This window comes from Sphingomonas tagetis (assembly GCF_024211275.1).
GTDB classification, from domain to species: Bacteria; Pseudomonadota; Alphaproteobacteria; order Sphingomonadales; family Sphingomonadaceae; genus Sphingomonas; species Sphingomonas tagetis.
Map to the genome: position 1 here is coordinate 171502 of NZ_JAMLDX010000006.1, position 57671 is coordinate 229172.

At 65.3% G+C, this 57671-nt stretch carries 52 protein-coding genes (2 of these 52 only partly in view); 34 read left to right on the top strand and 18 right to left on the bottom strand.

Annotated features, from left to right (window positions below; genetic code table 11):
• Positions 1–593 carry the 3' portion of an ion transporter gene (locus M9978_RS10085; protein WP_254292907.1) on the top strand. The gene continues 172 nt to the left of window position 1, outside the view, so the window shows 593 of its 765 coding nt (coding positions 173–765); its start codon lies beyond the left edge, outside the window; its stop codon occupies positions 591–593.
• Here the strand turns inward: M9978_RS10085 and M9978_RS10090 are convergent.
• Positions 590–1345 (bottom strand): competence/damage-inducible protein A, encoded by a 756-nt coding sequence (locus M9978_RS10090; RefSeq protein WP_254292908.1) that lies wholly within the window; start codon positions 1343–1345, stop codon positions 590–592. The genes M9978_RS10085 and M9978_RS10090 overlap by 4 nt on opposite strands.
• Positions 1346–1404: 59 nt before the next feature.
• Here M9978_RS10090 and map point away from each other — a divergent pair, with 59 nt between their 5' ends.
• The 10 genes from map (at position 1405) to M9978_RS10140 (ending at position 15009) form a co-directional block, all read left to right on the top strand.
• Positions 1405–2232 carry a type I methionyl aminopeptidase gene (gene map, locus M9978_RS10095; protein ID WP_254292909.1) on the top strand — a complete coding sequence of 276 codons (828 nt, stop codon included), beginning with the start codon at positions 1405–1407 and terminating at the stop codon, positions 2230–2232.
• A 13-nt stretch (positions 2233–2245) separates the two neighbouring features.
• A complete protein-coding gene (locus tag M9978_RS10100) occupies positions 2246–2428 on the top strand; it encodes a hypothetical protein (protein WP_254292910.1) in 183 nt (60 codons plus the stop codon).
• A gap of 116 nt (positions 2429–2544) precedes the next feature.
• Positions 2545–3726, top strand: a complete 1182-nt coding sequence (locus tag M9978_RS10105; protein ID WP_302053925.1) for a BaiN/RdsA family NAD(P)/FAD-dependent oxidoreductase — start codon at positions 2545–2547, stop codon at positions 3724–3726.
• An 83-nt stretch (positions 3727–3809) separates the two neighbouring features.
• Entirely contained in the window at positions 3810–5786 is a 1977-nt protein-coding gene (locus M9978_RS10110) for a hypothetical protein (protein WP_254292912.1), read from the top strand.
• Between the two features lie 225 nt (positions 5787–6011).
• Positions 6012–6350 (top strand): P-II family nitrogen regulator, encoded by a 339-nt coding sequence (locus tag M9978_RS10115; protein WP_254292913.1) that lies wholly within the window; start codon positions 6012–6014, stop codon positions 6348–6350.
• Between the two features lie 150 nt (positions 6351–6500).
• Entirely contained in the window at positions 6501–7913 is a 1413-nt protein-coding gene (glnA, locus tag M9978_RS10120) for a type I glutamate--ammonia ligase (protein ID WP_254292914.1), read from the top strand.
• Between the two features lie 195 nt (positions 7914–8108).
• Complete coding sequence (locus M9978_RS10125) at positions 8109–10889, top strand: TonB-dependent receptor (protein WP_254292915.1); 2781 nt, start codon at positions 8109–8111, stop codon at positions 10887–10889.
• Complete coding sequence (locus M9978_RS10130; RefSeq protein WP_254292916.1) at positions 10889–11938, top strand: phytase; 1050 nt, start codon at positions 10889–10891, stop codon at positions 11936–11938. The genes M9978_RS10125 and M9978_RS10130 overlap by 1 nt, the downstream gene beginning before the upstream one ends.
• A gap of 112 nt (positions 11939–12050) precedes the next feature.
• Positions 12051–13529, top strand: coding sequence for a PQQ-dependent sugar dehydrogenase (locus tag M9978_RS10135; protein ID WP_254292917.1), 1479 nt, complete (start codon positions 12051–12053; stop codon positions 13527–13529).
• Positions 13530–13710: 181 nt separating this feature from the next.
• Positions 13711–15009, top strand: coding sequence for a M20/M25/M40 family metallo-hydrolase (locus tag M9978_RS10140; RefSeq protein WP_254292918.1), 1299 nt, complete (start codon positions 13711–13713; stop codon positions 15007–15009).
• A gap of 61 nt (positions 15010–15070) precedes the next feature.
• Here M9978_RS10140 and M9978_RS10145 read toward each other — a convergent pair whose 3' ends face one another.
• Positions 15071–16042 carry a quinone oxidoreductase family protein gene (locus M9978_RS10145; protein ID WP_254292919.1) on the bottom strand — a complete coding sequence of 324 codons (972 nt, stop codon included), beginning with the start codon at positions 16040–16042 and terminating at the stop codon, positions 15071–15073.
• Positions 16043–16118: 76 nt separating this feature from the next.
• Between M9978_RS10145 and M9978_RS10150 the strand changes: the two genes are divergently transcribed.
• Positions 16119–17543, top strand: a complete 1425-nt coding sequence (locus M9978_RS10150; protein WP_254292920.1) for an aldehyde dehydrogenase family protein — start codon at positions 16119–16121, stop codon at positions 17541–17543.
• On the opposite strand, the gene M9978_RS10155 is transcribed toward M9978_RS10150, so the two are convergent.
• From M9978_RS10155 to M9978_RS10165, 3 genes are all read right to left on the bottom strand, one after another.
• On the bottom strand, positions 17515–18018 hold the full coding sequence (locus M9978_RS10155) for a 2OG-Fe(II) oxygenase (RefSeq protein WP_254292921.1): 504 nt from the start codon (positions 18016–18018) through the stop codon (positions 17515–17517). The genes M9978_RS10150 and M9978_RS10155 overlap by 29 nt on opposite strands.
• 64 nt (positions 18019–18082) lie before the next feature.
• Positions 18083–18445, bottom strand: a complete 363-nt coding sequence (locus M9978_RS10160; protein WP_254292922.1) for a TFIIB-type zinc ribbon-containing protein — start codon at positions 18443–18445, stop codon at positions 18083–18085.
• A gap of 70 nt (positions 18446–18515) precedes the next feature.
• A complete protein-coding gene (locus tag M9978_RS10165) occupies positions 18516–18728 on the bottom strand; it encodes a hypothetical protein (protein ID WP_254292923.1) in 213 nt (70 codons plus the stop codon).
• A gap of 192 nt (positions 18729–18920) precedes the next feature.
• Between M9978_RS10165 and M9978_RS10170 the strand changes: the two genes are divergently transcribed.
• A complete protein-coding gene (locus tag M9978_RS10170; protein WP_254292924.1) occupies positions 18921–19103 on the top strand; it encodes a hypothetical protein in 183 nt (60 codons plus the stop codon).
• Positions 19104–19116: 13 nt separating this feature from the next.
• Complete coding sequence (locus tag M9978_RS10175) at positions 19117–20625, top strand: helicase HerA domain-containing protein (protein WP_254292925.1); 1509 nt, start codon at positions 19117–19119, stop codon at positions 20623–20625.
• Here the strand turns inward: M9978_RS10175 and M9978_RS10180 are convergent.
• The 4 genes from M9978_RS10180 to M9978_RS10195 all read right to left on the bottom strand — a co-directional run bounded on the left by M9978_RS10180 (position 20622) and on the right by M9978_RS10195 (position 24006).
• Positions 20622–20771, bottom strand: a complete 150-nt coding sequence (locus M9978_RS10180) for a hypothetical protein (protein ID WP_254292926.1) — start codon at positions 20769–20771, stop codon at positions 20622–20624. The two genes, M9978_RS10175 and M9978_RS10180, sit on opposite strands and share 4 nt — an antisense overlap.
• A 68-nt stretch (positions 20772–20839) precedes the next feature.
• On the bottom strand, positions 20840–21739 hold the full coding sequence (locus tag M9978_RS10185) for an aldose 1-epimerase family protein (RefSeq protein ID WP_254292927.1): 900 nt from the start codon (positions 21737–21739) through the stop codon (positions 20840–20842).
• Positions 21736–22488 carry a TlyA family RNA methyltransferase gene (locus M9978_RS10190; protein WP_254292928.1) on the bottom strand — a complete coding sequence of 251 codons (753 nt, stop codon included), beginning with the start codon at positions 22486–22488 and terminating at the stop codon, positions 21736–21738. Before M9978_RS10190 ends, M9978_RS10185 begins: the two co-directional genes overlap by 4 nt.
• Positions 22489–22854: 366 nt before the next feature.
• Positions 22855–24006 (bottom strand): Yip1 family protein, encoded by a 1152-nt coding sequence (locus M9978_RS10195; RefSeq protein ID WP_254292929.1) that lies wholly within the window; start codon positions 24004–24006, stop codon positions 22855–22857.
• Between the two features lie 84 nt (positions 24007–24090).
• Between M9978_RS10195 and hslV the strand changes: the two genes are divergently transcribed.
• Genes hslV through hslU form a run of 3 tightly spaced genes read left to right on the top strand, consistent with a single transcriptional unit; the run spans position 24091 to position 26988 of the window.
• Positions 24091–24642, top strand: a complete 552-nt coding sequence (gene hslV, locus M9978_RS10200; protein ID WP_254292930.1) for an ATP-dependent protease subunit HslV — start codon at positions 24091–24093, stop codon at positions 24640–24642.
• Positions 24642–25676, top strand: coding sequence for an aldo/keto reductase (locus M9978_RS10205; RefSeq protein WP_254292931.1), 1035 nt, complete (start codon positions 24642–24644; stop codon positions 25674–25676). The genes hslV and M9978_RS10205 overlap by 1 nt, the downstream gene beginning before the upstream one ends.
• Before the next feature lie 19 nt (positions 25677–25695).
• Complete coding sequence (hslU, locus tag M9978_RS10210; protein ID WP_254292932.1) at positions 25696–26988, top strand: ATP-dependent protease ATPase subunit HslU; 1293 nt, start codon at positions 25696–25698, stop codon at positions 26986–26988.
• A 72-nt stretch (positions 26989–27060) separates the two neighbouring features.
• On the opposite strand, the gene M9978_RS10215 is transcribed toward hslU, so the two are convergent.
• Both M9978_RS10215 and M9978_RS10220 read right to left on the bottom strand, forming a co-directional pair.
• Entirely contained in the window at positions 27061–29109 is a 2049-nt protein-coding gene (locus M9978_RS10215) for a TonB-dependent receptor family protein (RefSeq protein ID WP_254292933.1), read from the bottom strand.
• Between the two features lie 66 nt (positions 29110–29175).
• Positions 29176–29547, bottom strand: coding sequence for a hypothetical protein (locus M9978_RS10220; RefSeq protein ID WP_254292934.1), 372 nt, complete (start codon positions 29545–29547; stop codon positions 29176–29178).
• Positions 29548–29642: 95 nt separating this feature from the next.
• Here M9978_RS10220 and M9978_RS10225 point away from each other — a divergent pair, with 95 nt between their 5' ends.
• Entirely contained in the window at positions 29643–31163 is a 1521-nt protein-coding gene (locus M9978_RS10225) for a fumarate hydratase (RefSeq protein ID WP_254292935.1), read from the top strand.
• Complete coding sequence (locus M9978_RS10230) at positions 31160–32080, top strand: EamA family transporter (RefSeq protein ID WP_254292936.1); 921 nt, start codon at positions 31160–31162, stop codon at positions 32078–32080. The genes M9978_RS10225 and M9978_RS10230 overlap by 4 nt, the downstream gene beginning before the upstream one ends.
• Positions 32081–32098: 18 nt before the next feature.
• On the opposite strand, the gene M9978_RS10235 is transcribed toward M9978_RS10230, so the two are convergent.
• Complete coding sequence (locus M9978_RS10235) at positions 32099–32791, bottom strand: anti-sigma factor family protein (protein WP_254292937.1); 693 nt, start codon at positions 32789–32791, stop codon at positions 32099–32101.
• Positions 32788–33270 (bottom strand): RNA polymerase sigma factor, encoded by a 483-nt coding sequence (locus tag M9978_RS10240; protein WP_254292938.1) that lies wholly within the window; start codon positions 33268–33270, stop codon positions 32788–32790. The genes M9978_RS10235 and M9978_RS10240 overlap by 4 nt, the downstream gene beginning before the upstream one ends.
• A gap of 94 nt (positions 33271–33364) precedes the next feature.
• On the opposite strand from M9978_RS10240, the gene M9978_RS10245 reads away from it, so the two are divergent.
• The 4 genes from M9978_RS10245 to M9978_RS10260 all read left to right on the top strand — a co-directional run bounded on the left by M9978_RS10245 (position 33365) and on the right by M9978_RS10260 (position 38137).
• Complete coding sequence (locus tag M9978_RS10245; RefSeq protein ID WP_254292939.1) at positions 33365–34621, top strand: S8 family serine peptidase; 1257 nt, start codon at positions 33365–33367, stop codon at positions 34619–34621.
• Between the two features lie 84 nt (positions 34622–34705).
• Positions 34706–35599, top strand: coding sequence for a hypothetical protein (locus M9978_RS10250; protein WP_254292940.1), 894 nt, complete (start codon positions 34706–34708; stop codon positions 35597–35599).
• A gap of 170 nt (positions 35600–35769) precedes the next feature.
• Positions 35770–36987 (top strand): methionine adenosyltransferase, encoded by a 1218-nt coding sequence (metK, locus tag M9978_RS10255; protein WP_254292941.1) that lies wholly within the window; start codon positions 35770–35772, stop codon positions 36985–36987.
• 676 nt (positions 36988–37663) lie between these two features.
• Positions 37664–38137 (top strand): hypothetical protein, encoded by a 474-nt coding sequence (locus M9978_RS10260; protein ID WP_254292942.1) that lies wholly within the window; start codon positions 37664–37666, stop codon positions 38135–38137.
• 35 nt (positions 38138–38172) lie between these two features.
• Here the strand turns inward: M9978_RS10260 and M9978_RS10265 are convergent, their stop codons facing one another.
• Positions 38173–39045, bottom strand: coding sequence for an FkbM family methyltransferase (locus M9978_RS10265; protein ID WP_254292943.1), 873 nt, complete (start codon positions 39043–39045; stop codon positions 38173–38175).
• 628 nt (positions 39046–39673) lie between these two features.
• On the opposite strand from M9978_RS10265, the gene M9978_RS23525 reads away from it, so the two are divergent.
• The 8 genes from M9978_RS23525 (at position 39674) to M9978_RS10305 (ending at position 48701) form a co-directional block, all read left to right on the top strand.
• Positions 39674–40486: a cell wall hydrolase gene (locus tag M9978_RS23525; RefSeq protein ID WP_436977181.1), complete on the top strand. Its 813-nt coding sequence runs from the start codon at positions 39674–39676 to the stop codon at positions 40484–40486.
• A gap of 208 nt (positions 40487–40694) precedes the next feature.
• Positions 40695–42209, top strand: a complete 1515-nt coding sequence (locus M9978_RS10275; protein WP_254292944.1) for an O-antigen ligase family protein — start codon at positions 40695–40697, stop codon at positions 42207–42209.
• Between the two features lie 213 nt (positions 42210–42422).
• Positions 42423–43049: a polysaccharide biosynthesis/export family protein gene (locus M9978_RS10280; protein ID WP_254292945.1), complete on the top strand. Its 627-nt coding sequence runs from the start codon at positions 42423–42425 to the stop codon at positions 43047–43049.
• A 140-nt stretch (positions 43050–43189) separates the two neighbouring features.
• Positions 43190–44278 carry a hypothetical protein gene (locus M9978_RS10285; RefSeq protein ID WP_254292946.1) on the top strand — a complete coding sequence of 363 codons (1089 nt, stop codon included), beginning with the start codon at positions 43190–43192 and terminating at the stop codon, positions 44276–44278.
• Positions 44275–45735, top strand: coding sequence for a GumC family protein (locus M9978_RS10290; protein ID WP_254292947.1), 1461 nt, complete (start codon positions 44275–44277; stop codon positions 45733–45735). The genes M9978_RS10285 and M9978_RS10290 overlap by 4 nt, the downstream gene beginning before the upstream one ends.
• On the top strand, positions 45735–46502 hold the full coding sequence (locus tag M9978_RS10295; RefSeq protein ID WP_254292948.1) for a CpsD/CapB family tyrosine-protein kinase: 768 nt from the start codon (positions 45735–45737) through the stop codon (positions 46500–46502). Before M9978_RS10290 ends, M9978_RS10295 begins: the two co-directional genes overlap by 1 nt.
• The gene (locus M9978_RS10300) at positions 46495–47472 is read left to right on the top strand and encodes a hypothetical protein (protein ID WP_254292949.1); all 978 of its coding nucleotides are present in this window, start codon (positions 46495–46497) and stop codon (positions 47470–47472) included. The genes M9978_RS10295 and M9978_RS10300 overlap by 8 nt, the downstream gene beginning before the upstream one ends.
• Positions 47463–48701: a glycosyltransferase family 4 protein gene (locus M9978_RS10305; protein ID WP_254292950.1), complete on the top strand. Its 1239-nt coding sequence runs from the start codon at positions 47463–47465 to the stop codon at positions 48699–48701. Before M9978_RS10300 ends, M9978_RS10305 begins: the two co-directional genes overlap by 10 nt.
• On the opposite strand, the gene M9978_RS10310 is transcribed toward M9978_RS10305, so the two are convergent.
• A complete protein-coding gene (locus tag M9978_RS10310) occupies positions 48690–49970 on the bottom strand; it encodes an oligosaccharide flippase family protein (protein ID WP_254292951.1) in 1281 nt (426 codons plus the stop codon). The two genes, M9978_RS10305 and M9978_RS10310, sit on opposite strands and share 12 nt — an antisense overlap.
• Positions 49971–50264: 294 nt before the next feature.
• Here M9978_RS10310 and M9978_RS10315 point away from each other — a divergent pair, with 294 nt between their 5' ends.
• Positions 50265–50696 (top strand): serine O-acetyltransferase, encoded by a 432-nt coding sequence (locus M9978_RS10315; RefSeq protein ID WP_254292952.1) that lies wholly within the window; start codon positions 50265–50267, stop codon positions 50694–50696.
• Here the strand turns inward: M9978_RS10315 and M9978_RS10320 are convergent.
• From M9978_RS10320 to M9978_RS10330, 3 genes are all read right to left on the bottom strand, one after another.
• Complete coding sequence (locus tag M9978_RS10320) at positions 50627–51898, bottom strand: glycosyltransferase family 4 protein (protein WP_254292953.1); 1272 nt, start codon at positions 51896–51898, stop codon at positions 50627–50629. The genes M9978_RS10315 and M9978_RS10320 overlap by 70 nt on opposite strands.
• A complete protein-coding gene (locus tag M9978_RS10325; RefSeq protein WP_254292954.1) occupies positions 51895–54084 on the bottom strand; it encodes an NAD-dependent epimerase/dehydratase family protein in 2190 nt (729 codons plus the stop codon). Before M9978_RS10325 ends, M9978_RS10320 begins: the two co-directional genes overlap by 4 nt.
• A 66-nt stretch (positions 54085–54150) precedes the next feature.
• The gene (locus M9978_RS10330; protein ID WP_254292955.1) at positions 54151–55182 is read right to left on the bottom strand and encodes a glycosyltransferase family 2 protein; all 1032 of its coding nucleotides are present in this window, start codon (positions 55180–55182) and stop codon (positions 54151–54153) included.
• 287 nt (positions 55183–55469) lie between these two features.
• On the opposite strand from M9978_RS10330, the gene M9978_RS10335 reads away from it, so the two are divergent.
• Positions 55470–56672, top strand: a complete 1203-nt coding sequence (locus M9978_RS10335; protein ID WP_254292956.1) for a glycosyltransferase family 4 protein — start codon at positions 55470–55472, stop codon at positions 56670–56672.
• On the top strand, positions 56669–57671 hold the 5' portion of the coding sequence (locus M9978_RS10340) for a glycosyltransferase family 2 protein (protein ID WP_254292957.1). The gene runs 167 nt beyond the window's last position; only the first 1003 of its 1170 coding nucleotides appear in the window; its start codon is at positions 56669–56671; the stop codon falls past the right edge of the window. The genes M9978_RS10335 and M9978_RS10340 overlap by 4 nt, the downstream gene beginning before the upstream one ends.

Below are 57671 nucleotides of genomic sequence, written 5' to 3' on the forward strand. Positions count from 1 at the left end.
GCATCGAGATCGCGTTCGGCACGCTGTTCCTGCTCGAATTTCTTGCGCGGCTGTGGGTCGTGCCGGAGGGGTCGGACGGCCCGGCGTGGCGCTGCCGGTTGCGCTTCGTGCTTTCGCCCTGGTCGCTCATCGACATTCTGGTCATCGTGACCAGCTTCGCCCCGTTCATCGCCGCCAACGGCCAGATGCTCCGCCTGCTGCGCCTCGCGCGCATCCTGCGCCTCGCCAAGCTCGGGCGCATGTCGTCGGCGATCCAGCATTTGACTCACGCCATCGCCTCGCGCCGGCTCGAGCTCGGCCTCACCGCCGGCATCGCGCTCGGCCTGCTCGTGTTCGGCGCGACCGCGCTCTATCTCGCCGAGGGCGACATCCAGCCCGACAAGTTCGGCAGCATCCCGCGGTCCTTGTGGTGGGCAATCATCACGCTGACCACGATCGGCTATGGCGACGTCTATCCGGTGACCGTGGTCGGCAAGATCATCGCCGGCTTCGTCGCGATCTGCGGGATCGGCCTGATCGCGATGCCCACCGGAATCCTCGCTGCGGCGTTCAGCGACGCGATGGAGCGCAGCCGCAAGGCCGATTGCGACTAGATCCCGCCCGCCGTCACCTCGCGCCCGCCCGCCTCAAGCTGCCCTGTCAGGTCGGCGATGCACGCGTCCACCACATGTATGTCGGTCGCGCGCACCACGAAATTCGCGCCGACGCGCCCTTCGCGGAAGAACGGATAGCTGCCGATCGCCACGCCCTCATGCGCGCGCTCGACCGCGCCAAGCAGCTCGGCGATTTCGCTTTCTGCCACCCAGCAGCCAATCGTCCCGCTCACCACCGGCTTGCCGCCCTCGAGCGTGCCGGTGAGCGCGTCGAGCATGCCCGCGGTGATGTTGGGCACGCCCGCGAGGATGTAGATATTTCCCACCTGAATGCCCGGCGCACCCGACATGCGGTTGGGGATCAGTGCCGCCCCCTGCGGCACCCGCGCCATGCGCAGCCGCGCGTCGGTCAGCCCGCCGCGGGTCTCGTAATAGCCGGCCAGCATCGCCCGCGCGCCTTCGTGGATCACCACCGGCACGCCCAGCGCCGCGGCGATCGCGTCGACGGTGATGTCGTCATGCGTCGGCCCGATCCCGCCCGTCGTAAAGCAATAGTCATGGCCGGTCCGCATCGCGTTCACCGCCTCGATGATGCGGCTCTCCACGTCCGGCACCACGCGCACTTCGCTCAGCCTGATGCCCTGTACGTTCAGCCACACCGCGATCTGCGCGACATTCTTGTCCTGCGTGCGGCCCGAGAGAATCTCGTCGCCGATCACCACAAGGCCTGCCGTCCAGATGCGTTCGCTCATGTGCCCGGCCATATGCGCTCACCTAGGAAAATGCCACCGCTTGGCCTATATCGCGCGCCATGACCGAATATGTGACCGTCACCGCCGACACCAACTTCGCCCGCGACGGGTCGATCAAGCTCTATGGCCCGGACGGCTTCGCCGGCATGCGTGCCGCTGGCCGGCTCGCGGCGGAGATCCTCGACGCGATCGCGCCGCATGTCTTGCCCGGCGTCACCACGGCGGAACTCGACGATTTCGTGCGTGAACGGACCATCGCCGGCGGCGCGGTGCCCGCGACGATGGGCTATCGCGGCTATACGCACAGCTGCTGCATCAGCATCAACCATGTCGTCTGCCACGGCATCCCCGGCGCCAAGACGCTCAAGGACGGCGACATCGTCAATATCGACGTGACGCCCTTGCTCGACGGCTGGCACGGCGACACCAGCCGCATGTACCTCGTCGGCGACGTGCCCCTCAAGGCGAAGCGCCTGGTCGACGTCACCTATGAATGCCTCATGCTCGGCATCGAGCAGGCCAAGCCCGGCAACACGATGGGCGATGTCGGCCACGCCATCCAGCGCCATGCCGAAAAGCACCGCTACGGCGTCGTCCGTGATTTCTGCGGCCACGGCCTCGGCCGCGTGTTTCATGACGCACCCGAAGTTGTCCATGTTGGCCGCCCCGGCACCGGCCCCGAGCTCAAGCCCGGCATGTTCTTCACGATCGAGCCGATGATCAATATCGGCCGCCCCGACGTGAAACTGCTCGACGATGGCTGGACGGCAGTGACGCGCGACCGCTCGCTCTCGGCGCAGTTCGAGCATTCGATCGGCATCACCGAGACCGGCTGCGAGATCTTCACCGCCTCGCCCGCCGGCCTCCACCAGCCGCCCTATTTCTGATGCCAAAAAAACCATGAGCGACAGCAAGTTCGAGCGTCACCGCCAGCCCTGGCGCCAGGACGAGATCCAGAAGCTGCACACGCTGGCCAAGAAGGGCATGGCGCTCAAGGCGATCGCCAAGGCGCTGACCCGCAGCGAGGAATCGGTCAAGGACCGCGCCAAGGCCGACGGCCTGCCGATCGCGAAGTTGCGGTGAGCGCATCCGCTTTGGACAATCAACCGCCACCCCGGCCTTGAGCCGGGGTCCCGCTTCTTCCGACCGCCCGCAACAGCGGGACCCCGGCTCAAGGCCGGGGTGACGAAGGTACCAAGCTGAACACCCCCACCCACTACGACGCCATCATCCTCGGCGCCGGCGCCGCGGGCCTGATGTGCGCGCTCACCGCCGGCCAGCGCGGCCGCCGCGTGCTGCTGGTCGATCACGCCGAGCAGGTCGGGAAGAAGATTCTCATCTCCGGCGGCGGGCGGTGCAACTTCACCAACCTCCACACCGCGCCCGACCGCTATCTCTCGGCCAACCCGCATTTCGCCAAGTCGGCGCTGCGTCGCTACACCCAGCACGATTTTCTCGAACTGGTCGAACGCCACCGCATCGCCTGGCATGAAAAGACGCTTGGCCAGCTCTTTTGCGACGGCGGCGCGCGGCAGATCGTCGATATGCTGCTCGCCGAATGCACGGCCGGAGGCGTCGAGATCGCGCTCGGCCACCTGGCCCGCGACATCACCCATGCCGATGCCAGCTACCGCGTCACCATCGGCGACCGCATCGCGACCGCCCCCGCGCTCGTCATCGCCACCGGCGGGCCGTCCATCCCCAAGATGGGCGCGACCGGCTTCGCCTACGACCTGGCGCGCCAGTTCGGCCTGAAAATTATCGAGCCGCGTCCCGCGCTCGTCCCGCTCACGCTCGGTGGCGACGAAGTCCTGTTCCGCGAGCTCTCCGGCGTCGCCGCCCCGGTCGAGGCGCGCGCCGGCAAGGCGAAATTCCGCGAAGCCGCCCTGTTCACCCATCGCGGCCTGTCCGGCCCGGCGATCCTGCAGGTCAGCTCCTATTGGCGCCACGGCGAGCCGGTCGAGATCGACTTCCTGCCCACCCATCCCGCCGACTGGCTCGTCGCCGCCAAGCGCGCCCACCCCCGCACCACCCTGCGCAAATTGCTGACCGACGCGCTTCCCACCCGCCTCGCCGACACCCTCGCCGATCAGCTCGGCCTCACCACGGAACTCGCCAACACCCCCGACAAGGCGCTTGCCGAAGCCCAGCGCCGCCTGTCCGCATGGCGCTTCCATCCCAACGGCACCGAGGGCTTCGCCAAGGCCGAAGTCACGGTCGGCGGCATCGCCACCGCCGGCCTCTCCTCGCAGACGATGGAAGCCCGCGACGTCCGGGGCCTCTACGCGATCGGCGAGGCGGTCGATGTCACCGGCTGGCTCGGCGGCTACAATTTCCAGTGGGCCTGGGCCAGCGGCTGGGCGGCGGGTCAGGCGATCTGACCTCATGGTTGAACTGGCCGCCGGAACATCCTGACCGTTGCGCCGCGGCCATCCGCTTGCCACACCCGCGCCGGGAGACCCGCATGCGTAAACTGGCCGTTGCCCTGTTCCTGCTGACCGCCGCGCTCCCGGCCATCGCGCAGACGCCGCCCGCCCAACTCCCCACGCTGACCACCGCCGATCGATCCCGCGCCGACGCCGCGCTCATCCAGGCGCTCGAAATCCTGCTCGCGGACAAGCGCAGCCCGGCCTCGCCGCCGATCCTGTCCGCGCTCGACCTGACCGGCCCGCCGGCCGACATCGCCGCGCTCAAGGCGGGCGATATGTCGGGCGTCTATGCCCGCTGGCTCGACGCCCGCTCCGCCGCGTTCAAGGCGCGCGACTGGGCGCTGATGGCGCGCTGGATTCAGCTCACCGCTTTGTATCGCCTCGGCAATGTCGCACTCGACGAAGCCGCCGACGCCACGCCGGTCACCGGCCAGACGTTCGACGACATCTATTTCATGGCCTATGCGCTCGCCATGGCGGGCGAAGCGGAACGCGCGGCCGCGTTCATCAAACCCTTCCTCGCCGCGGCCGACCCGCAATTCGAGATCGCCTTCGCCGCCGACCTCGTCGCGCGCGTGCAGAGCGTCGACAATTGGGGCGGCGGTGACCGGCCCAGGGCGGCGGCGCTGGTCACGCTCGCGCTGTCGCTGTTCGACCGCCCCGGCGCACGTGCACCGCAACAGGTCCGCAACCTCCACCACGCGCTCGGCAATATCCGCCGCACTGCCGGCGACATCGCCGGCGCCCGCGCCGCCTATACCAGAGCGCGCGCACCCGGCGCGGCGCCCGCCGATGTCGAGATCGCGCTGATGTTCGAGGCGGGCGAAACCGACGCGGGCCTTCGCGCGATCCAGCAATCGCTCGGCGAGACCCCCGGCGCCGCTTTGTCGCGCAAGGCCACCGACAAGCTCGTCGAAATCGGCGGCCAGACCGGCAGCGGCAATGCCGGCACGATCGCGATCTACCGCATCGCGCTGCAAAATTACCGCCGCCTGCTCAAGCCCACCGACAAGCCGCTCGAGGATGCCGCCGCCGTGCTTGCCGACGCCTATATGGCGGCGGGCGATCCGGCGCTGGCCGAGCCGCTGCGCGCCGAACTCTTTGCCTCCTATGAGAAGCGCTACGGCTTCGATTCCGGCGGCGCGAACCGCTATGCCAAGCAGCTCGCCGACGCCATCGCCGCCCAGTCGCGCTATGACGAGGCCGATCTGCTCTATCGCCGGCTATGGGCGCTGGTCGAGAAATACGGCGCCTATGAAGACCTCGACGCCCAGCGTTATGCCGAGGCAATCGCCGGCATCCTGCTTGCCCGCGGCCAGATCGCCGCCGCCGAAGCATTCAATGCCGACGCGCTGCGCCGTGCGCGCGCCAAGGATTTGGACGCCACCACGCTCACCGCCTATCTCATCGTCCAGGCGCGCATTCTCGCGCGCGCCGGCAAGGCCGCGCAAGCCGAGGCTGCCGCGCGCGAAGCCGTCGCCGCCGGTCCCGCCGACGACAAGCTGACCGTCTCCGCCGCGTTCGACAGCCCCGAGGCGCGCGCCCGCGCCCAGCTCGCCGCGCTGCTCGAAGCCAATGGCAAGGCCGCCGAGGCCGAGCCGATCCGCCGCCTGCTGCTCGCCCGGATCGAAGCCAACGACATGATCCCGTGGGAAGGCAATCTGCGCCGCGACGCGGTGCTCGCGCTCGCCGCCAACCTCACGCTGCAGAACAAGCCCGAGGGGCGCCGCATGTTCGGCGAGCGCCTCGCCACCAACGCCCGCATCTTCGGCGGCGACAGCCCGCAATTGCTCGACGTCGCCGAGCCCTTCGCCCGCGCGCTGCTGCGCTCGGGCCGCGCCGGCGACGCGCTCACGCCTGCCCGCGCCGCGCTCGCCGCACGCACGTCGAGCCGTTTCACCGGCGACGCCGCCGCGGTCACCATATCCGACCGCGCGCTCGCCAACCGCCGCCGCGAAGCCGCGCGGCTGATGGTCGAGGCGGCGTGGCGCGCGCGTCCGCCGGGCGGCTGATCGCTGCCCCGCAATCGCGCAAGACTCTGCGGCATCTGCCCATTTGTTAGGCAGTCGTTAACCCGGCACCGCCGCCAGCCGCGGATTCCCGTCGCCCAAATTCTGGCACGCCCGTTGCAACCCGCGCGTCAGGGGGAAGCGGTCCACTTGATCCTCGCGCGGCGCGGCAACGGCCTGCTGCCGGACGAACGCCGCAAACCCGCGTAAATGAAGGAACGAGAGGCTGTGAAAAAGATCGAGGCCATCATCAAGCCGTTCAAGCTCGATGAGGTGAAAGAGGCGCTTCACGAAGTCGGCGTGTCGGGCATCACCGTGACCGAAGCCAAGGGGTTCGGCCGCCAGAAGGGGCATACCGAGCTGTATCGCGGCGCCGAATATGTCGTCGACTTCCTGCCGAAGGTGAAGCTGGAAGTGGTGGTCGAGGACAGCCTTGCCGAGCGCGTGGTCGAGGCGATCGCCGCCTCGGCGCAAACCGGGCGCATCGGGGACGGCAAGATCTTCGTCACCGCGATCGAGACCGCGCTGCGCATCCGCACCGGGGAGCGCAACGAAGACGCGATTTGATGTTTCAATATGCGCAAATAGGTCGCGATCTGATGTTTCAGTAAGCGCAAAATATGCGCGATTTGACGCACTGCAAAAATTTCACGAAACTGCGTTGCGGCGCAACATGATTCTCCCGGTGACGGGTCCAAGAGAGCGAAAGGGCAAGTAATGGCTAACACCGCCAGCGATATTCTGAAGATGGTCAAGGATCAGGAGATCGAGTGGATCGACCTGCGGTTCACCGACCCCAAGGGCAAGTGGCAGCACCTCACCATGGTCGCTTCGGTGATCGGCGAGGACGAGCTGACCGACGGCCTGATGTTCGACGGTTCGTCGATCGAGGGCTGGAAGGCGATCAACGAGTCGGACATGATCCTCAAGCCCGATCTCGATGCGGTGTGGACCGATCCGTTCAGCGCGACCCCGATGCTGATCCTGGTGTGCGACATCGTCGAGCCGTCGACCGGCGAACTCTATGCCCGCGACCCGCGCTCGACCGCCAAGCGCGCCGAGACCTATGTCAAGTCGATCGGCATCGGAGACACCGTCTATGTCGGGCCGGAAGCCGAATTCTTCATGTTCGACGACGTCCGCTTCGAAAACAGCTATTCGACCAGCTATTACGCGATCGACGACATCGAGCTTCCGGGCAATTCGGGCAAGGAATATGAAGCCGGCAACATGGGCCACCGCCCGCGCGCCAAGGGCGGCTATTTCCCCGTCGCGCCGGTCGACAGCGCCGTCGACATCCGTGGCGAGATGGTCTCGACCATGCTCGAAATGGGCCTGCCGTGCGACAAGCACCACCACGAGGTCGCCGCCGCGCAGCACGAGCTCGGCCTGACCTTCGGCACGCTGGTCACCACCGCCGACCGCATGCAGATCTACAAATATGTCGTGCATCAGGTCGCGCATGCCTATGGCAAGACCGCGACCTTCATGCCCAAGCCGATCAAGGAAGATAACGGCTCGGGCATGCACACGCACATCTCGATCTGGGAAGGCGGCCAGAACACCTTCGCCGGCAACGGCTATGCCGGCCTGTCGGAAGCGTGCCTCTACTTCATCGGCGGCGTGATCAAGCACGCCAAGTCGCTCAACGCCTTCACCAACCCGTCGACCAACAGCTACAAGCGTCTGGTCCCGGGTTACGAAGCGCCGGTGCTGCTCGCCTATTCGGCGCGCAACCGCTCGGCCTCGTGCCGCATCCCCTATGGGGCAGGCACCAAGGCGAAGCGCGTCGAGTTCCGCTTCCCCGACGCGCTGGCCAACCCGTATCTCTGCTATGCGGCGCTGCTGATGGCCGGCCTCGACGGCATCCAGAACAAGATCCACCCGGGCGACCCGATGGACAAGAATCTGTACGACCTGCCGCCCGAGGAACTGAGCCTCGTCCCGACCGTCTGCGGCTCGCTGCGCGAAGCGCTCGACAGCCTCGAGGCCGATCAGGACTATCTGCTCAAGGGCGACGTGTTCTCGGCCGACCAGATCGAGGCCTATGTCGAGATCAAGCGCGCCGAAGTCGCCCGCTGGGAAATGACCCCCAGCCCGGTCGAGTTCGACATGTACTATTCGTCCTGATTAATCCCGCGCCGCCTCGGGGGAGGCGGCAACGGACAGCGGAGCGCCCGGACCGAAAGGTCCGGGCGTTTTCCGTTGCGGCCATCCACAGCCGTCATCGCTGCGTCATCGTTTCATCACCGAACCGAAACCGGAATCGCACCGAACCGTCACCGAACGTCCCTAGCGCCCCCTAAACTTCACTCGGGGGACATCATGACCAGCCGTTCGATCATCCGCACGCTCACCACCGCCAGCTTCACAACGCTCGCCCTGGCAACCGCCGCACCGGCGCTTGCCGACGAGGCGCCCGCGCCCGAGGATGGCGACAGCATCGTCGTCACCGGCGCCCGCCCGATCGCCGAATCCGAAGCCGCCGCGCTCGAAGTCCAGAAGAATTCGGACTCGCTCGTCACCGTCGCTGCGGCGGACGGCGTCGGCCGCCTGCCCGACCAGAACATCGCCCAGGCCACCGGCCGCCTGCCCGGCCTCGCGGTCGAGCGCGATCAGGGTCAGGCGCGCTATGTCTCGATCCGCGGCGCGCCCAACTATTGGACGACGCTCTCGTTCGACGGCATCAACGTCGTCAGCCCCGAAGGCCGCGACGCGCGCTTCGACTCGATTCCCTCGGCGATCGCCAGCAAGATCATCGTGTCGAAGGCGGTCACGCCGGACATGCCGGGCGAGACCGTCGCCGGCAACGTCAACGTCATTACACGCTCGGCATTCGACTATCCGGGGTTCCACTTCGCCGGCAAGGCGGGCTTCGGTCAGGCCGAACTGGGCCGCCGCGGCGAATATGAGGCATCGGCGGTCGTCTCCGACCGCTTCGACACCGGCCTTGGCGAGATCGGCGTGCTGTTGTCCGGCAGCTATTACCGCCGCGAGATGATCACCGACAATTTCGAGAACGATTATGAGCGCGTCGCGCAGGACCAGCGCCCCGGCGCCGGCACGCGCTTCTGGGCGCACGAGACCGAGAACAAGCTCTATCGCCTGACGCGCCGCAACTGGTCGGTCTCGGGCCGGCTCGACTGGCGGCCGGACGACGCCAACCAGGTGTCGCTGCGTTCGATCTACACGATCTTCAAGGACGACGAGAAGCGCGACAATTACCGCTTCGACCTCGACGACCGTCAGGGCGACCTCGTCGCCAACACCGCCGCCTGCACCATCGCCGCCAACCCGACGCCCACCACCAGCGGCTATGCCGATGTCTGCATCGGCAACACCCCGCCCGCCGGCACCGTCTATGGCGTCGACATCCGCCAGCGTTCGACGCTGCGCGCCTTCCGCCAGTCGATCTTCACCAACACGCTCGAGGGCGACCACGAATTCGGCGAGGGCTGGAAGCTCAACTGGCTCGGCAATTTCACCCGGTCGAAGGACGACCGCTCGGTCACCGGCGAGGTGAGCTGGGAAAGCCCCGGCACGCGCACCGCGCGCCCCACCGTCGTTTATGACTTCACCGACCCCAACCGCAGCAACCTCACGCTGTTCACCACCACCCAGCTCAGCGGCCCGACCCGCTTCCAGGCCGGCACGCGCGTGACCGACATCGACAGCTTCGCCAAGCCGCCGGTGTCGCTGACTGTGCTCGACGCGGTCGACACCACCGACGCCTATACCGCGCGCCTCGCCCTCTCGCGTGAGACCGCGCTGTTCGGCGGCGAGGCGGTGCTTACCGTGGGCTTCCAGTTCGACCAGCGCACCAAGACCGCGGACGAGAAGCAGATCAGCCTGACCGGCGCGCAGGCCAATGCGATCGGCCTGCCGACCGACTTCAACCAGTTCGCCTCGTCGGCGCCGTTCCAGGGCAAGATCCCGCTCGGCTACACCTTCAAATATTTCGACGCGGCGAAGATGGAGGCGATCTCTGCCGCCGCTCAGGCCAATTTCGCCTTCGCGCCGGTCACCGCCAACAATTACGAGGTGCGTGAGCGCATCCTCGCCGGCTATCTGATAGGCACGGTACGCTACGACTGGGGTTCGATCGTCGGCGGCGCCCGCGTCGAGCACATCACCAATCGCGGCGCGGCGGTTGCCACGGTCGGCGTGACGACCGGCCCGGTGGTCACCGAATCGAGCGACACGCTCGTCTTCCCGAGCCTGCACATCAACTACAATCTCGACGACACCAAGAAGCTGCGCCTCTCGTTCAACACCGGCGCCGCGCGCGCCGATTATGACCAGCTGCGCCCCAACGTCGTCATCAACGACACCAACGGCTCCATTTCGGGCGGCAACCCGGCGGTGAAGCCCGAGCGCGCCTATGGCGTGGACGGCTATTTCGAATGGTTCGTCCGCCCGCAGGGCTATCTGATGGTCGGCGCCTTCTACAAGAAGGTCGAGGACGTGCTGTACCGCCAGACGCGCACCTTCGGTTCCGACGCGCTCAACACCGGCGGCGTGGACCGTTCGGGCTACACCTTCTCGGGCATCACCAATGGCGGCGGCGGCCGCGTGTTCGGCGCGGAGGCGGCGGCGCAGCTCCAGCTCGAGCCGTGGACCGAGCAGCTCGGTCTGCCCGGCTGGATGGGCGGCTTCGGCCTTTCGGCCAATATCACGATCAACGACAGCGAAGTGACCAAGCCCGCGATCGGCGCGGTCCCGGCGCGCAAGGTGCGCCTGCCCGGCACCTCAGACCTCGTCTACAACATCGGCGGCTATTACGAGAAATACGGCGTCTCGATCCGGCTTCAGTACCAGCGCCGCAGCACCTGGATGGACGGCATCGCCGACGATCTCACCGATGGCGGCGACACCTATTGGGCGGCCGACGACGAGCTCGATTTCTCCGCGCGCGTCTCGGTCACGCCATTCGCCGAAATCTATTTCGACGCGTCGAACCTGCTCAACAATCCGGGCCGCCGCTATTCGGAGCCGGGCAATCTGCTGACCGCGACCGGCACGCCTTCGCCCACGATCACCTATCAGACGATCGAGTGGGAGCGCTTCGGACGCCGCTTCAGCGGCGGCGTGCGGGTGACCTTCTGATGCTCGCCCGCGCCCTCGCCCTCAGCATGCTGCCGCTCGCGGCGGCAGGCTGCGCCACCACCGGGGCGCAAGTCCCCATCGTCCCCACCACCCCCGCCGCGTCGGTCACGGCGCGCGGGGAGACCGAAGCGGTCGCCACCGCCAATGCCGACGCCGCCGACGATCCCGCGATCTGGCGCAACCCGGCCGACCCCGTCGCCAGCCTGATCGTCGGCACCGACAAAAAGGCCGGGCTGCACGTCTATGACCTGACCGGCAAGAGCCGCTTCTTCATCGATGCGGGCCGGGTCAACAATGTCGATCTCAAGGACATGGGGCCGCTCGGCATCATCGTCGCGGCGAGCGACCGCAACGACAAGCTCAACGCCAGGCTGGCGCTGTTCCGGCTCGACCCTGCCACCGCGAAGCTGACCCCGCTCGGCATCGTGCCGGTGGGCGCGGGCGAAGCCTATGGCGTGTGCCTCTACCGTAGCGCGGGCAAGCTCCACGCCTTCAACGTGATCAAGGACGGCACCATCCGCCAGGTCGAGCTCGACCTCTCGGGCGCCGCGCCCACCGGCAAGCTGCTGCGCACGATGAAGCTCGCCACCCAGTCCGAAGGCTGCGTCGCCGACGAGCGCACGCATCGGCTCTATGTCGCCGAAGAGGACATCGGCCTGTGGCGCTTCGACGCCCGTGCCGACGGCTCCACCGACGCGATTCCGATGGCCAAAGCCGACGGCGCGCAGATCGTCGCCGACACCGAGGGCGTGACGCTCGCACCCGAGGGCGACGGCAATGGCGGCTACCTCATCGTCTCCAGCCAGGGCGACCACGCCTATGCCGTCTATCGCCTGTCCGACGACCGTTTCGTCGGCCGCTTCCGCATCGCCCCGGGCAAGCTCGGCGCGACCGAGGAAACCGACGGCATCGACTTCGCCCCCGGCGATTTCGGTCCCGGCTATCCCGGCGGGCTGTTCGTCGCGCAGGACGGCTACAACCCGCCCAAGGCGCAGAACTTCAAACTCGCCGCTTGGGACGACATCAAGGCCGCGCTCAAGATCGATTGACCCCTATCCTCCCTCGCCAGGGGGAGGATAAGGACGATACCCGATTAACCCCGTTCCTCACGGAACTTCCTCCCGCCCACGCGTTACGCATCCGACACGAACGGAGGATGCGATGCGCGCGACTTTGCTCGGCCGCCTTGCCCTGATCGCCACCACCACGCTCGCGGCGTGCAGCGGAGGCGGCGCCACGCCCCAACCCGCGCCGCCACCCCCCAACCAGCCGCCCAGCTTCACCTCCGCCACCACCGCTTCGGTCGCCGAGAACAGCACCGCCGCCTACACCGCCACTGCGACCGATCCCGACGGCAACCCGCTCACCTTCTCGATCGCCGGCGGCGCCGATGCGGGCCGCTTCACCATGGGCAGCGGCGGCGCGCTGGTCTTCACCCCCGTCCCCAATTTCGAGCTGCCCGGCGATGCCGACGCCGACAATGTCTATCGCGTCCAGCTGCGCGTCAGCGACGGTTCGCTGACCGCCACGCAGGACGTCGCGATCACCGTCACCGACAGCCGTGAAGGGATTGCCGTGCGCCGCGTCGGCACCGGCTTCACCGCCCCGCTCTATGTCGCACCGATCCCCGGCGACACCCGCGTCCATGTCGTCGAGAAGGGCGGCGGCATCTGGCGGCTCGACCCCGCGACCGGCGCGCGCACGCTCGTCCGCACCGTCGGTAATCTCTCGACCAGCGGCGAGCGCGGCCTGCTCGGCCTCGCGCCCAACACCGTCCAGCCGAGCGTCTATGGCGATGCCTTCGTCGTCGCGACCGCCCCCGACGGCGCGGTCGAGGTGCGCGCCTATCTGCTCGGCGACCCCAGCTTCGGCGGTGCGGCGGGCTATCGCCTCGTGCTCAGCACGCCGCATCCGACCTTCGACAACCACAATGGCGGCTGGCTCGGCTTCGGCCCGGACGGGCTGCTCTATGTCGCGGTCGGCGATGGCGGCAGCGGCGGCGATCCGTCGAACAACGCGCAGAACCCGATGGTCCGCCTCGGCAAGATCCTGCGCATCGCGCTCAGCGGCGGCGGCTATGGCCCGGCCCCGAACAACCCCTTCTTCATCGCCGGCGGCGACCAATGGGTGTTCGCGCTCGGCCTGCGCAACCCGTTCCGCGCCTCCTTCGCGCCCGATGGCCGCCTGTTCATCGGCGATGTCGGGCAGAGCGCGGTCGAGGAGATCGACGTCGTCCGCACCGACCAGCCCGGCCTCAATTTCGGCTGGCGCTTCATGGAGGGAAGCCAGCCGTTCAGCGGCACCGCCCCGGCCGGCCTGACCGGCCCGGTCACCGAATATCCCGCCGGCACCGGCCCGCGCCAGGGCCGATCGGTGATCGGCGGCTATGTCTATCGCGGTCCGGTCACCTCGCTGATCGGCTCCTATGTGTTCGGCGATTTCGTCAGCGGCAACATCTGGACCGTCCCCGCCGCGTCGCTGGTCGCAGGCAGCCTCTACCCGTCGAGCAACTACGAACGCCGCAATATCGACTTCACCCCCGATGCCGGCACGATCAACCAGCTCGCCTCGTTCGGCGAGGATGCGGCGGGCAATCTCTATCTCGTCGATCTCGATGGCGAGATCTTCCGGGTAAATTGATCTGGCCGTCGCTTTCCCTCGGGCGAGGCAACGCTGGCATCGGCATCCATTTAAAGAAGTGCGTTGTCGCCGTTGTTTCCGTTGATTTGCTCGATCCAACAGAAATTGGATACCCTCGATTCGAAATTGGCATTTGCGCGGCCCGCATTCCCTTCCGCGCGATCTGCGTTAGGCTGGCGGCATGACCCACACCCTGCTCGCCGCCTTCGCCCTCGCCGCCGCCCTCCCCGCGCTCGCGCAGAGCGCCAGCGACCGGAAGATCGCCGCCACCGTCACCGCCGAAACCGGCCGCCATGTCGAGCTGCTCGAACGTCTCGTCAACGTGAACAGCGGCTCGCTCAACCTGCCTGGCGTCACCAAGGTCGGCGAAATGGTCCGCGCCGAACTCGCACCGCTCGGCTTCCAAGTCGAATGGATCGACATGACGGCGACCGGCCGCGCCGGGCATCTGATCGCCACCCACACGGGCAATGGCCGCGGCAAGCGCATCCTGCTGATCGCGCATCTCGACACCGTGTTCGAACCCGAATCGCCCTTCCAGAAGTTCGTGCGCGAGGGCGAGCGCGCGACCGGTCCCGGCATCGGCGACGACAAGGGCGGAATCGTCGTGATCGTCGCCGCGCTGCGCGCGATGCAGGCGGCGGGCACGCTCGAGGGCGCCGACATCAAGATCGTGCTGACCGGCGACGAGGAGCGCACCGGCGCCCCGCTCGCTATCGCCCGCCGCGACCTGATCGAGGCCGGCAGATGGGCGGATGTCGCGCTCGAATATGAAAATCTGGCGCGCGAGGACGGCGCCGACAAGGGCACCGTCGCACGCCGCAGCTCGGCCAACTGGACGCTCACCACCACCGGCAAGACCGGCCACAGCAGCAATGTGTTCGGCCCCGGCCTCGGCTATGGCGCGGCCTATGAGCTGGCGCGCATCCTCGACGAATTCCGCCGCACGCTGCCCGAGCCCAACCTGACCTTCAATATCGGCGTGATGGCCGCGGGCACCCCCGCGACGCTCGCCGAAAACGGCTATCAGGTCAGCGCCGGCGGCAAGACCAACATCATCGCCGAGAGCGCGGTCGCGCGCGGCGACCTGCGCGCGCTCACGCCCGAGCAGGAGGCGAAGACCCGCGCCGCGATGCAGGCGATCGCCGCCGCCGGGAACCTGCCCGGCACCAGCGCCAGGCTGGTGTTTCAGGACGGCTATCCCCCGATGTCGCCCACCGCCGGCAACCGCGCGCTGCTGACGAAGCTCAACGCCGTCAACCGCGACCTCAAGCTGCCCGAAATGGCCGAGATGGACCCCGCCCGGCGCGGCGCCGCCGACTCCGCCTTCGTCGCGGCGGACGTCGACACGCTCGCCGGCCTCGGCGTCGCGGGCGGCGGCGCGCATGCCGAGGGCGAGTGGATCGATCTCCCCTCGATCCCGCTCCAGGCGCTGCGCAGCGCGGTGTTCATCACCCGGCTGTCTAAGGAAAAGCGCTGACTCCAAGCCCCTCCCCTTCAGGGGAGGGGTTGGGGTGGGGAATGTCTCACCGAGACCGCCGCTAGGGCACCAGCACCGTCGATCCCACCGTCGCCCCCGCCTCGAGCGCCCGGTGCGCCTCGGCCGCGTCCTCCAACGCGAAGCGCTGCCCGATCTCGACGCTCAACACTCCGCTCTCGACCAGCTCGAACACCCGCGCCATCCCCGCCGCACGCTCGTCGGGCGCGATGTAATAGTCGAACGACTTGGGCCGCGTGACGAACAGCGAGCCATGCTGGTTGAGCGTCGCGAGATTGACGCCCTCGACCGGCCCGCCGGCATTGCCGAAGCTGATGATCAGCCCGCGCCGCGCCGCCGATTTGAGCGACGCCCCCCAGGTCGATCCGCCGACGCCGTCGATCACCACTTCGACGCCCTTGCCGCCGGTGATCTCGCGCACCCGCGCGGCGATGTCCTCGTTCTTATATTCGATGACATGATCCGCCCCCAGTGCCCGCGCCCGCCCGGCCTTGGCCGCGCTGCCCACGGTGCCGATCACGGTCGCGCCGACATGCTTGAGCCACTGCACCAGCAGCTGCCCGACCCCGCCCGCCGCCGCATGCACCAGCACCGTCATGCCCGGTTGCACCCGGGCGCAGCGTTCGACCAGAAACTCGGCGGTCGCGCCCTTCAGCGTCACCGCCGCCGCCGTGTCGAAGTCGATGCCATCGGGCAGCTTGAACAGCGACGCCGCGGCGACGTTGCGCTCGGTCGCATAGGCCCCCAGCGTCGGCCCGAACGTCGTCACGCGATCCCCTACGGTCAGGGCCACGCCCTGGCCGACCGCGGTCACCTCGCCCGCCGCCTCGCTGCCCAGCCCGCTCGGCATCGGCAGCGGATACAGGCCGCCGCGGTGATAGGTGTCGATGAAGTTCAGCCCCACCGCCGCGTGCCGCACGCGCACCTCGCCCGGCCCTGGCGGCGGCAGCTCGCGCGTCTCCCACCCGATCACCTCCGGTCCGCCCGTTCGTTCGATCACCGCGACCCGCGCCATACCCGATTCTCCAGTTTCACATTGCAACCCGCACCCGCTGCCGCCATCTACACCACTCGACAAGCCGGAGGCCACGATGCGCAGCTATCTCAACCATTATATCGGCGGCCAATGGGTCGAAAGCGAGGGCGGCACGCGTCACGCGGTGATCAATCCTGCCACGGAAAGCCCCGTCACCGAAATCACGCTGGGCTCGCAGGCCGATGTCGACAAGGCCGTCGCCGCCGCCAAGGCCGCGTTCGACAGCTTTTCGCGCACCACCGTCGAGGAACGCGCCGCGTTGCTCGAAGCGATCCTCGCCGAATACAAGGCGCGCGCCGGCGACCTTGCCGAGGCGATGGCGGCGGAAATGGGCGCGCCGATCAGCCTCGCGCGCACCGCGCAGGCGGGCAGCGGCATCGGCCACTTCATGTCCACGATCAAGGCGCTGCGCGAGTTCGTTTTCGAAGAGCAGATCGGCAAGAGCCTCGTCGTGCACGAGCCGATCGGCGTCGTCGCGCTGATCACGCCGTGGAACTGGCCGATGAACCAGATCGTCGCCAAGGTCGCCCCCGCACTCGCCGCCGGCAATACGATGGTGCTCAAACCCAGCGAGGAAGCTCCGTCCTGCGCCGCGATCTTCGCCGAGATCATCGACAAGGCTGGCGTCCCAGCGGGCGTGTTCAACCTCGTGCAAGGCGACGGGCCCGGCGTCGGCACCGCTCTCAGCCGTCATAAGGACGTCGACATGGTCAGCTTCACCGGCTCGACCCGCGCCGGCATTCAGGTCGCCAAGAACGCCGCCGACACAGTCAAGCGAGTCCATCAGGAGCTCGGCGGCAAGTCGCCGAACGTCATCCTGCCCGGCGCCGACCTCGCCATAGCGGTGCCCACCGGACTCCAGAGCGTCATCATGAACTCCGGCCAGAGTTGCATCGCCCCCGCGCGCATGCTCGTCCATGAAAGCCAGGCCGCCGAGGCCGCACAGATCGCCGCCGCGACGATGCAGGCGGTGGAGACCGGCGACCCCGCGCAGGAAGGCCGCCATATCGGCCCGGTCGTCAACAAGGCGCAGTGGGAGAAGATTCAGGGCCTGATCGCCAAGGGGATCGAGGAAGGCGCCAGGCTCGAAACCGGCGGCCCCGGCCGCCCCGACGGCATCGACACCGGCTTCTACGTCAAGCCGACGCTCTTCTCGGGCGTGCGCAACGATATGACGATCGCGCGCGAGGAGATTTTCGGCCCGGTCGTCACGATCATCCCCTACAAGGACGAGGAAGACGCCGTCCGCATCGCCAACGACACCGAATATGGCCTGTCGGCGGTGGTGTTCGGCACCCCCGAGGAAGTGAAGCGCGTCGCCCCGCGGCTGCGCGCCGGCATGGTCTATATCAATGGCGGCCAGCCTGACCCCGGCCTGCCTTTCGGCGGCTACAAGCAATCGGGCAATGGCCGCGAATATGGCAAATACGGCTTGGCCGAGTTCATGGAAGTCAAGTCGCTGGTCGGCGCGCTGGCCTAGTCACCCGCGCCGGTCGGTCCATGCCACCAGCGCGTGACGCACCCCGCGGGTCACCGGCGTGACGCGGTGGAGCAGGCGCGACTGGAACAGGCGAGCGCGGCAGCGTGCGCGGCAGCCCCAGCGCCGGCACGATCTCCAGCACCCCGCCTTCATAGTCACCGGCGTCGGACAGCTCGACCGAGGCGGAAATCAGCCGTTCGGCCTGACGGTCGGCGCCGGCGTCCGAATGCCAGATCTGGAAATGCGCGCCGGCGCCATAGCGGACCAGCTGGATATCCTCGAACAGCGGATCGACCGCGATATCCAGCCGCGCCGCCACCTCGGCGAACAGCGTGTCGAGCCGGTCGTAAACCCATTCGCACGCGTTCCGCGGCAGGTGGCAGCGCTCGGCTTGCCACATGCGCAGATCGACATGATCGTGCGTCCCGCTCCACACCGTCGCCGGCTCGAGCGCATGTCGACCGACCAGCGCCACGATCGCTTCGCACTCGGCGGGCGCGAAGGCGGCGGGTGGTCGACATAGGGCGTGCCGATTCCGCTCAGTCGAACAGATCCTCGAGAAAGCTCTTCTTGCGCTTGTGCTTGTAATAGCGCGGGTCGTGGCCGAAGCCGCGCTCGCCATATTCGCCGCCATAGCCTTGCTGCGGATAGCCCCCGCCCCACGGTCCGCCTTGCGGAGGCTGAGGCGGCTGCGGCGCTTGCGGAGCGGGCGGCGGCGCAGGCTGAGCCGGCGCTTCGGCCGCGGCACTGCGCTCGATGATCTTGTCGAGTTCGCCGCGGTCGAGCCAGATGCCGCGGCATTGCGGGCAGTAATCGATCTCGATCCCCTGCCGGTCGCTCATATGGAGCCCCACCTTGCATACGGGGCACATCATTCCGGCAACGGCTTCGGGGGTTCGCATCATCGGCTCCTGATCGTGGTCGATCGAACCTAGCTAGGAAGTGTGACGGCTCGCCGCAACGCAATCCCGTTCAATGCACCGTGCCGACCGCGCGGTTGACGCTCATCAGCACGATCAGCCGCTCGATCTGGCGCCAGCGGCAGAAATTGATGTGGTTGCCAAGGTCGCGATAACGGTCCGCGCGCGCCGCCGCCTCGAACCCCGCATCGTCGCCGAACAGCGCGATCAGCTCCGCCGCATCGCTCACATGCGCGCGGTCGGCAAGATAGGGAACTGGCGACATATCGGGGACCATGGGCGCTCCTGCGGGCGTTGCGATGCCTCCGAGCATCCAATCGCCGTGCCAGCTTCGACGAACCCGCGGGTTCCGCGCCTTTCGAGGGTAAACCGCCATAAACCATGCCGAAAAAGCCGTGTCGCGCTTCCCGCATCGGGACGGTGGCGTCCCGGCGCGGGACGTGGCAAGGGAAACGCAATGACCAAGAAGCCCTCCTCAGTGCCGCTCGCCGGCGGCGCATTGCTCGCCCTTAGCCTGATCGTGGGCAGCGTCGCCGGCGTGCTGCGCGGCCAGCCTTCGGTCGGCTTCATCGGCGGGCTCGGCGTCGGACTCGCGCTGCTCGTCGCGATCGCGTTGATCGACCGCGCCCGAACCCGCTAACCGCGACCACAGCATGACCGCACGAATCGACATGGGCCTCGACGGCGGCGGCAATCCGGTTGCCGTCGACCTGGAGGAGTTGCTCGCCACCCGCCTGCTGGTCCAGGGCAATTCGGGCTCGGGCAAGTCGCATTTGCTGCGCCGCCTGCTCGAGGGCAGCGCAGGCCTTGTCCAGCAGGTCGTGATCGACCCGGAAGGCGATTTCGTCAGCCTCGCCGATGCCTTCGGCCATATCGCAGTCGATGCCGCCGACTACAGCCTGACCGAACTCGGCCGCCTCGCGTTGCGTGTCCGCGAGCATCGCGCCAGCGTCGTGCTCAACCTCGAAGGCCTCGAAATCGACGGCCAGATGCGCGCCGCTGCCGCCTTCCTCGCCGCCTTGTTCGACGCCCCGCGCGAGCATTGGTACCCGGTTCTCACCGTCGTCGACGAGGCTCAGCTCTTCGCCCCCGCCGCCGCCGGCGAGGTCGCCGAGGACGCGCGTCGCACCTCGCTCGCGGCGATGACCAACCTCATGTGCCGCGGCCGCAAGCGCGGACTTGCCGGCGTGATCGCGACGCAGCGCCTCGCCAAGCTCGCCAAGAATGTCGCCGCCGAGGCCAGCAACTTCCTGATGGGCCGCACCTTCCTCGACATCGACATGGCGCGCGCCGCCGACCTGCTGGGCATGGAGCGGCGCCAGGCCGACGCGATCCGCGACCTTGCGCGTGGAGAGTTCCTCGCGCTCGGCCCGGCGATCACCCGCCGCCCGATCAGCGTCCGCATCGGCGAGGTCAAGACCGGGTCGCGGGCGGTCAGCCCCAAGCTCACCCCGCTGCCCACCGCCGCAACCGAAGACATGCGCGACATGCTGTTCGCCCCCTCGGCGGCGGACGAGCTTCCGCCCCCGCCGCCGCCCGCACCCACGCCGATGGCTGACCTGATGCGCGCCGTCGCCACGCCCGCCCCTGCCCCGGTGCCCGACATGCCGGTGCTGGAGGAAAGCGAGCAGGCCGATGTCCGCCGCGCGATCCTCGCCGAGATCGCGGGCGAGGGCGCTGCCAGTGATGGGCGCCAAGCCTTGCCCAACATCTTTCAGGATTACACCGTCCGCTGCCGCATGCGCGGGGTCGAGCCGGGCATCGACCTTGCCAAGTTCCGCGCGTCGCTCGCGCTCGCCCGCGCCGGTATCGCCGATGCCGCGGGCTGGGACGAGGCGCTCACGCTGGCGGCTTCGCTGCCCGAGGAGATGCTCACGCCTTTCCTCGGCATCGCTCGCGCCGCGCGTGAGAACCAGCCCTGCCCGTCCGATGCGCAGATCGCCGCGCTCTACGGCACCAGCTCGCTGGGCCGCGCCAAGCGCATGATCGCGCATATCGAGGAAAAGGGCCTGATCGTCGCGCGCACCGATCTGGCGGGCAAGCGCAGCGTCAGCCTGCCGCATCTCGGCTGGACCACAGCCCCGGCCTGGCCCGATCCGGCCAACCCGCAACGTCCCGGCCGTACCGCCGTGCGCGCGGCCGAGCGCGCGCGGCTGCTTTAGAAGAGCAACACCGCGACAATCCCGATCAGCAGGCAAGCGCCCACCGCCTCCACATAGGCGCAGACGCGCTTCAGCGGCTCCTGTTCGGTCGTTTCAGTCTCCCGATGCGCCCGGTCGGCGCGGCCGGAAATCAATGCCTTCACCATCGTAACATCCCCCATGAAGGATGCTGCGCGCAATCAGCGGGCCTGTCGAGTCTATCGATGGTTATAGCTTACCCATTTTGTGACGATTTGGCCATCGGCATCAGCACCATCGCAAAGGTCCGTGCCTCGTCCGGCTGCAACGTCATGACGCCAGGCTTGTCGGAGAATTCCCCCGCGAACCCCGCCGGGTCGGCCAGCCCCCACCAGGGCTCGATGCACATGAACCGCGCGCCCTGCTTGGTCCAGATGCCGAGCTTGTCGACGTCGGGGAACGCCACGCGCAAGCTCGCGCCGCCGGGCACGGCATAGGTCACCGCGCGGCTCGCCAGCCCGGTCCAGATCAGCGCATCCGCCTCGAACAGCGCGTCGTTCAGCGCGAGCGTCCGTCGATCCCCGGCGAGCGGCGAAGGCCGGTCGCTGCCCGCGATCAGCCCGCCTTCGAGCCTGGCCAGCGCGCTCGTCTCCGGCAAGTCGAACCGGATCGCGTGCCCGCTTTTGTCCGCTTCGCCCGGCAGCGGCCAGGCGAAGGCGGGGTGATAGCCAAAGCTGGCCGGCATCGGCGCCGCGCCGCGGTTGGTCACCGTGCAGGCGATCGTCAGCGCGCCGTCCGCGATGCGATAGTCGGCGTCCAGCGCGAAGGCGAACGGATAGACGGCCCGCGTCTCGTCATCGTCGGTCAGCCGAAACCGCACCGCATCCGCCGCCCGCTCGACCTGCTCGAACCGCCGCCGCCGCGCAAAGCCGTGCTGCGGCAACGCATAGCTCTCGCCGCCGAGCTGATAGCACCCGCCATTGAGCGCGCCGACGATCGGAAACAGCAGCGGCGAGCGCCCGCTCCAATAGGCCGGGTCGGCGTCGGTCATCCACTCGCCCCCGGCCGCATCGGTCAGCGACGACAGCTCCGCGCCCAGCGGGTTGACCGCGGCGGTCAGCGTGCCGTCGCCAATCGTGACCCAGTCCGCGCTCATGCCAGCTCGCCCGCCGCGCCCGATCGCGCCGCGACCAGAAACTCCACATTCCCCTCCGGCCCGGTGATCGGGCTGCGCGTCACCCCTTTGACCCGCCAGCCCCCGGCCTCCAGCCACGCCACCACCTCGTTGCACACCCGTTCGTGCACCGCGGAATCGCGAACCACGCCGCCCTTGCCGACCTCGTCGCGCCCCGCCTCGAATTGCGGCTTGATCAGCGCCACCATCCACGCCCCCTCCCGCACGAAGGCGAACGGGCGCTCGAGCACCTTGGCCAGCCCAATGAAGCTGGCATCGCACACCACCAAATCGATCGGCTCGGGCACATGCGCGGCGGTCAGAATGCGCGCGCTGGTCTGCTCGTGCACAACCACGCGCTCGTCCTGGCGCAGCTTCCAGGCGAGCTGATTCGTGCCGCTGTCGACGGCATAGACGCGGGCGGCGCCGCGCGTCAGCAGCACGTCGGTGAACCCGCCGGTCGACGAGCCGACATCGATCGCGGTCATACCCGCGGGATCGAGTCCGAAGTGATCGAGCGCATGCGCGAGCTTGACCCCGCCGCGCGACACCCAGGGATGGTCGCGCCCTCGCACGTCGAGCGGCGCATCGGGCGCGATCGGCTGTCCCGGCTTGTCGATGCGCTTGTCGCCGCTGAACACCAGCCCCGCCAGGATCAGCGCCTGTGCACGCGTGCGGCTTTCGGCCAGCCCGCGGTCGACGAGCAACTGATCGGGACGCGTCTTGGCCATGCCCGCTCCTAGCCCAACACAATCCATTTTCCCATTACGAGGCGCATCACAACCTGCGCTAAGGCCGAAGGAGCCACCCCAGGTTCTCCGCAAACCGCTGGCGGGAATGCGATTCTGGAATTCAAGGCGTGCTGATGTTATTATGAGCCGGGTGACCGGGTGTTTAGACCCCCTTTTCGCTCGGTCACTTTCGAGGCTCAGATCAGCGGCCTGGCCGCGCCGACGCGCCTTGCCACTGACGGTCGGCTAGGAATTCGGCCAGCACACAATTCTCGGCGACCCGATCGTGTGCCAGCGTGGTCGTTATCCATGCTGTCACGAAACGACGCGTCGCGCAGGAATCTGCCAGGGCAGGGCACGCCCGGCTCAGGTCGCCAGCGCCTCGAGCTTGCCGACATCGACCGCCCCGACCAGCGCCTTCAGCGCCCCGATGTCGGGCGCATCGCCCTCGGCCTCGATCAGGAAGCGGTCGCCCAGCAAGATGCCATAGCTGCCGCGCCCGCTCTTGTTCCATTTCTCCATCGTGTAGCGGCCGTCGATCATGCCCGATTTCTCATAGCCGCTTTCGGTCTCGCGGCTGGTCTCGACCTTGAACGCGCTCGCCATCGCCGCGAACGCCCCGGCAGAGGCGAGGTCGGTGACCTTGAGCCGCACGCTCTTGCCCTCGGCCTCGTATTTCGCCTCGGCCTGCGATCCGCCCATGCCGCCCGCGCTTGCGCTCGAGCTTTCCAGCTCGGTGCGCGTCCAGCCGCCGGCCGACGCCGGCAGCAAAGCGGCGAGAGACTGGCGGTCGGCGGGGGTGGCGGACTTGGCCTTCGTCGCCGCGGCTTCCATCTTGGCGGCGGCTTCCTGCAGCTTGCCGACATCGACCTTGCCCACGCCCGGCACCGCGACCTCGCCGCTGACCGTCCCGCCGCTGTCGCCAAAGGTCACTGCCCGCGGTGCCAGCGCGCTGGTCAGCGCCGTCGTTACCGCGCCGACGATCAGGAACAGCACGATCGCGACGATCACCGTCACGACCGTATAGCCCATCGCCTTGTCCTCCGGCGCCTTCATCAGCCGTGGAAGACCGAGATAGAGGAGGTAAAGACTATAGAGTCCCAGAATGCCGAGGATCGCGAGCTGCGGAATGATCTGGAAGATGCCGCAGAGATAAGCCGCCGTGCCGCTATAGGCCGCGACCTTCATCGCCTGCACGCCGTTTTTCTGCCCGCCGAAATTCGGCGCCAGCGCGTCAATGATCTTGGACAGCAGGAACGCGCTCAACAGCGCCAGCGCATAGCCGATCACCGCGCTGGTCAGCGCACCCGTCACGCTCGGGCGATAGGTCACGCCGAACGCGCTGTACCCGAATACCAGTCCGCCGACCAATCCGGCCACCGGCCCGATCGCCGCGAGCGGCACGACCCAGCCGGTCATCAGCCCGCCGACGCTCGCCGGCTCGCCATCGATGCCCGCCCATTCCTCCTTGGGTTTCAACAGGATGTTCTTGCACCGCTCGGTCAGTCCGTTCGCCATGTCGCGCCCTCCCTGTTCCTGCCCGACTCGGCATACACCAGAATCGCATTGAACCCGAGAGCGGCGGCCCCATATCCTGCGGCCATGAGCGATTCCTTGAAGTGGCACGGCACCACCATCCTTTCCGTGCGCCGCAACGGCCGCGTCGTCATCGCCGGCGACGGCCAGGTGACCCAAGGGTCCACCGTCATGAAACCCAATGCACGCAAGGTGCGCCCGCTCGGTGACGGCAAGGTCATCGCCGGGTTCGCCGGCGCCACCGCCGACGCCTTCACCCTGTTCGAGCGGCTGGAAAGCAAGCTCGAACGCCATCAGGGCCAGTTGATGCGCGCTGCGGTGGAACTCGCCAAGGACTGGCGCACCGACAAATATCTGCGCAACCTCGAAGCGATGCTGATCGTCGCCGACAAGGACATCACGCTGATCATCACCGGTAATGGCGACGTGCTCGAGCCCGAGGCCGGCATCGCCGCGATCGGATCGGGGGGCAACTATGCCCTCGCCGCCGCGCGCGCGCTGGTCGATTACGAGCAGGATGCCGAGACAATCTGCCGCAAGGCGATGCAGATCGCGGCGGATGTGTGCGTTTACACCAATGACCGGCTGACGGTCGAAACCCTGGAAACGGCCGCCTGATGCTCTATTCCCGCCTCGGCGATTCCGGCCTCATCGTCTCGCGCCTCTCGCTCGGCACGATGACCTTCACGCGCGGCGGTGGCGTCGCCGCCATCGCCAAGACCAATCTTGCCGACGCCGCCGCCCTGGTCGACCGGGCGATCGCCGCCGGGGTCAATTTGATCGACACCGCCGACGTCTATGCCGATACCGAGTCCGAAGAGATGCTCGGCAAGATCATCGCCGGTCGCCGCGACGAGCTGGTCATCGCGACCAAGGCGGGGTGGCGCACCGGCCAGCCGCTCAACCGCTCCGGCCTGTCGGCGGCGCACCTCCACTGGTCGGTCGATCACAGCCTCAAGCGCCTCGGCACCGACTATCTCGATATCTTCATCGCGCATCGCGACGACCGCAACACGCCGCTCGAGGAGACGCTGCAAGCGCTCGACGCGATCGTCCGCGCGGGCAAGGCGCGCTATCTCGGCGTGTCGAACTGGCCGGCCTGGAAGGTCGCCGCCGCAATCGAGCTGCAGCGCGCCAATGGGTGGGCGCCGTTCACCCATGCGCAAATGCTCTATTCGCTGATGCACCGCGACATCGAAGAAGAATTCCTGCCGATGGCGCGCCGCTATGGGCTCGGCATCACCGCGTGGAGTCCGCTCGGCGGCGGCTTCCTCACCGGCAAATATACACGCGAGAACGCTGGCGGCGCCGACGACCGCCTCGCCAGCCATGACGACATCCCGCTCGACAAGGAGATGGGCTTCCGCCTGCTCGACGTGATCCGCGGCATCGCCGACAGCCATGGCGTCAGCTTCGCGCAGGTCGCGCTGGCCTGGCTGCTCTCCAGGGACCAGGTGTCGAGCATCACGCTCGGCGCGACCAAGCTGCACCAGCTCGACGACAATCTCGCCGCGGTCAACCTCAAGCTGAGCGAGGAAGAGATCGCCGCAATGGAAGCTGTCAGCCAGCTCCGCCGCGGCTTTCCCGGCTTCTTCATCGACCGCATCGACCAGCCGATCGCGCAGGCGCTCGCCGGGCGGCCCGGCAACTGACTCTCGACAGAGAAACGAAATGAACGACAACCTGACTCCCAAAGCCATCGTCGCTGCGCTCGACGCGCACATCATCGGCCAGCAGGAGGCCAAGCGCGCGGTCGCCGTCGCGCTGCGCAACCGCTGGCGTCGCCAGCGGCTCAAGGCCGATCTGCGCGATGAGGTGACGCCCAAGAACATTCTCATGATCGGCCCGACCGGCTGCGGCAAGACCGAGATCAGCCGCCGCCTCGCGAAGCTCGCCGACGCGCCGTTCGTGAAGGTCGAGGCGACCAAGTTCACCGAGGTCGGCTATGTCGGTCGCGACGTCGAGCAGATCGCCCGCGACCTTGTGGAAGAGGCGATCCGGCTGGAGAAGGAACGCCGCCGCACCGCGGTCAAAGATAAGGCCGAAGCCGCAGCGATGACGCGCCTGCTCGACGCGCTGACCGGTAAGGATAGCTCGCAGGCGACGCGCGAGGCGTTCCGCGAACGGCTCAACGCCGGTCATCTCGACAATAGCGAAATCGAGATCGAGGTCGAGGCGGCCAGCGGCATGCCGTTCGAGATCCCCGGCGCCGGCCCGCAGATGATCAATCTCGGCGAGATGATGAAGGGCTTTGGCGGCCCGCAGCTCAAGCGCCGCAAGATGAACGTCCACGCCGCCTGGGCCAAGCTGGTCGAGGAGGAAGCCGACAAAAGGCTCGATCAGGACGAGGTCAGCCGTCAGGCGCTGGCGGATGCCGAGGCCAACGGCATCGTCTTCCTCGACGAGATCGACAAGATCGCGGTCAGCGACGTGCGCGGCGGCTCGGTCAGCCGCGAGGGCGTGCAGCGCGACCTGCTGCCGTTGATCGAGGGCACCACGGTCTCGACCAAATACGGGCCGATGAAGACCGACCATATCCTGTTCATCGCCAGTGGCGCGTTCCACGTCGCCAAGCCGAGCGACTTGCTGCCCGAGCTGCAAGGCCGCTTGCCGATCCGGGTCGAATTGAAGGGCCTGACCGAGGACGATTTCGTCGCGATCCTCTCCGACACCAAGGCGTCCTTGCCCGAACAATATAAGGCGCTGATCGGCACCGAGGGCGTCGAGATCAGCTTCACCGACGACGGCATCCGCGCCATCGCCCGCATCGCCGCCGAGGTGAACGCCGAGATCGAGAATATCGGCGCTCGCCGGCTTCAGACGGTGATGGAGAAGCTGCTCGAGGAAATCAGCTTCGGCGCCGAGGACAAGGCGGGCACCGCGATCGTGATCGACGCGGCTTACGTCGACAGCCAGCTCGCCAGCATCGCGCGGAATACGGACTTGAGCCGCTACGTGCTCTAGCCTGTTAAAAGCCCCTCCCCTTCAGGGGAGGGGTTGGGGTGGGGGATGTCTCACCGAGATTCCCCCACGTACCTAAAACCGCACCCGCACCCCGCCGAACAGCGATCGCCCCTCGCCCGGATAGAACACCGCCTGATCCGCGCCATTCGCGTTCACCACCGCCCCGAACTCGGGCACATGGTTCTTGTTGGTCAGGTTCCGCGCATCGGCGAACAGCGTCACCCCGCCGGGCAGATCGATCCCGAACGACAGATGCAGCAGCGCGTAGCCCGGCGCCTTCAGCGTATTCCGGTAGTCGACCCACACATCCTTGGGCCGCCAGTCGAGCATCGGTTCCACCCACGCCCTGGCCTTCTCGAAGCGTAGCGAGGTTCGTAGCTGATGCTCCGGCACCACGGGCAGCCGGTTGTTCCCATAGGCGGCGTCGCCGGTGAAGCTGAAGTCGGACCACGCCCAGGTCTGCCGCAGCCGCAGCAGCGTGTCGCCGCTATCCACGATCCGCCAGTCGACGCTCGCCTCGACCCCCTGATGCCGCGTCCGATCCGCGTTGAACACGGCCGCCGGGATGTTGGGGGAGACGGTGAAGTTGAGCATCTCGCCCTTCAGCGATGCGCGATACGCGGCGACATCCCACGACACCGCCCCGCTGCGGCCGCGCGTCCCGACCTCAACCGTCCATGCCCGCTGCGGCTCGACCGGCACGAAGTTGAACCCCGAGAAGCTCGACTGCACCAGCGCCCCGAATGCCGGCGGCTCCACCGAGCGGGTGACGTTGGCATAGACTTGCGTCCCGCCGTGCTCCCACAAAAGCCCGAAGCGCGGCGCGAGCCATTGGAATTCGACGTCATCGCCGCGCCCCGCCAAGCGGTTGGTATAGTCGCGGCTGGCATGCCCCCAGCTCGCCCCGGCGACCACCGCCAGCTCAGGCACCACGAAGAACCGCCCCTCGGCGAACAGGTCGAGTCCGCTCGCCCGTTGCAGCGCATCGCCCATCTTCATGCCGTTGACCCCGGCGATGTTGGCGTAGGTCTGCTGATCCAGCGCCCCGGTCCGGAAGCTCGCCCCGAAGAACAGATCGGCCGCATGCCCGCCAATCTCGCCCGACAGGTCGAACCGGCCGAATGCGCCCTCGGTATGGATGTCCTGCTCCAGCACGATCGGGATCGGATGCCGCAGGTCGGTGCCGGTGGCATAGACGCCACCCTCGAACACCAGCCCGTCCGACAGCCGCAGCCGGGTCTGCAGCGTCGCCCGCCGCACATCCTGGTCGCGCGACCAGCGTCCCGCCACTGCCGCCGCGCTCGCCGGGCGCGGATTGGCGCGGGCCTGCGCCAGCGTCAGCGTGCCCGGCGCACCCTGCTCGATCGTCGCCGCGGTGGCGATCAGCCGAACCTCGCTGTCCTCGCCGACGCGATAGCCAAGATTGACCGTCCCACGCAGCTGCTCGCTCGCCGAATTGGCGCGATAACCGTCCGCCTTGTAGCCGTTGACCGAGCCATAAGCGTCGAAGTCGCCAACCACCCCGCCCGCCGCCGCCTGCCCGCGCCAGCTGTCATAGCTTCCGCCCTCGGCGCGCAGCAGCACCGTTGAGAGCGCCGTGCGGCCGTTGACGGTGACGAGGTTCACCGCCCCGCCCAACTGCGCTCCGCCGAAGCGCAGCGCGTTGCCGCCCTTATAGACCTCGACCATGCGGGCGCTCATCACGTCCACCTTCTGGAAGTCCGAAAAGCCGTCGGCATCGGCAAAGGAAATGCCATTCTCCGCCAGCAGCACGCCGCGCTGGTGGTTGCTCTGCCCGATGCCCGAGCCGCGGATCGACAGCCGTGACTCCTCGCCATAACGCTTGTTCGAGAGCACACCCGGCACGTCGCGCAGGACGTCGGGCATGCCGATCGCCAGCCGGTCTTCGAACGTCTCCGCCGCGATCACCGCGACCGCGCCGGGCGTGCGCGAGAGCCGCTTGCGCGCTTCGGCAACGGCGGGCGGATCGTCCGGATCGGGATGCCCTGTAACGATGATCGGCGGTTCTTTCTGGTCCGCCTCCTCGGCAAAAGCCGGCGCCGAAGTCATCTGGGCAAAGCAAGTGGCGGCAAGCAGCGCCGCCGCATGGAGAGTCTTCATGGATAGCAGTCCTGATCGGCGCGCCGGACTTGCCCGCGCGCTCAGTTCGTCAAAATCGGCGAAGGATCAGGCGGTGAGCGGCGGGCCTCGCAGTGGCGGCCACGCATGACGCGCGCGCCGCAGCGGCCGCAGCACGATCGCCGCGAAACCGATCGCAAGGATGAAGGCGAGCGCCGCCGCGATCTGCACCGGATCGGCACCCGGCAGCAGCGCCTGCCCCAGTCCCGCGAACACGCACGGTTGGTCGGCCCTGTCCGCGTCATCGGGCTGGGACGGCGCACCGGGCACCTCGATCGCGACTCGCTGCGGCCCCATCTGGGTACAGACCAGCACGATCATCGTCCCGGGTCCCGCCACCGGCATGAACCCTGCCGGCACCACCAGCTTCATCGCCAGCGCCAGCGCGATCAGCGCGGCGGCGATGCGGGGGCGGGACAAGATCAGGCGGCGTAGCACGGCTGCGCCGTTAGCCGCTGGCGCTGCGCCTGTCATCCGCTAAAGGAGCCGACAAAAGAGTCATGCGGGGACATGCAATGGTAACGATCAAGGCCACCGATCTGATCGAGAGCGTCGCCGACGCGCTCCAGTTCATCAGCTACTATCACCCGATGGATTACATCCGCGCGCTGGGCGAGGCGTACAAGGCCGAGCAATCGCCCGCTGCCAAGGACGCGATTGCGCAGATCCTGACCAACAGCCGCATGTGCGCCGAGGGGCATCGCCCGATCTGCCAGGACACCGGCATCGTCAACGTCTTCGTCAAATGGGGCATGGACTGCCGCCTCGACGACACCAGCCGCTCGCTGCAAGAGGTCGTCGACGAGGGTGTGCGCCGCGCCTATCTCCACCCGGAGAACAAGCTGCGCGCCTCGGTCCTCGCCGATCCCGCCTTCACCCGCCGCAACACGCGCGACAACACGCCCTGCGTGCTGCATGTCGAGATGGTCGCGGGCGATCATGTCCATGTCGATGTCGCGGCCAAGGGCGGCGGGTCGGAGAACAAGTCGAAGTTCAAGATGATGAACCCCAGCGACTCGATCGTCGACTGGGTGATCGAGATGCTACCGCAGATGGGGGCCGGCTGGTGCCCGCCCGGCATGCTCGGCATCGGCATCGGCGGCACCGCCGAGCATTGCGTCCTTCTCGCCAAGAAGGCGCTGATGGAACAGATTGACATGGCGACGCTCAAGCAGCGCGGCCCGCAGAACGACCTTGAGGCGCTGCGCATCGAGATTTTCGACAAGGTCAACGCGCTGGGCATCGGCGCGCAGGGGCTTGGCGGCCTCGCCACCATCCTCGACGTCAAGATCATGGACGCCCCCTGCCACGCGGCGGGCAAGCCGGTGGCGATGATCCCCAATTGCGCCGCCACCCGCCACGCGCATTTCACTCTGGATGGCTCCGGCCCGGCCTATCTCGAAGCACCGAAGCTCGACGAATGGCCCGACGTCAACTGGACGCCGGACAAGGCCGCGATCCGCGTCGATCTCGACACGCTGACGCCCGAAGTCGTGCAGAGCTGGAAACAGGGCGACCGCCTGCTGCTCAACGGCAAGATGCTCACCGGCCGCGACGCCGCGCACAAGCGCATCGCCGACATGCTCGCCGCGGGCGAGGAACTGCCGGTCGAGTTCAAGGGCCGCGTCATCTATTATGTCGGCCCGGTCGATCCGGTCGGCGAGGAAGTCGTCGGCCCCGCCGGCCCCACCACCGCCACGCGCATGGACAAGTTCACCCGCATGATGCTCGATCAGGGCCTGCTCGCAATGGTCGGCAAGGCCGAGCGCGGCCCCGCAGCGACCGAGGCGATCAAGGAGGCCAGGTCCGCCTATCTGATGGCGGTCGGCGGCGCGGCCTATCTGGTGGCGCGCGCGATCAAGGGCAGCAAGGTCGTCGGCTTCGAGGACCTCGGCATGGAAGCCATCTACGAGTTCGAGGTGCAGGACTTCCCCGTCACCGTCGCGGTCGATGCCGAGGGCAACAATGTCCACCAGCTCGCCCCGCTGGTATGGAAAGAGAAAATCGCCCGGGAAAAGCTGCTCGAAGGGGCGTGATCAGTTCGCCGATCTGGCTGCCGGCGACGCTCATCGCCGCCGTCTTCCAGCCATGGCGGACGGCGGTGCAGCGGCGCGTCAGCAAGGAGCTGTCGATCAACGCCGCCGGGTTGGTCCGCTATCTTTACGGCCTGCCCTTCGCACTCGCGCTGGCCGCCGCCTATCAGTTCGTGCTCGCACCCGCCGCCTTCCCGGCGCTGGGCAACTGGTTCCCGTTCTACTGCGCCGCTGGCGGTCTTGCGCAGATCGTCGTCACCAACCTGCTGCTGATGGCGTTCGGCGAGCGCAGCTTCGTCGTCGGCACGGCCTATTCCAAGACGGAAGCGATTCAGGGCGCGCTGCTCTCGATCGTGCTGCTCGGCGAGCGCCTCAACGCGCTTGCCTGGCTCGGCATCGCGCTGGGCGTGGCCGGGGTGATGATCCTCTCGGCGGGCGGCAAGCGTATGACGGCGGGTGAACTGATTCGCGCGCTCGGCCAACCGGGCGCACGCTACGGCATCGCTTCTGGCTTCTTCTTCGCGCTGACCGCGATCGCCGTGCGCAGCGCGACGGTGCAGGTCGGAACTCAGGATCATGTCCGCGCCGCGCTGATCGTGCTCGCCTGCACCGTCGCGCTGCAGACCCTGATGCAGGGCACGCTGGTTGCGTGGCGCGAGCGCGACCAGATCGCGCCGGTGTTCCGCAGCTGGCGCGTGTCGGGGCAGGTCGGGTTGCTCTCGGCGCTGGGTTCGGCCTGCTGGTTCACCGGCTTCGCCACCGCGCCGGTCGCGCTGGTGCGCGTGGTTGGCCAGATCGAGGTCGCCTTCACCATGGCGTTCGGCCATTTCTATCTCGGGGAACGCGTGACGCGCAGCGAGGTCGCCGGACTGTTGCTGGTCACCGCCGGTGTCGTCGCGGCGCTGGCCGGCGCGCTGTAAGCATCCGGATCGCGTTCGCTAGCGCCGCGCCGCGAGCGCGCGCATCTCCTCTTCGGCGCTCATCGGCTGCCCGGCCATCATCGCCTGAGCGTCCGCCATCGCCGCGGACGAGCTCGAGCCGGCCTGACGATATTCGGTGCTTTGGCCCGCCGTGCCGCCATAGAGCCGCTCGATCCGCCATTCGCGTCCCGATGCGCAGGCGATGCCGCTCGTCTCACCGCGTTCGAACGTCCGGCACAGCCGCTCGCCACGATCGCGGAAGGTGACGCCGATGCGCAGCGCCGCGCCTTCGGGCTGCGCCGAGGCGAGCTGCGTGTCGAGTGCCCGCGCCACCTCGCCGCGCGCAACGGTGCGGCCATTCTCGAAGCCGATGCTGTCGCCCTGCGGCCACATCAGCGGCCCCGCGACCAGCCCGGCGACCAGGCTCGCCGCTATCGCACCGATCCAGAACCGACGTTCGCGCCGTGCAGGGCGGGGTGCCAGCGGCACGACCTTCGCGGACTCGCGGATCATCGCCTCGATCCGCGCAGGAATCGGCGCCCGTTCGACCGGTGCGAACGCCGTGCGCAGCGAGGCGGCTAGCATGCGGTGCTGCTCGACCTGCGCCGCGAGCGCCGGGTCCGCGGCAATCGCCTTCTCAACGCGCTTCGCCGCGAGCGGGTCGAGTTCGCCATCGGCATAGGCCATCAGCATTTCGGGATCGATCGTCATGCCGCCTCTCCCAGCTTCGCCATCAGCGCCTCGCGCCCGCGCACCAGCCGCGAGGTGAGCGTGCCGATCGGCACGTCGAGGATCTCGGCGGCCTCCCGGTAGGCGAACCCCTCGATCACGACGAGCGCCAGCGCTTCACGCTGATCGGGCGGGAGCGTGCGCATTGCCGCGCCGACCTTGCCGAGCTCGACCACGGCTTCCTGATTGCCCGCGGCACCGACCGCCTCGCCGGCGTCGGGCGGCACGAAGGTCTCGCCGCGGCGCGTTTCGGCGCGGACGGTGTCGATCCAAAGATTGCGCATGAGGCGATACATCCAGCTATCCAGTCTCGTACCCGGTTCCCATTGCTCGCGCCGCAACAGCGCGCGCTCGACCGACGCTTGCAGCAGATCGTCCGCGTCCGCCGCATTGCGCGCCAGCGCATGCGCAAAGCGGCGCAGGCGCGGCAGGTGATCGAGCAACTGCTCTTCGAAGCGCAACCTCTGGGTTCCTCCAGGTTCACGGATGAAACGGACGCCCCTGTCCGTTTCATCCAGCATGACGCAGAAAAATTCCAAGTCTAGAATGCAGCGCATGAAGCGGCAGGGTCTGATCATGGCGGTGAGCGCGGCGGCGCTGTGCCTGACCGGACCTGTGCAAGCGCAGCTCGTGCCGCAGCTCCCGCCCGTGGGCGGGGTGGTCGATCGCGTGACGGGCGCCCTGCCCGATCTTCGCCAGACGCTCGGCGACGCAGCCTCACTGGCGCGCGCGCAGGTCGAACGCGCGCGCGATCTGGTGCGCCGCCATCCCGGCCGGATCGGGCTCGATCCCGAAGGCAATGCCGTGCGCGCGAACGAGCTGATCGTGATCGATGCGGACGCTGCGGTAACCGATGCGGCCGGCGCGCTCGGCTTTCGCCTGATTGAGCGGGTCGAACTCGCCGAGCTCGGCATCGCCTATGCGCGCTTCGAATCGCCGCATGGCATGGGCGTAGCGAGAGCGCTCAAGCAGTTGCGGGCGGTGGCAGGGGGACGTGAGGTCAGCGCCGATCCGCTCTATTTTGCCAGCGGAACGACGGCGGGACCGGCGATGCCTTCCCACGGTGCCGCACAGGCGAGCACCGGGTCCGCCCGGATCGGGATCATCGACGGCGGCGTGCCGCCCGGAACGCCGGGCCTCGCGCGGCAACAGGGTTTCGCACAGGGCGGCCCGCGAACAAATGATCATGCCGTGGCGATCGCGTCGCTGCTCACCGGTGGCGGCGGGGTCCGGGCAAGCGCGCCGGGCGCGCGGCTGCATGTCGCCGACGTCTATGGCGACGATCCGGCGGGCGGCAACGCCGCGGCGATCGGGCAGGCGCTGGCGTGGATGGCGCGCGAACGCGTGCCGGTCGTCGTGGTGAGCCTGACTGGACCGCCCAATCCGCTGCTCGGCCGCATCGTCGGCGCGGCGCGGCGGCTCGGCACCGTCGTGGTGGCCGCGGTGGGCAATGACGGCCCGGCGGCACGGCCCGCCTATCCCGCGTCCTATCCCGATGCGGTCGCGGTGACCGGCGTCGATGCGCGCGGCCGCGTCCTGATCGAGGCGGGGCGCGCGGCAAAGCTCGATTATGCCGCACCCGGCGCGGACTTGCTCGCGCTCGGTACGGACGGCAAGGCGCGGCGCGTGCGCGGTACATCGTTCGCCGCACCGTTCGTCGCGGCACGGCTTTCAGCGCATCTTAGCAGCGACGGGATCGGCGGCGCGCTCGCCGCGCTCGACCGCGAGGCGCGCGATCTCGGCAAGCGCGGTGCGGACCGGCAGTTCGGTCGCGGGCTGGTGTGCGGCGAGTGCGCGACCCGGCCGCGCTGAATTTTTTTCGGATTAAACCGCAAACGGCATCCGTTCCCTCCCTGAAGCGCCGTGCGAGCGGCGCTCTGCACAAGGAGGATGACGATGAAGACCCTGTTTCTTTCGGCGGCCGCGGTCGCGGCGCTCGCGCTCTCGGCCCCGGCTTCTGCCCAGCTTCTGGGTGGCGGCGGTCTGGGTGGTCAGCTCGGCGGCAGCCTGGGCGGCCAGCTTGGCGGCACGCTGGGCGGCGGCCGTCTTGGCGGTTCGCTCGACCGGCCGATCGGCCGCACGCTGGAACGGACCCGTGAACCCGTCACCAGTACGACGCGCGCCGCCAAGTCCGCGCGCGGCTCGGCCGACGTCAATCGCAGCATCGATCGCCGCAGCGGCAAGGTCAGCGCCGACGGCAGCGCCAATGGCGGGATTGCCGGAGCGCTGGACAACAGCACCGGCGCGCTCGGCCGTAGCGTCGGCGCTTCGGGCGATGGCCGCGCGTCGGGCAGCGCCTCAGGCGGCGCTTCGGCTGACCTGATCGGCACCGACGACGTGCGCGGCACGCTGCGCGGCGCACGCGACCGGGCTTCGGGTGCGGCGGACACCGCACGCGGCGCCACCGGCAATATTCGCAACCGCGCGACCGGTATTGTCGGCAGCGCCCAAGGTGTTGCGAGCGGTTCGGCGGCGGGCAGTGGCTCTGCGAACGGCTCCGCCGGCAACGGCAGCGCGTCGGGGTCGGCGGCGGGTGACGCCGCTTTTTCGCTTGCCAGCCCTTCGCTTCCCGCGATCAACCCCGGCATGCGGATCGAGGATACGCGCGGCCGGCTCGTCGGGCGCGTTCACGAGGTCAACCGCAATGCGCGCGGCCGCATCGAATCGCTCGCCGTGCGCGTTGGCGACCGGGTCGCGACGCTGCCCGCCAGCAACTTCAGCGCCGAGGGCGACGTGCTCGTCTCGGCAATGGGCAAGGGTGAAGTGAAGGACGCGGCCGAACCGCGCTGAAACCACATTCTTCAACACAGGCAGGCGGCCGGGAGTGATCCCGGCCGTTTCGCATTGTCGAGATTGCGCTGCGCCGCGTGTCTCGCTAGGTGGCGAGATATAACAAAATCTTTATATCCTGTTTTGCTCCGTTCAGGCATGGCAACGGCCTGGCCAATATGAGGACTGACATGCGTTCCAGCTATCTCTTCACGTCCGAATCGGTGTCCGAGGGTCATCCCGACAAGGTGTCGGACCAGATCTCGGATGCGATCGTCGACCTGTTTCTCGCCAAGGATCCCGAGGCGCGTATCGCGTGCGAGACGCTGACCACCACGCAGCTGGTGGTGCTGGCCGGTGAGATCCGCGGCAAGGGCATCATGGACGAGGCCGGCAACTGGGCGCCGGGCGTGCGCGACGAGGTCGAGAAGGCCGTCCGCGATACGGTCAAGGCGATCGGTTACGAGCAGGACGGCTTCCACTGGGAGACGCTGCGCTTCGAGAACAACCTGCATCCGCAGTCGGCGCATATCGCGCAGGGCGTGGACGCGAGCGGCAACAAGGACGAGGGCGCGGGCGATCAGGGCATCATGTTCGGCTATGCCGCCAACGACACGCCCGACCTGATGCCGGCGACCTTGTACTACAGCCACAAGATCCTCGAGCAGATGGCGGCCGACCGTCATTCGAAGAAGGCGCCGTTCCTCGAGCCCGACACCAAGAGCCAGGTGACGCTGCGCTATGAGGGCAGCGTGCCGGTGGCGTGCACCGCGGTCGTCGTCTCGACCCAGCATGGCAAGGGCTATGACGCGGGCGACAAGGAAGCCGAGCTGCACGCCTATGTGAAGGGCGTGATCGCCGATGTCATCCCGGCGCATCTGCTGAGCGACCAGACCGTCTATCACATCAACCCGACCGGCAGCTTCGAGATCGGCGGCCCCGATGGCGATGCGGGCCTGACCGGGCGCAAGATCATCGTCGACACCTATGGCGGGGCTGCGCCGCATGGCGGCGGCGCGTTCAGCGGCAAGGACCCGACCAAGGTCGACCGCTCGGCGGCGTACATCACGCGCTACCTCGCCAAGAACATCGTCGCGGCGGGCCTTGCGCAGCGCTGCACGATCCAGCTCGCTTATGCGATCGGCGTTTCCAAGCCGCTGTCGCTGTATGTCGACACGCACGGCACCGGCACGGTCGGCGACGACAAGATCGAGGAAGCGATTGGCAAGATCGAGAAGCTCGGCGGGCTGACCCCGCGCGGCATCCGCACGCATCTCGGGCTCAACAAGCCGATCTATGCGCGCACCGCCGCCTATGGCCATTTCGGGCGCAAGGCCGAGGGCGACTTCTTCCCATGGGAGCGCACCGACCTCGTCGACGACCTCAAGGCTGCCATCGCCGCCGCCTGAGGCTTCGGCCACCACGCACAGGATGAGGGGCCGGAGCGCACGTTCCGGCCCCTTCTTCGTGCGCGGCTGACTGGAAAGTCACAAACGTCCCGACATCTATCGCGAAGAAGGTGACCGTCACCCAGCCCTCTTCAGCAAGCCTGAAAGAGCTAGAGGCAGCGCGGCGAGTCTCAAATGTAACACCGCATATTGCGAAAATGGCGGACGTACGCCCGCATATTCAGCTCGGGAAAAGTACCGCTGGCCGAGCAGCCAAAATCCGACATTCCAAGCCCTTGACCATATCCGCGAGAGACGTCGGATGACGCCGGCATGGCCGCCAGCCCTTCGACGCCGGTCACGCGCAGGCGCGACGCGCGCTCGTCGGATTGAACACCTGCTTATTTCGTTGCCGGATTGCGGAGTGGCACCTCGGTCACCGCCCCCGCCTCGACGTGAAGCAACCGATCACAATATGATAGGCTCGCCGCGCGATGCGAGATCTACGACGGTCTCGAAAGTGCCCACATCACCCCGCGTCGACAGGTGCCGCCGGTTCCAGCATACTGCGCGACCTCCGGCTCCGGCCTTCTTGTGCAACGAGGCCCTGGGGAAGGGGGATGGCATCCGGTTTACGCGCTCGCGTCTCCAGAAGCAAAACCGAAGCGTCGTCGAATAGATTATCGGAGGCAGTCAGTTGATTCAGAATGAAGAAACGGTGCTTAAATTGCCATTTCCGGCCTATCGTCTGTCCACACTGGGCAACATGATCATACCCTCAGCCATTGAACGCGGCGTCCGCCTCAGATCAATAAAGCCAGATATTGAAACCATTTATCGATCTTGTTTTCTAAATACCTATGTCTGCGTCTACCCGTCTTTTCTGGCCGAAAATTACCCGGAAATCGGCCATTTTGTTCGCTGGTCATTACTCCGCATGCTGTTCACGTGCGATCACGCGAACGCTCAATTGCGCTGGGACACCTTTTGCGCTCGACTGGAAGGTCAAGACACAGAAGTAACCACGGCGGCGGAATTGGCATGGAAAGACGGAAGGCATTGTTTCAAAGCGCTTCTGGAGGACCGCGATCCAGACATATCCGCGACAGAAAATTTAGTTTCGGCTATCGGCTCCATAAGGAGCTTCCCTCAGTACAAAATATATTACTAGATTTTTATCAAATATATGAGCAAAACTTATTTATATCATCTTATCAAATGGGCGATACTGCCGACTTCATCTTCATGAACCGCCATATAATCAAATTCTTTTAGATGCTTAGAATCATCAAACTCAATTAGTTTAAGCCTGAACCAAGATTTGCAGATCCCAAATACTCTATAACCATTCTCCAGTAAAATTTTAATGGACTCTGGCGTCCCTTCCTTCTTTTGATTTTCTTCAAAAACTATGCATGCCGGCCTTACATGCCGCAACATCGATATCGCCCCACGAAGCACCTCTCCTTCGAACCCCTCAACGTCTATTTTTACAAAAGACAGTTTCTTGATGCCAATGTTTTCAATAATATTGTCCAGTTTTTTTACTGAAACTTCCACAGTCTCTGCGGAGCCCTGATCAAACTGCCAGACGAAACTGGCCATTCCAGAGTTTCCATGCGGAACTGACAGCCTTAAGCTCGATTCCACTGCACCAAGCGCATATTGGTGCAGGGATATTTTCAATTCAGGGTTTCGCGACAGTGTTTCGGTCAGGTATTTTACTGCCATCGGGGATGGTTCGAAAGCATGAACGCGCCCAGAAGATCCGACCATTTGCGCCATGCGAACAGCAACGACACCGAGATTGGCGCCGATATCGAGCGCACAATCTCCTTTTCTGAGGAAATGGCGGGCAAGATACGTTACCTTAGGATCAACATCACCAAACCAGAATATCGACCTGCCGACCCAGTCTTGCAGCGGGACGAAAACACTGCCTGAGCCTACCCTAGCCCACACATTACCTACCGAGGGCGTGAACAACGAAAGCAATTTTGAGTTAGCAAGCGTTCCAGTTCCAGAGAGAAGCGGGTAGCATCGGGTGGCAACTGCCAACATCTTAGCCAGATAGTTCATTTGGCTCCCTTCTCTTATCCGCTAACGTTACCATGGTGCTGCTGCTTGGCAATCGACCATTTGCCTTAGAGCGCTCCCTTCAAACGGAGCACCGTTCCGATGCACGCGCGACATGTCGTGCACATCTGGCCCTGGTGAGACGATGATCCCTCGCCGCCGGTTCACAAGCTATCGCGACTGCCACTTGAACGTCTTTCGCCACGCTGGGCCGAGGACGTGATGGTCAGCCGAGCGCCGATAAGGACTGTACCATGACCGCCGGGGCGGACGATCCAGATGGGGCATCACTGCGCTACCACTCCAGCAGCAGGCTCGATCCGCAGGAGCGGTCAAGCAAAGCCGGGGAAAGCAGAATCCCCAGTTTGACGACCGAGGCAGGAACCGGGGCACAGTGCTCCAGTTTGGGACTGCAAGCCGCAGCACATAGCATTGGAAGCTCTGCTACGTTACATGGAGAGAGACTCGGATCGGAAGCGAAGTGGTGGACGGAGCAACGAAGATTGCGCGCGGCGTCATGGCATGCGCTGCCTTAGCGCTGCTGTGCACCTGCGCCCCGGAACAGCGAGCCCGAAACGATCAGGCTGCGCCTCGGCCTTCCGGTGTGTTACCCGCGCCCGCGGTCAAGGCAGTGTCCTATCTGAAGCTTTCGGCGACCGAGGCCATCGAGCAGAATGCCGGCTTGGTGCTTCCAGCTGACCCAGGACCCGCAGCACGGCCCTTTATCGTTCCGCAAGGGCCTGGCTTCGAACGCGCCACCGAGTGCCTCACCGCAGCAATCTACTATGAGGCACGCACCGAATCCGAAACGGGTCAGCGCGCGGTGGCTCAGGTCGTGCTCAATCGAGTTCGCCACCCTGCATTTCCAAAAACAATCTGCGGTGTCGTGTACCAGGGGTCTGAACGAACGACCGGCTGTCAATTCACCTTCACGTGCGATGGTTCGCTCGCTCGCATGCCAATCGCGGCCACTTGGGCTCGTGCGCGACGCATCGCGGTGCTGGCTCTTCAAGGCATGGTCGAACCGTCCGTTGGCGTGGCCACGCATTATCATGCGAATTACGTCGTGCCTTACTGGGCAAGCAGCCTTACGCCTTCGGCGACCGTCGGCGCTCATCTCTTCTATCGTTGGGCTGGATACTGGGGCACCCCCGCGGCCTTCCACGGTCGTTATGCCATGAGTGAACCCAATCAAGTCAATTTGAGGTCTCTGGGGGTTACGGTAGGGACGGGGGAGATGCCGGATTCGTTAAAGGTCGCTGGCACATTGGCCGCTTCCTCGGATGATGCAGTGCCGGCGGCCGCGTCTGCTCTTCGGACGTTGAAAGCGGATTTCGAGGCTGGAACTCTGCGCGAGGAGCTGCAAGTCTCGCGCCCGCTCGTCGCAGACTCGTCCGGCGCGGTCGCGCTGGCCGCCGATGAGGGCCGAACTTCGCTAGAGTGAGCAATTGCTGACGTGATTTCCGGCCACGGCACGTACGGCCGTTAGCATGGCGCCTCAGAGCAATGACATTCATGCCAGGCGACGGCGGGGCGGGACATGAACAGCCTTGATCCGTTCACATCATGTTTCGTGAAGCTTTACCGCGCTGCCCCGCCCGGTATGATCACACGGGCAAAATTGACGGCGGCGCAGCGTCGGCGGGGGAAACATGTTCGAGCTGCTTAAGACCGCAACCTATGTATCGCTTCTGCTGACTGCAGGGACGATGATCTTGAGCCTTTGCACGACGCCGGCAATTCGCCGCTCGCTCGTCCGCCCCCTTCTGCCAGCGAACATAATTCTCGTTTTCGCGATCTTCTGCAGCCCAAGCATCTGGATCCCTCATTTCGCCGCATTTATCCTCGTGCCGGTCTTTGCGCGGCGACGCGAGCTGATCGCTCCTTTCTATCTCGTGGGGTTAGTCACGCTGCCCGCCCTGGGCGTGACGCTATCACTCGGCGGGACCTATCTATTCACGCCCACACTGAGCCACTCGCTCGGACTTGGCGCCTTGGCGGCAACCCTGGCCCATCGCGCTCCACGCGTACAACGCAATGCTGGAAGCCTAATTCCATTCGTTGCCATGCTCGCTCTGCTGGCAATTGCCCATGGCCGGGACACGTCGGTCACCAACCTCGCCCGCGTATTTCTCGACCTCACTTTTCAGTTCGGCTTGCCATTCTTTATCATTATCCGGTCAGTTCGTACGCCCGACGACTACCGCTATGCGCTGGCCGGGCTGGCCGGTGGAACGGTGATCCTTTCGGTCCTAGCTTGTTACGAGGCCTTCCGGGCCTGGCCACTCTATTTCATCGCATGGGGACATTACGGCATCGAGTGGGCCGCGGGCGTCAAGTTGAGGGGCGGGCTAATGCGCGCCGCCGGCCCCTACCCGGAACCAACTTCTTTCGCGTTCAACCTATGCATCGGCATTCTCGCAATACTCGCTGGGCGAAACTTGTGGTCCGGACAGGGGGGGCGTCTAGTGTTGTTCGGGCTGAGCGGTGCGGCGATTTTGGCAACCCAGACGCGCGGCGCGTGGATTGGGCTGGTTATGGGCTTGATCATCTATTACGTAACGATCGGTAATGCGAGGCGCGCGCGACAGGTCACAGCAACGATCGGCGTTGCCGCTGCCGCCATAATCGGTCTCTCGACGGTTAGCTCTTCGGTGGCGAACCTCACTGGCATGACTGCTGAGGGCCAGGGGACCGTCGATTACCGCCAACGTTTGTTCGACCGCGGAATCGAAGAGATCGGCGAACGACCGCTACTGGGCGCGTCGCGGGACGAGGTCGTGCGCCAGATGCGGGATATGATTCAGGGTGAGGGTATCGTCGATTTCGTGAACACTTACATATACATAGGCTTGATCTCGGGGCTGATTGGACTCATCATTTTCCTGACTGCGATTGTCGTACAAGCCACCTTGGCCTGGACTACGAGGCGACGATGGCCACAGCATCGCGCCATGAGCGGTTTTGGTCTAGCGGCACTGGTTTCGGTGCTCTCAATGCTGACTGTCACCTCGCTTATTGGATCCACCGGCGCTATGCTTTCGGTCACCTTCGCCATGATCAGCGCATGGAGCGGGTTGGTCGAACACGGACCGCGTCGTGATCGGGCGCGCGGCCTGTCTTCACCAGAAGAAAGCCCTGTGATCAGAGCCGGACACGCTTCATAAGCCGCGCACACGATCCGCCAGACGGTTACGGCCCGTGCACTGGTTATGGGCGTGGCCAGGTCGTATGAAAAGGTGCATGCCCATGGATACCGGATTGGTTTGCTTGGACAAATCGAAGCGGACTGGCCCGTCGAAGGACATCCCGTCCCTTAAAATAAGTGGTAATGTCCGCATGCGCCGCTATTCTTCTCGCAGTCGAACGGGGGCAGCAAGATGAATGCATTCTGGGGTAGTCGAATCTTTGCCGGCGCTTTACTTGGCTCTACGTTAATACTGGATACGACTGCAAGCGCAGCCCAGCAGCCGAGGCAGCAAGGATCGGCACCGGCCGCGCAGCCTTATCGCATCAATGCAGGCGACGAGATCGAAATTTATGTTTGGGGCGAGGAACGCCTTCAACGCACCGTTCGTGTGCTCCCTGACGGTTCGTTCGCCTTCCCTCTGGTCGGGCAAGTGATGGCGGCCAATCGTTCGCCAGGCGAAATCGAGGCAGAGATCTCAAAGGGGCTCGCGCCGCAGTTTCGCAATCAAGTGCCTCAAGTAACGGTATCGGTACGGCAGCCTTCGGGCTACCGCTTCTCGGTGGTCGGAAAAGTGCGGACGCCCGGGTCATTCACCCCTGGAACCTATGTCAATGTCCTGGAGGCGATCGCATTCGCAGGCGGCCCCAGCGAGTTTGCCGATACGGCCAATGTAGTCATCCTGCGCAAAGAAGGTCCATCCTTGACACCGATCAGAATTCGGCTGGCCGACATGTTGAAAGGCAATCCCAGCGGGCGCGATCTCGCCTCGAACGGAGTGCCGGAACTGCGTAGCGGCGATACGGTCATCGTCCCGTGAGGCGTAATGCGCTCGCAGGGCTTGGGTCCGCTGTAGCGACCGGCGCGGTTGCCCTGTGCGCACCACATGCGGCAGCCCAGTCGCAGGTGGAGGCTGCAGTCACCGTTAGCGCGAATGGGGGTTATTCCAGCAATCCATATTTGACGACCGGTGGCGATATCGACGCTATTGTCACTCAAGTGGACATTCGGCCTTCGCTTCAAGTGCGCACGGAACGCGACCTGATCTATTTGGAGGCCTTCTACACCAGAGCGGACTATCTTGAGAATTTCGATTCGAATGACGGTGTCGGGGCGCGGCTCAATGCGACAAGCCGCATCAAACCCAATCTGACGCTGCGTACGACCATATCGTTCGACAGCAGTGTGCTGGGTGTGAACGGCCCGGTTCTTGCCAGGGATGGGGGTGGGCAGATCGGCCTGCCAGGCACCGGCGGTCTTCCCGCTGATCAGGTGCCACTGGAAATTGACGAGATACCAGATGGCGACATCGAACTGCTCGGTTTGCGCCAACGCCGCAACAGCCTTTTGGTCGAAGCGTCGGCGGAACTGCGCACCGGGCCCCGCTCTTTGTGGACTCTCTCCGCGAGTGCCGCGCGGGCTGACTATCCTCGAAGCGGCGCGGCAGCCAACTACCGTTCGATTGGAACCACGGTGGAACATCGGCGTGACCTTTCACAGACACTGAGTGCGGGCGGACGTGCAGACCTGCTCGTGGTCAAATATCGCGGAGGTCCCACGTCGAACGTCTATACGGCGCAGGGATTTGTCTCGTTGCAGCTTGCGGAGCGCTGGACGCTTGAGGCAAGCGCAGGGGTCAGCGTCCTGGACAGCGTAACTCGCCAGGCGTTGTTTTCAGGGCGAGCGACGATGTGCAACTCGGGACCCGGCGCACGCTTCTGCTTCCTAGCGTCGCGCGCGCCAGCGGTCAGTGGTTTCTCGGGAGTCCGCGGGCAGACGAGCTTGGGCGGGACGTTCGACTACCCGATCGATGCGCACTCCAGCCTGTCCGCGGCAGTGACCTACGTCTGGACCGAACGTAATCCAGCATCGATAATCGACGGCAGGCGGTTTCTGACTGCGACCACCACCTATCGGAGGGATTTGGGGGGGCAAGTATCGCTTTATGCCGCGATCGACTACCGACGCCTTGAGAGCGAGGGGATCATCGGCAGATCTGACTTCGCGGCCCGCATCGGAGCTTCCGTGCGGCTTGGAGGGCGTAGATGACCGTAGCGGAGCTTGAATCGTCTCCGGAGGACCAGCCGAGCGATGGTTTTATCGGTTACCTTCCCTCGATCCTCTGGCAGCGTCGTTGGCTGCTGCTGATTCCAGGGTTGCTCGGCTTGGTCGCCGGCGTCGCCGCGGCCTATACCGTGCCATCCACTTTCCGTTCGAGCGCGCTTCTGCTCGTCGAATCGCCTGAACTCGCCAGCGATATCACGGGCGGACGTGCAACCAATTCGATCGAGCAGCGCATCGCGAAAATTAGGCAGCAGGTGCTGAGCCGGCCGGATCTGATTCAGCTGATCGAGACCAATGGTCTCTATGCCGAGTTACGGGAGGCCCAACCGCTCTCCGAGCTGATTGAGGAAATGCGCTCGGCAACCACGATCGCGCCGGTGAACGCCGATGTCGCTGCAAATCAGGGCCCAAGCACGATCGCGTTCTCCCTAACCTTCGATTATCCTGATCCGATCAAGGCTCAGGTGGTTGCGCAGGGGTTTGTCGAACGCCTGATGAAGCTCGATGCGACGCAAACGGCGCGCGAGGCGGCCGGTACGGTTCAGTTTCTACAGGATCAGACCGACGATCTCGCTGAGCAGGTAAGCACCCTTGAGGGGCAGATCAATCAGATCAAGGCGGCAAACGGCACGGCGCTGGCGAGCGCTGGGATGATGATGATGTCAGGGTCTGGGGGCAGCGCTCCATCCCAGATTGCCGCGCTTCAACGCGAGAATGCCCAGCTCTCCGCGCAGCTGACCACGCTGGCCTCCGCAAGCGACCGCGACCCGGCGGTCGTCGCTGCAGAGGCGCAACTCGCGGGCGCCCGTGCAGTCTATTCCGACAATCACCCGGACGTTCGTCTCGCGCAACAACGGCTTGTCGAGGCAAAGCAGTTCGCGACGCGCAATATTGCCATGCAAAACACCGCCATGGCGACAATTCGGCAGCAAATCGCGGCAAATAATGAGACGATAAGGGCATTGTCGAGCGCCGAATCGACCGAGCAGGCGCGCGAAATTGCGATGCGTTCAGCCCAGGCACGCGCGCCGGCGATCACCGAGCAGATCGCACAGCTGCAAGCGCGGCTGGACAGTTTGCGAAAGAATTACGATCTGTCGGCAACAAAGCTGATCGCCGCGCAGGGGGCGGCAAAGCTTGCCGAGCAGCAAAAGAACGAACGACTATCGGTCATTGAGCCTCCTGTCGTGGCGGATTCCCCGCATTGGCCGAACCGACCGTTGCTCATCGCCGGCGGACCGGTCGCGGGGCTGGGGCTGGGCCTCGTACTCGTGCTTCTTCTCGAGTTGCTTGCTCGGCCAATTCGCGGGGTCGGGGCGTTGCAACGTATCACTGGCGAGATTCCGCTGGTCGTGATTCCAACCGTTCGCGAGCCTCGTCGCAGGCCAAGGCTATTCCAGCCAAAGCGCCGCAAGGCGCGCCGCGTTGCACTGACAGATTGATGGACTTGACCATGAATTCACTGCGCTTAAGCGACGCCATCGCTGCGCCGCGATCCATCAACGTAGTGGATGTCGATTCGTCGATTGTGGGATTTCGTAGCCGCGACATACGCTCACGCGCCTTCAACCTTCTGCGCACGCAGTTTGTGAGATTAGCGAGTGAAGGCGCGAAGATTATCGGAATCACGTCAGCGACGCCACGCGTGGGCAAAACCTTCGTCGCCTGCAACGTCGCGGCGTCGCTCGCACGCCTCCCTGAACTTTCGACGACCTTGCTGGATCTTGACCTGCGCCGTGGTTCGGTCGCGGAGCGATTCAACATCCCAGGTGAACGCGGTCTCTCCGACTATCTGGAAGGCAAGGAGGAGGATCTCGCTTCACTCAGCTGGGGCGTCGAGAAGCAGCGACTTACCATCTTTCCAACTTTTAATCGCGACCTTCAATCTGCCGAATTGCTGTCCGGGCAGCGCTTCGCCGACATGATGGCGGCGTTCCGATCGCTTCCCGATTCTATCCACATCTGCGATCTGCCGCCCATCTTCGCGAACGACGATGCCATGATCATCGAACAGCAAATCGACGCATACCTCCTCGTCGTCGAAGATGGCATCACGACCGCGAAACAAGTTCGTGATGCGTTGCGCCTGGCTGGACGAAGCAAATTCAAAGGAACTATTCTTAACCGCTACATCCGTGGCATGAGTGCCGACGCCTACGGCTATGGCTATGGCTATGGCGAAGATGCCTATAGTAAATATTATGGCTGACCCCGGTCCACTCGGGGCGAACGAGCCGCGCAATATCTATTATGTGCTCGGCAAGTCGTCGCTTGGTTACGCAGAGCGTTGCATCGCCAGCCTTATACGTTCGACTACGGAAGATTTGTCCGTAACGATCCTGACCGACTCGCCTGAGGATGCGGTCGAGGTGGCACGCGTCGTCAACCCGATCTTTCATAAAACCGAGCATCGCGTCCGCACGATCGATGAAGTCGAAGCACGGGCAAGGTCGGAGATATATTATGCCGATTTCCCCGCGATCCGACGCTTTCGAGAAGGCCATCCCTGCTGGCGCAAGGTCACTGACCCGCAGATGTACGCAAAAGCCGGCGATGACGTGATCATTCTCGATCCTGACGTCTATTTCCCAAACCCCTTTGCATTCGAGCCAGCGCCGGATTTTGGACTGGCTCTGATGTATCAGGTCCCAAATTGCCTTCTTCCCGAGGAGGTGGTGCGCCGAGCATTCGACCAGAACATCACGATGATCGACCACACTGACATCGGTGTGTGCCAGTATCGCAGTCCACTTGATCTGAGGTTTCTCGAGCAGCTGATCGAACAGCTTTCGGCCGCCCCGCTTCCGCGTTCGATGCATATCGAATCGATCATATGGGCGGCTCTTGCGGCACAGTGTGGTGGGGGATTCTTCCAGCCGGCGGCCTGGCATTGCTACCGCAACTCGATCCCCGGCCGAATCGCACGGCGACTTGGCCGTAGCGGGGTGGACAGCTTGCGGCAGATCGACTTCAAACGCGTAAAGGCCTTCCACGCCGGAGGTGAGGCGAAACATTGGCTGGTCGAGGCCGAAAACGCCGGTGTCCTCGCTCCCCTCGCCACCAACATCGCGCCCACATCGAAAGGGCGCTTCACCGCATTCAGGCGGGGAAAATTCGAGCGGAAGATGCGGCTGCGCCACCTGGCTGCAAAGACGGGTCTATCGAAACTGTGGCAATAGAGAAGCCGCTTCGCCTCCTGCTCGTCGCGCCGAATATCTCGCGAAACATGGGAGGCGAGGCGTTCAAGGCGCTCATGATAGCCCTTGAAACGCAGCGGCGCGGTGCCACCGTTCTTCAGGTTTCGCACAGCCGGGTCCGGGGCGAGATCGCGCGGTCCCACCCTGAATTGAACGTGGTCTACGTCGAGGACAGCTGGATTCAAATCCTACTTCACCGGATGCGCTTCGTTCCAGCGCTGCTGTTGCTAAATGCGTGGCAGCTCAATCGTGCCGCGAGAAAGGCGGCACGCGATTTTGTCCCGGACATCGTCCATTTCACGTCGCCGATTTCTCCCGTACTCCCCTATTTCTCGATGCCAGGCTTTCCGATGGTGATCGGCCCATTGAACGGCAACGTCGGTCACCCTCCTGCCTTTACCTCGCGCGAGCCCCTGCCGAAAAAACTCGGCCGATGGTTGCTGCGGCCGACGCAGAAATTGCTCGGCGCCGTGTTTCCGGCCCGCCGGACTGCAACGATTCTCGTGTCGGGCGGAGAGCGAACCGCCGTTGCGCTCGCGCTCGCTGGTTGTTCACGCAGCCGTATTCGCTTCACCGTGGACAGCGGCGTTGCGCCGGAGCTCGCCGACCGGCCCGCGATCGAGCATCAAGGACCGAACTTTGCCTTCGTCTTCCTCGGCCGCCTCGTCCGTTACAAGGCAGCCGATCTGGCGATCTGCGCGCTTGCCGAAGCGGACGTCCGGTGCACGCTCGACATCATTGGAATGGGCCCGGAAGAGCCTGCGCTGCGCTCGCTCGCGCAATCGCTTGGTGTGCACGATCGTGTCAGATTTCTTGGGTGGGTGCAGCCCGGCCCGGCTCTGTACGACCGGCTTGGAACCTACCGAGCGATGGTTTTTCCCAGCCTCGCCGAGGCGAACGGCATCGTCTTTCAGGAAGCCATGATGCTCGGCCTGCCCGTGGTCGGACTGCGCTGGGCGGGCCCTGCGCAACTGTTTGAAGGGATCGACTCGATGCTCGTCGACCCAGGGCCACAGGATGAAGTTATCACCAGCCTCGCACGCGCGATGAACCGGCTGGCAATCGATCCGGCGCATGCCAACAGGCTGGCCGCCGCTGCGCGCCAGCGGGCAATGGCGGATTATGGTTGGGGCGCGTTGCTCGCCGACTGGCACCTGGCCTATCATCTGGCGATCGAGGAACATCGTCGTGACAGCGTGTCAGTGCAATAGTCGCAATCCCACCGCGTTCACGCCAAGTCCTATCGCGACGCCGACCCCGCCGAGTCCGAGCAACGACAGTTCCCGCCGCCAATCGAGGAGTCGCAGGCGGTGCAGCGTGCTCCAACCATAAAGCTGCGCCACCAGCTCGGTACTACCGACGACGGCGATGGCGCCGACGGGGCCGAACCAGCGATAGGCGGGATAGGCAAAGATGCCCAGATAAAGAAGGCGAACGACGTTTGCCCGAAAAGTGAAATATTGTCGGCCGCTCGCGATGGTAAGTTCGTTGATAGCATAGTTATTTAGCGCAAATAGCGCGGACACGCTGAGTAATTGGAAAAACACGCTCGCGGAATAATAGCGCTCGTCGTAAAGAACCGCCACGATTAGGTCCGCCGATCCAATCGTTCCGCCCACTGCGAAGATATACAGCGACGACATTAGCATTTTCTGGTGATAGAAAGCTTCACGGAACGTCGAAGGTGACTCACGCCATTGCCGCGCCAGATTTGGGTAAAGCACGCGGGTGCAGTAAGCGGCCGCGAGACCGACCGCAGCCGTCGCGAGATTGGACGCGAGAACATACAGGCCGAGTGTCTCGAGCGTGAACAGCCGCGATAGGACGAGCTTGTCGGCCTGCGTCAGGAACAGCGTGATGATCGTGGAGCCGGTGATATAGCGGGCGAAACGCCACAATTCCAGAAATCGCGCGCGGCTGAAGCGCAACCTGCGCGCGGAGTCTGGAAACCAGATGTAGCTGAGGACCGCGCGCAAGCATTGACCAAGCGAAGAGGTAACCAACACCGCCCAGAAATTGCCCCACCACCACGCCAAGCTCACAGATATGACGAATACAAAGAGCGACGCGATCAGGTCGATCACGCTCAGGCGCTTGACGAGGTTCTGACGCAGCGCTGTGGCAATGCTCATCGAACCGAGACCGTCGAGCAGGAAGGTGAGCGAGCCGAACACCAAGGGCCAAAACAGTTCCGGCTTCTGCATGAACTGTGAGATCGGCCCTGCCAGGACAGCCATCGCCACCGTCAGCACAGCGGACCGGACCAGACGAATTGTCCAGATCTCATCGAGCAGCCGTGAATCGAGACCCTGCTCGTGCCGAACAACAAAGGCTACGACGCCGATGTCTGAAATCAGCGCAAAGACCACAGCGATCGACGTCACGATCCCAATCACGCCATAGGCCTCGGCATTCAACAGGCGTGTGAGAACGATTGTGCTGACGATACGCAGCAAATTGAGAAGCACGACGATGCCCACGACGGTTGTGGTGTCCGCGCTCAGAAACCGCCGGACGACGCTAAAGCCGCGCCGTCGTCTGCTCTCGCCCGAAAGGCTGGAAGGCGACTGCTTCTCGTAGGCTCGACTGGGCGGTATCATTTTGGCAAAGCCCGCATAGATCGGCGCATCCTTGCCCGTCGAGTCATCAAAGGGGAACCTTCCATCATATACGAGGGCTCAGACGCTTCGACCTCGCCATTGGTCTCCTCGACGGTCCCTGACTGGGGCCGGGAAACGAAGCGCCTGTGGCAATGGTACCCCTCCCGCTCGCTAATGGCAGCGATCCGGGCCTGGCAGGGCGCTGCCGGGCCGCTTGCCCCGCTCAAACGATCGCTCGCCAAGTGGCGACACCGCTTCTGGTCGATCGTCACAGGGGCTGACATCCCGATCGATTGCCGGATCGAGGGAGGTTTGCTGCTTCCCCACCCCAATGGCGTCGTCATCGCGCCGGACGCACATATCGGGCCCAATTGCCTCCTGTTCCAGCAAGTGACCATCGGTAACGACGGAAGCGGGGTTCCGACGCTGGAGGGGCATGTCGATGTCGGCGCTGGCGCCAAGCTGATTGGCGCGATCCGGATCGGGGCACATGCGCGCATCGGGGCCAACGCCGTCGTCATGTGCGACGTGCCAGCCTATGCAATCGCAGTCGGCGTTCCGGCGCGAGTGCTCGGCGGGCAATCGTCGTCGAACAGCGACTCATAGGATGCAAGCGGGTCCCAGCTTGGAAACAGGTCGGCAAGCAGGCGATCGACTGCGGCGGGGTAGCTGTATGCCCGGTCAAGAAATTGTGCGGCCTGCACGCGTCCGCCATTTGATAGCCTGAGATGAAGCTCGGGGTCCGACGCCAAGGCTTCCAGCGCGTCGGCATAACTTGCAGGGTCGTCCGGCTGCGCCTCGAGGATCGCACCATCGAGAACATCGAGCGCGCTGCTCACGCGGCTGGTAACAATCGCCAAGCCCGCCAGCGCTGCTTCGGCGCAGACCATCGGCATTCCTTCGCCGATGGCCGTTTTCGATGGCACGACGAGTACATCGGCGTTGCGGTAGCGCTCCAGGATCTGCGGACGGTCGAGCCTGCCGTGCATCTGTATGATATCGTCCACTCTCGCCCGCCCTGCCGCCTCAGCCAAGCGCACCCGCGCCGGACCGTCGCCGCAAATATCGACTTGCAACGGCCGCATCAGACGCTGGCGAAGCAGCGAAACCGTCTGGACGAGGTCGAACACGCCTTTCGATTCCTCGATCCGGCCAACGAACAGGATGCGAAACGCGTCCCCGCGGCCGCTCGATCGTCCATCGAACCCCGCAGCACGAAATTGTGCCCGCCACTGGTGGAAGGGCGCGGTGGCGCCGGAGTCGATGAATTGTCGCTGGCACTCCGGAGAGCAACCGATGGCTCCCTTGACCGCGTGGCGTATTCCCCAGGAGTCGAGCGACCGCATCAATCGCGCCTTACCCCCCTGCGGCGGCGCGCCAGCCGGCCAACGGACATTGTGGAAATTGATCGCGACAGGCACGCCGAACAGCCGGAAGATGGGCATCATGAAATAGGGAACGGTGCCCGAATCCAACATTGCAAGATTAGCGCGCGCGCGACGCGCCTTCAGCGCGAGACGAAACGCATAAGCCAGATGGCCGAGATAATGGCGCAGCCCCGGCGCCCCGTCCCAGCGACGCGGCACATTCTCGACCACCAACTTGCCCCACCGAAATCTTGCGGGCTCCGGAAAGGACGACGTCGTCACCGCTTCAATTCCACGAGTTTGCAGATAACGGAATAACTGGAACGAAAAGGCAATACTGGTCTCGCTGAGCACGTCCCGTTGCCCCGCGGCAACGTTGTGCGCGACACCGACTAGGTCGGAGGGACCGAGCGCGGCAAACAGTCGCAGGCTTTTGCTCATGCGCCGGCTGCGTCCAGCGCCTCGACGATCCCGCGTCGGATCAGCGTCTCCCTGTCCGCCACAGGCCGCCAATCAAGCGCAATCTGAGTCTCGCTGCTGTCATAATAGGCGGCATGCGAGCGGCAGCGCCAGTCATGGACGCTGGGCCAACGCCGGTTGGGGTGGCGAACGATGTTCTTCGCTATTTCCTTGAACATGTCGGCAAGCCAGTAGCGATGGGCCGATCGAGGCTCGCCTGAGGTAGCGTTGTTGCCGTACGCCTTGAGCGCCTCCACATAGTCCCGCGCGGAAAGCAAAGGCGGTCCCGTCACCAGCAACGATCTCCCAGCAATCCCCTCACGGTCCTTGGCGATGACCAGCGCATCGACGACATCGTCGACCAGGACCAGCGGGAGCTTGTTGCGGCCATCGCCCCAATATTGCACTTTTCCGGGCCCGAGAAACCGCCCGACGCCGAGATGCGCAGGTGGGCTGCCCGCACCGATCACGATGCCCGGCCGCAGGATCACATATTCCAGGCCCGCCTCTTCGGCCCTCGCGCGGACCTCCGCCTCCGCCGCGGCCTTCGACCGCGCGTAGAAATTTCGCCGCCAAATGGCGGGATCGAGCGGTGTTTCATTGTCGATGCGGTCGCGCGAATGGCCAGAAGCGTATGAGTCGATCGTCCCGGTATAGATGAAACGGCGCACGCCTGCCGCTGCGGCCGCAGCAACAAGCGTGCGCGTCGGCTTGACATCGCCTTCGACGTAGTCCTGCCAACGCCGTCCCTCCGTCTTGGCGAGGTGATAGACGCAATCGATACCCTCGACAGCGCGCGCGGCTGTCGCCGTGTCGCCATGCGAACCTTCCATCACCTCAACCGGAAGCCCTGCGAACAGCACCTGCGCCGATCGCCGGGCGCGGGTGAGAATACGCACGCGCTCGCCGCGCGCCACGAGTGACTGGACAAGCCGGCGTCCGATAAAGCCAGTGCCGCCGACGACGAGGACATTGGGCGCGACCAAGAGCGGCGCAGTGTCAGGCTCTTCGATGGCGGCGCCCGACCCGCCGGCACCGGCGGCTTCGACGATGGCCTGGCAGAGAGCGATAACGCGCGTGCCCAACATGGGATCGTGGCGCCGGTCCACCACTTGCGCAGCGTAAAAGGCCCAGATGCTGCGCGCCACCGATTCTTCGAAGGGGTTGGCCCAAGGCCGCTTGCGAAGCGCCAGCAGGATCCGCCGGGTCAGCTCGCGCGCCGCCCCCTTTGACGCTTGTCCGATTGCGCGCGTCGATTCATAGGTATCGAAGATTGGATTGTCATTGAACGAACGGTCGATCCAGCCGATGTCCCGGCCAAAGTCATAGCGCGCGCTGCCTGCCGTACCGCGCAACGTGATCGAGCGATCGGCATGCCCTGCGGACAGGCTCAAGTTGAGCCCGACCGAGGCAGACCCACTTTCGCCCAGCGCGTGCCAATGGCGCCAGGCGCGCCGGCCACCCGGCAGATCGATCGGGCGCCCGACATGCGCATTGACGATCTCCACATCCCCCAGCAGATCGAGCACGAAAGCGAGCAAATGGGGCGCCAGCTCGAACAGGAGATTGGCCGGCGCATCGAGCATCCAAGCGTCGAACGGGCCGTGGCGGAGCAGCGGCAAGTCGAACAGCCAGTCGAGCGAGAGATGATCAATCGCGCCGAGCGAGCGACCATGCACCGCCTCACGAATCGGTTGATACCCTCTCGCGAACAGGAAATTGTGATTCACGCCGAGCTTCAAATTCCGGTTTGCAGCAAGTGCCGCAAGCTCCTCGCAGGCGCGCGCATCCAAACCCATCGGCTTCTCGAGAAAAACCGATTTGCCGGCCTCGAGCATCATCTTGGCAGCCGGGACATGCATGGCTGGCGGGAGCAGAATGTGCACCAGATCGCACGTCGAGGACGCCAATTCTTCGAGGCTGCTTACCGCCTGGTCAAACCCGAACTGCCGAGCTGCGACTTGCGCCCGTGCCAATGAAGCGTCAGCGACCATTGTGAGACGCGCCGACGTCGCTTTGGCCGCAAGGGCGTGGCTTTTAAGGATATAGCCTGCACCGGCCATCCCGATACGCTTGAACTCGCTGTTTAACATCTCCCGAATCCGACTCCGTTCGTCGCGCGAAATAATATGGCCATTGGACACCCGCTCTGGCTCGCAATGGCGCACCGCACGCCATGCGCCAAGTCTTTGCTACGACGTCGCTTCCCATTTTGACGCGCGGTGCTGACGCGCTCAAGCGCGCGTGTGCCACGCTGGCGGTGATCGGCCCGCATCAAGCGACGTGCCATGGGGCTGCACATCGTGCTTCAACGGCCACAAGCCGGCGCGGAACAGGCCGGACAGCTCGTGGGGAGGATGGCGGCCGGAGGGCGCCATTCCGATCATGCTGCGCAGCGCCCAAATCGACTTGCCGGCAAGCCAGCAAAGATTGACTAGCGCTGCCCCAAATCGCCCGCGGGTACGCGCGAAATAACGAAGGCGCGAACAATACCAATAATCGGGCAACGGCCGCGGTGGACCAGCAACACCCACGCCGGTCGATGCGCCGCCGACGTGCACGACAGCGCTGGCCGGTTCGTGCAGGACATGCCACCCGGCCTCGTGCAACCTGTGCATGAGATCGACCTCCTCGAAATAGAGGAAGAAGCCCTCATCGAACACGCCGACCTGCCGCAACGCCTCCGCCCTGAACATAACGCTGGCGCCGGTAACCCAATCGACACGGGTGCGCTCGGTCGGATCCAGCCGCAACGGCATGATACCGAACAGGCGATTTATGCCGGCGGTATCCGCACCCCGTGCGAATTCGGATGCCGCGGACGGAAACCGAAACGCTGCACCAAGAAGCGAGCCCTCGTGGTCAACAAGCCGGCTTCCGACGGCAGCGGCTTGGGCGTCTGCATCGAGCGCCTCAACAAGGCGCTTTATGGCGCCTGGGCGAACCACGGCGTCAGGGTTGAGCAAATAGATGTAGTCCGGCGGCGACGGCACACACAGAATCTCGCGAATGGCCTGATTGTTGGCCCAGCCAAAACCGCCATTTACGTCAAGCGCGCGCAGGCACACCCAATCGCGCAGGTCCGGCCGGGTAATAAACTCGGCAATTCGGGCCGCCGAACCATCTGCTGACCCGCCATCGACGACCATCGCAAAAAGCCGGGGCAATGCCGCGCGCTCCGCCGCCAGAGCCTCCAGGTTCTCGGCCACGAGTTCGGGTGTTCGGTAGTTTACGATAATGACAGCGACAGGATTGGGCGCACTCATGCCCGACTGAGACACGTTGCAACGCGTCCATGTCAAGGACCTGATCGCCGTTGGCGACGCAGAGCACGCCGCAAGTTCCACCAATGTCATCGAACCGAGCTCGCGACGGCGGGCCGTCGATGTCCCACATTCTGCGCTGGTTAAGGTACCCGGCCCGCTTTCCCCGCGACTTCGAGTGCATTTACCACGAAAAAATGCATCATTAAGCGACAAGTCCGTGAATGTGGGTACTAGTATCGCTTGATAGTTCAACTAAACGGCTTTGGGCGGAACACGATCGAGAAATCATGCAACTGGCGTATCTGGTAAATCAGTATCCCGCCGTTAGTCACAGCTTCGTTCGGCGGGAAATACTCGCGATCGAGGCGCTGGGGCACTCGGTAAGCAGATTTTCGATTCGTGCTCCTCAGCGCGATCTACCTGACGCGCGCGACCGGCAGGAAGCGCTCAAGACTGCTACAATCCTGTCGGGCAATTCTGCTGGCCTCGCAGCTGCTGCAATTCAGCGTTTGCTTCGGCATCCCCGCCGCGTTTTAACGGCCTTTCGCCAGACCCGATCCGCGCCTGGCCGAGCAGGTCTGGTCCGACGCATCGCATATGTGGCCGAGGGCATCTGGCTGGGGCGTGAACTCGAGCGCGCCGGCGTACAGCATTTGCACGCTCATTTCGGCACCAATCCAGCGGCAGTTGCGCGCGTCGCTCATCTGGTGAGCGGCATTTCTTACAGCTTCACCGTTCATGGCCCCGACGAGTTTGACGAGCCGGCGCATATCGACCTGCCCGGCAAGATCGCGGATGCAAGCTTCGTCGTCGCGATCAGCGACTATGGCCGCAGCCAGCTCTGCCGCTGGTCCAAGCTCGCGGACTGGCACAAGATCGTCGTCGTTCGCTGCGGATTGGACATCGACCAGTTCGACCAGTTTGCCGCCGAGAACGAAAACGAACGCGACCTTGATCTGTGCACCATCGCGCGATTGGCCCCGCAAAAGGGCTTGCCGATACTGATCGAAGCGCTGGGGTCCCTCGCGCGAGCCGGACGTCGTCCAAATCTCACCATCATAGGCGATGGGCCGTTACGGGATGAGCTGGAAGCGCAAGCGCGAAATCACGGCGTGGCGGATCAAGTGCGATTCTTGGGCGCGCGAGACGGCGCCACCGTGACGGAGGTCCTCACGCGTTCGAAGATCATGGTACTCCCAAGCTTCGCGGAAGGCTTGCCGGTGGTGATTATGGAGGCCTACGCCTGCGGAACGCCGGTCGCCACCACGGCAATCGCGGGCATACCCGAGTTGGTCGATCGCAGCTGCGGCTGGCTCATTCCGCCTGGCTCGGCCGAAGCGCTTGCCGCCGCGATTACCGCTGGCCTGGACAGCTCGATCGCCCAACGCCAGCAACTGAGCGCAGTCGGACAGGCACGAGTTCGTGATTTGCACGACGTACGCAAGAACGCAAAACAGCTGGTCGGGCATGTCGAGGCGGCGCTGCAATGATCACGATCATCGCTCTTCTTTGTGCGCTTCCGTTCATCCTGGTCTCGACTACGCTCGCGATCGAGCTCGCCTTCGGCGCAGCGCCGGCCCGCCGGAGCGCGGTTGAGCAGGGTCATCAACCGTTTTCGGCGACCATTCTGATACCGGCACATGATGAGGAACGCGCGATCCGCGCCACACTGGATCAAATCCGGGCGGTTGCCGGACCCCGATTCCACACGCTGGTAGTGGCCGACAATTGCAGCGATGCCACCGCGCAAATCGCCCGGGCCGCGGGTGTCGAGGTGATCGAGCGGCACGACGTTGATCACCGCGGCAAGGGCTTCGCGCTAGCGTTCGGTCGCGAGCGACTCGCGGCCAGTCCTCCGGACTGCGTGATCATCCTCGATGCGGACACGTCACCACGCACCGGTGCGCTGGAGGCGCTCGTGTCGATGGCCCTGGATTGCGGTGCACCGGCGCAGGCCGCATATTACATCGAGGCAACTGAATCGTCGTCGGCCATGGCGCGCTTCTCCGCCGTCTCTTTCTATGTGAAGAACGTTGTGCGCCAGCTCGGCCTCGCGCGGATGGGTGCGCCCGCAATTCTGACCGGGTCAGGAATGGCATTTCCGTGGCCCAATTTCGCCGCGCTGCCGCTCGAGACGGGCCATGTCACCGAGGATCTGATGCTTGGCGTCGAAAGCTGCCTGGACGGGCACGCGCCGCGGTTCGTGCCCAATGCTGAAATTGTCGGGCAGGCGAGTTCAGACCAAGGCACTGGCATCCAGCGCCGCCGTTGGGAGTCAGGCTTTTTCGACACGGCACGCAACTATGTTCCCCGCCTGCTCAACACGACCTTCGAGCGAATGAGCGCGAGGTTGCTATGGCTCGCATTGCACCTTTGCACCCCTCCGCTCCTGCTATTGCTCGCGCTCGATTGCATCGCGCTCGTGCCGTTGGCCGCTTTGTGGCTGCTAGGCGAGTCCGTGTTCCCGATGCTGGCGCTGGCGCTTGCTG

What these genes read in the sequence shown, in the direction of transcription:
- M9978_RS10245 (WP_254292939.1), top strand. Translation starts at nt 33,365, where the DNA reads ATGAAGCGGCAGGGTCTGATCATGGCGGTGAGCGCGGCGGCGCTGTGC.
- M9978_RS10140 (WP_254292918.1), top strand. Translation starts at nt 13,711, where the DNA reads ATGACCCACACCCTGCTCGCCGCCTTCGCCCTCGCCGCCGCCCTCCCC.
- map (WP_254292909.1), top strand. Translation starts at nt 1,405, where the DNA reads ATGACCGAATATGTGACCGTCACCGCCGACACCAACTTCGCCCGCGAC.
- M9978_RS10300 (WP_254292949.1), top strand. Translation starts at nt 46,495, where the DNA reads ATGGCTGACCCCGGTCCACTCGGGGCGAACGAGCCGCGCAATATCTAT.
- M9978_RS10280 (WP_254292945.1), top strand. Translation starts at nt 42,423, where the DNA reads ATGAATGCATTCTGGGGTAGTCGAATCTTTGCCGGCGCTTTACTTGGC.
- M9978_RS10265 (WP_254292943.1), bottom strand. Translation starts at nt 39,045, where the DNA reads ATGAACTATCTGGCTAAGATGTTGGCAGTTGCCACCCGATGCTACCCG.
- M9978_RS10145 (WP_254292919.1), bottom strand. Translation starts at nt 16,042, where the DNA reads ATGGCGCGGGTCGCGGTGATCGAACGAACGGGCGGACCGGAGGTGATC.
- metK (WP_254292941.1), top strand. Translation starts at nt 35,770, where the DNA reads ATGCGTTCCAGCTATCTCTTCACGTCCGAATCGGTGTCCGAGGGTCAT.
- M9978_RS10165 (WP_254292923.1), bottom strand. Translation starts at nt 18,728, where the DNA reads ATGTCGCCAGTTCCCTATCTTGCCGACCGCGCGCATGTGAGCGATGCG.
- hslU (WP_254292932.1), top strand. Translation starts at nt 25,696, where the DNA reads ATGAACGACAACCTGACTCCCAAAGCCATCGTCGCTGCGCTCGACGCG.
- glnA (WP_254292914.1), top strand. Translation starts at nt 6,501, where the DNA reads ATGGCTAACACCGCCAGCGATATTCTGAAGATGGTCAAGGATCAGGAG.
- M9978_RS10225 (WP_254292935.1), top strand. Translation starts at nt 29,643, where the DNA reads ATGGTAACGATCAAGGCCACCGATCTGATCGAGAGCGTCGCCGACGCG.
- M9978_RS10190 (WP_254292928.1), bottom strand. Translation starts at nt 22,488, where the DNA reads ATGGCCAAGACGCGTCCCGATCAGTTGCTCGTCGACCGCGGGCTGGCC.
- M9978_RS10335 (WP_254292956.1), top strand. Translation starts at nt 55,470, where the DNA reads ATGCAACTGGCGTATCTGGTAAATCAGTATCCCGCCGTTAGTCACAGC.
- M9978_RS10195 (WP_254292929.1), bottom strand. Translation starts at nt 24,006, where the DNA reads ATGGCGAACGGACTGACCGAGCGGTGCAAGAACATCCTGTTGAAACCC.
- M9978_RS10090 (WP_254292908.1), bottom strand. Translation starts at nt 1,345, where the DNA reads ATGAGCGAACGCATCTGGACGGCAGGCCTTGTGGTGATCGGCGACGAG.
- M9978_RS10295 (WP_254292948.1), top strand. Translation starts at nt 45,735, where the DNA reads ATGGACTTGACCATGAATTCACTGCGCTTAAGCGACGCCATCGCTGCG.
- M9978_RS10315 (WP_254292952.1), top strand. Translation starts at nt 50,265, where the DNA reads ATGGCAGCGATCCGGGCCTGGCAGGGCGCTGCCGGGCCGCTTGCCCCG.
- M9978_RS10235 (WP_254292937.1), bottom strand. Translation starts at nt 32,791, where the DNA reads ATGACGATCGATCCCGAAATGCTGATGGCCTATGCCGATGGCGAACTC.
- M9978_RS10215 (WP_254292933.1), bottom strand. Translation starts at nt 29,109, where the DNA reads ATGAAGACTCTCCATGCGGCGGCGCTGCTTGCCGCCACTTGCTTTGCC.
- M9978_RS10180 (WP_254292926.1), bottom strand. Translation starts at nt 20,771, where the DNA reads ATGGTGAAGGCATTGATTTCCGGCCGCGCCGACCGGGCGCATCGGGAG.
- M9978_RS10205 (WP_254292931.1), top strand. Translation starts at nt 24,642, where the DNA reads ATGCTCTATTCCCGCCTCGGCGATTCCGGCCTCATCGTCTCGCGCCTC.
- M9978_RS10170 (WP_254292924.1), top strand. Translation starts at nt 18,921, where the DNA reads ATGACCAAGAAGCCCTCCTCAGTGCCGCTCGCCGGCGGCGCATTGCTC.
- M9978_RS10160 (WP_254292922.1), bottom strand. Translation starts at nt 18,445, where the DNA reads ATGCGAACCCCCGAAGCCGTTGCCGGAATGATGTGCCCCGTATGCAAG.
- M9978_RS10130 (WP_254292916.1), top strand. Translation starts at nt 10,889, where the DNA reads ATGCTCGCCCGCGCCCTCGCCCTCAGCATGCTGCCGCTCGCGGCGGCA.
- M9978_RS10290 (WP_254292947.1), top strand. Translation starts at nt 44,275, where the DNA reads ATGACCGTAGCGGAGCTTGAATCGTCTCCGGAGGACCAGCCGAGCGAT.
- M9978_RS10330 (WP_254292955.1), bottom strand. Translation starts at nt 55,182, where the DNA reads ATGAGTGCGCCCAATCCTGTCGCTGTCATTATCGTAAACTACCGAACA.
- M9978_RS10320 (WP_254292953.1), bottom strand. Translation starts at nt 51,898, where the DNA reads ATGAGCAAAAGCCTGCGACTGTTTGCCGCGCTCGGTCCCTCCGACCTA.
- M9978_RS10150 (WP_254292920.1), top strand. Translation starts at nt 16,119, where the DNA reads ATGCGCAGCTATCTCAACCATTATATCGGCGGCCAATGGGTCGAAAGC.
- M9978_RS10275 (WP_254292944.1), top strand. Translation starts at nt 40,695, where the DNA reads ATGTTCGAGCTGCTTAAGACCGCAACCTATGTATCGCTTCTGCTGACT.
- M9978_RS10175 (WP_254292925.1), top strand. Translation starts at nt 19,117, where the DNA reads ATGACCGCACGAATCGACATGGGCCTCGACGGCGGCGGCAATCCGGTT.
- M9978_RS10185 (WP_254292927.1), bottom strand. Translation starts at nt 21,739, where the DNA reads ATGAGCGCGGACTGGGTCACGATTGGCGACGGCACGCTGACCGCCGCG.
- M9978_RS10110 (WP_254292912.1), top strand. Translation starts at nt 3,810, where the DNA reads ATGCGTAAACTGGCCGTTGCCCTGTTCCTGCTGACCGCCGCGCTCCCG.
- M9978_RS10125 (WP_254292915.1), top strand. Translation starts at nt 8,109, where the DNA reads ATGACCAGCCGTTCGATCATCCGCACGCTCACCACCGCCAGCTTCACA.
- hslV (WP_254292930.1), top strand. Translation starts at nt 24,091, where the DNA reads ATGAGCGATTCCTTGAAGTGGCACGGCACCACCATCCTTTCCGTGCGC.
- M9978_RS10135 (WP_254292917.1), top strand. Translation starts at nt 12,051, where the DNA reads ATGCGCGCGACTTTGCTCGGCCGCCTTGCCCTGATCGCCACCACCACG.
- M9978_RS10250 (WP_254292940.1), top strand. Translation starts at nt 34,706, where the DNA reads ATGAAGACCCTGTTTCTTTCGGCGGCCGCGGTCGCGGCGCTCGCGCTC.
- M9978_RS10100 (WP_254292910.1), top strand. Translation starts at nt 2,246, where the DNA reads ATGAGCGACAGCAAGTTCGAGCGTCACCGCCAGCCCTGGCGCCAGGAC.